The organism is Pseudomonas sp. 13159349, assembly GCF_013305685.1.
Lineage (GTDB): Bacteria > Pseudomonadota > Gammaproteobacteria > Pseudomonadales > Pseudomonadaceae > Aquipseudomonas > Aquipseudomonas asiatica.
The window spans coordinates 4954375-5012045 of sequence record NZ_CP045553.1; the positions used below are offsets into that span (position 1 = coordinate 4954375).

General features: G+C 63.6%; 52 protein-coding genes (1 of these 52 running past the window's edge). 26 read left to right on the forward strand and 26 right to left on the reverse strand.

The features are described 5' to 3' along the window. Nucleotides 1-1229, forward strand: partial view of an ATP-dependent RNA helicase RhlB gene (gene rhlB / locus GEV38_RS22845; RefSeq protein ID WP_054573302.1) — the 3' portion only. 235 nt of this gene lie to the left of the window's left edge; 1229 of the gene's 1464 nt are visible here — the last part of the coding sequence; the start codon falls outside the window, past its left edge; its stop codon occupies nt 1227-1229. Nucleotides 1230-1357: 128 nt separating this feature from the next. Here rhlB and moaE read toward each other — a convergent pair whose 3' ends face one another. The 5 genes from moaE to GEV38_RS22870 all read right to left on the reverse strand — a co-directional run bounded on the left by moaE (nt 1358) and on the right by GEV38_RS22870 (nt 5622). Beyond that, nucleotides 1358-1804: a molybdopterin synthase catalytic subunit MoaE gene (gene moaE, locus GEV38_RS22850; protein WP_013974144.1), complete on the reverse strand. Its 447-nt coding sequence runs from the start codon at nt 1802-1804 to the stop codon at nt 1358-1360. 2 nt (nt 1805-1806) lie between these two features. Then, complete coding sequence (gene moaD / locus GEV38_RS22855) at nt 1807-2052, reverse strand: molybdopterin converting factor subunit 1 (RefSeq protein WP_015271739.1); 246 nt, start codon at nt 2050-2052, stop codon at nt 1807-1809. After that, complete coding sequence (gene moaC / locus GEV38_RS22860) at nt 2052-2522, reverse strand: cyclic pyranopterin monophosphate synthase MoaC (RefSeq protein WP_013974145.1); 471 nt, start codon at nt 2520-2522, stop codon at nt 2052-2054. Before moaC ends, moaD begins: the two co-directional genes overlap by 1 nt. Nucleotides 2523-2638: 116 nt before the next feature. Further along, nucleotides 2639-4033 carry a PhoH family protein gene (locus GEV38_RS22865; RefSeq protein ID WP_013974146.1) on the reverse strand — a complete coding sequence of 465 codons (1395 nt, stop codon included), beginning with the start codon at nt 4031-4033 and terminating at the stop codon, nt 2639-2641. Nucleotides 4034-4494: 461 nt separating this feature from the next. Next, the gene (locus tag GEV38_RS22870; RefSeq protein ID WP_054572779.1) at nt 4495-5622 is read right to left on the reverse strand and encodes a polysaccharide deacetylase family protein; all 1128 of its coding nucleotides are present in this window, start codon (nt 5620-5622) and stop codon (nt 4495-4497) included. Between the two features lie 136 nt (nt 5623-5758). Here GEV38_RS22870 and yaaA point away from each other — a divergent pair, with 136 nt between their 5' ends. The 15 genes from yaaA to GEV38_RS22945 all read left to right on the forward strand — a co-directional run bounded on the left by yaaA (nt 5759) and on the right by GEV38_RS22945 (nt 25180). Then, nucleotides 5759-6538, forward strand: a complete 780-nt coding sequence (gene yaaA, locus GEV38_RS22875) for a peroxide stress protein YaaA (protein ID WP_013974148.1) — start codon at nt 5759-5761, stop codon at nt 6536-6538. A 904-nt stretch (nt 6539-7442) separates the two neighbouring features. After that, nucleotides 7443-8759, forward strand: a complete 1317-nt coding sequence (locus GEV38_RS22880; RefSeq protein ID WP_003257136.1) for a nucleotide sugar dehydrogenase — start codon at nt 7443-7445, stop codon at nt 8757-8759. A gap of 73 nt (nt 8760-8832) precedes the next feature. Next, nucleotides 8833-10314, forward strand: a complete 1482-nt coding sequence (locus GEV38_RS22885; protein WP_031324250.1) for a glycosyltransferase family 2 protein — start codon at nt 8833-8835, stop codon at nt 10312-10314. A gap of 36 nt (nt 10315-10350) precedes the next feature. Then, entirely contained in the window at nt 10351-11517 is a 1167-nt protein-coding gene (locus tag GEV38_RS22890; RefSeq protein ID WP_013974151.1) for an alginate biosynthesis protein Alg44, read from the forward strand. Nucleotides 11518-11682: 165 nt separating this feature from the next. Beyond that, the gene (gene algK, locus GEV38_RS22895; protein ID WP_043936268.1) at nt 11683-13062 is read left to right on the forward strand and encodes an alginate biosynthesis TPR repeat lipoprotein AlgK; all 1380 of its coding nucleotides are present in this window, start codon (nt 11683-11685) and stop codon (nt 13060-13062) included. Next, nucleotides 13059-14537 (forward strand): alginate export family protein, encoded by a 1479-nt coding sequence (locus tag GEV38_RS22900; protein WP_013974153.1) that lies wholly within the window; start codon nt 13059-13061, stop codon nt 14535-14537. Before algK ends, GEV38_RS22900 begins: the two co-directional genes overlap by 4 nt. Before the next feature lie 15 nt (nt 14538-14552). After that, complete coding sequence (gene algG / locus GEV38_RS22905; RefSeq protein ID WP_015271743.1) at nt 14553-16112, forward strand: mannuronan 5-epimerase AlgG; 1560 nt, start codon at nt 14553-14555, stop codon at nt 16110-16112. A 13-nt stretch (nt 16113-16125) separates the two neighbouring features. Next, nucleotides 16126-17568 (forward strand): alginate O-acetyltransferase, encoded by a 1443-nt coding sequence (locus GEV38_RS22910; protein WP_054572778.1) that lies wholly within the window; start codon nt 16126-16128, stop codon nt 17566-17568. A gap of 7 nt (nt 17569-17575) precedes the next feature. Then, nucleotides 17576-18679 carry a mannuronate-specific alginate lyase gene (locus tag GEV38_RS22915; RefSeq protein WP_013974156.1) on the forward strand — a complete coding sequence of 368 codons (1104 nt, stop codon included), beginning with the start codon at nt 17576-17578 and terminating at the stop codon, nt 18677-18679. A gap of 195 nt (nt 18680-18874) precedes the next feature. Then, nucleotides 18875-20332 carry an MBOAT family protein gene (locus GEV38_RS22920; protein ID WP_015271746.1) on the forward strand — a complete coding sequence of 486 codons (1458 nt, stop codon included), beginning with the start codon at nt 18875-18877 and terminating at the stop codon, nt 20330-20332. Between the two features lie 10 nt (nt 20333-20342). Then, nucleotides 20343-21500 (forward strand): alginate O-acetyltransferase, encoded by a 1158-nt coding sequence (locus tag GEV38_RS22925; protein WP_015271747.1) that lies wholly within the window; start codon nt 20343-20345, stop codon nt 21498-21500. A gap of 16 nt (nt 21501-21516) precedes the next feature. Continuing rightward, complete coding sequence (locus GEV38_RS22930; protein WP_013974158.1) at nt 21517-22164, forward strand: alginate O-acetyltransferase AlgF; 648 nt, start codon at nt 21517-21519, stop codon at nt 22162-22164. A 35-nt stretch (nt 22165-22199) separates the two neighbouring features. After that, entirely contained in the window at nt 22200-23654 is a 1455-nt protein-coding gene (locus GEV38_RS22935; protein WP_024087718.1) for a mannose-1-phosphate guanylyltransferase/mannose-6-phosphate isomerase, read from the forward strand. Nucleotides 23655-23751: 97 nt separating this feature from the next. Beyond that, nucleotides 23752-24216 (forward strand): hypothetical protein, encoded by a 465-nt coding sequence (locus GEV38_RS22940; RefSeq protein ID WP_015271749.1) that lies wholly within the window; start codon nt 23752-23754, stop codon nt 24214-24216. 151 nt (nt 24217-24367) lie between these two features. Further along, entirely contained in the window at nt 24368-25180 is an 813-nt protein-coding gene (locus GEV38_RS22945; protein WP_054572777.1) for an SDR family oxidoreductase, read from the forward strand. 68 nt (nt 25181-25248) lie between these two features. Here the strand turns inward: GEV38_RS22945 and GEV38_RS22950 are convergent, their stop codons facing one another. From GEV38_RS22950 to GEV38_RS22970, 5 genes are all read right to left on the reverse strand, one after another. Then, nucleotides 25249-26043 carry an SDR family NAD(P)-dependent oxidoreductase gene (locus tag GEV38_RS22950; RefSeq protein WP_015271751.1) on the reverse strand — a complete coding sequence of 265 codons (795 nt, stop codon included), beginning with the start codon at nt 26041-26043 and terminating at the stop codon, nt 25249-25251. A 139-nt stretch (nt 26044-26182) separates the two neighbouring features. Then, nucleotides 26183-27634: an efflux transporter outer membrane subunit gene (locus GEV38_RS22955; RefSeq protein WP_015271752.1), complete on the reverse strand. Its 1452-nt coding sequence runs from the start codon at nt 27632-27634 to the stop codon at nt 26183-26185. Then, nucleotides 27631-28692: an HlyD family secretion protein gene (locus tag GEV38_RS22960; RefSeq protein ID WP_015271753.1), complete on the reverse strand. Its 1062-nt coding sequence runs from the start codon at nt 28690-28692 to the stop codon at nt 27631-27633. The genes GEV38_RS22955 and GEV38_RS22960 overlap by 4 nt, the downstream gene beginning before the upstream one ends. A 28-nt stretch (nt 28693-28720) precedes the next feature. Beyond that, a complete protein-coding gene (locus GEV38_RS22965; protein WP_015271754.1) occupies nt 28721-30262 on the reverse strand; it encodes an MFS transporter in 1542 nt (513 codons plus the stop codon). Between the two features lie 227 nt (nt 30263-30489). Then, entirely contained in the window at nt 30490-31398 is a 909-nt protein-coding gene (locus tag GEV38_RS22970) for a LysR family transcriptional regulator (RefSeq protein WP_015271755.1), read from the reverse strand. Nucleotides 31399-31670: 272 nt separating this feature from the next. Here GEV38_RS22970 and GEV38_RS22975 point away from each other — a divergent pair, with 272 nt between their 5' ends. Then, nucleotides 31671-32120: a universal stress protein gene (locus GEV38_RS22975; RefSeq protein WP_054572776.1), complete on the forward strand. Its 450-nt coding sequence runs from the start codon at nt 31671-31673 to the stop codon at nt 32118-32120. Between the two features lie 105 nt (nt 32121-32225). Here GEV38_RS22975 and GEV38_RS22980 read toward each other — a convergent pair whose 3' ends face one another. From GEV38_RS22980 to GEV38_RS22995, 4 genes are read right to left on the reverse strand one after another with little or no spacing between them, the layout of a single operon-like run. Then, on the reverse strand, nt 32226-33086 hold the full coding sequence (locus GEV38_RS22980) for an HlyD family secretion protein (RefSeq protein WP_013974168.1): 861 nt from the start codon (nt 33084-33086) through the stop codon (nt 32226-32228). 10 nt (nt 33087-33096) lie between these two features. Beyond that, the gene (locus tag GEV38_RS22985) at nt 33097-33297 is read right to left on the reverse strand and encodes a DUF1656 domain-containing protein (protein ID WP_003257154.1); all 201 of its coding nucleotides are present in this window, start codon (nt 33295-33297) and stop codon (nt 33097-33099) included. A gap of 4 nt (nt 33298-33301) precedes the next feature. After that, complete coding sequence (locus GEV38_RS22990; RefSeq protein ID WP_085720996.1) at nt 33302-35479, reverse strand: FUSC family protein; 2178 nt, start codon at nt 35477-35479, stop codon at nt 33302-33304. Beyond that, nucleotides 35476-37005: an efflux transporter outer membrane subunit gene (locus GEV38_RS22995; RefSeq protein WP_173896023.1), complete on the reverse strand. Its 1530-nt coding sequence runs from the start codon at nt 37003-37005 to the stop codon at nt 35476-35478. Before GEV38_RS22995 ends, GEV38_RS22990 begins: the two co-directional genes overlap by 4 nt. Nucleotides 37006-37196: 191 nt before the next feature. Between GEV38_RS22995 and GEV38_RS23000 the strand changes: the two genes are divergently transcribed. The 3 genes from GEV38_RS23000 to GEV38_RS23010 all read left to right on the forward strand — a co-directional run bounded on the left by GEV38_RS23000 (nt 37197) and on the right by GEV38_RS23010 (nt 40083). Then, on the forward strand, nt 37197-38144 hold the full coding sequence (locus GEV38_RS23000) for a LysR family transcriptional regulator (protein ID WP_015271759.1): 948 nt from the start codon (nt 37197-37199) through the stop codon (nt 38142-38144). A gap of 216 nt (nt 38145-38360) precedes the next feature. Next, nucleotides 38361-39335, forward strand: a complete 975-nt coding sequence (locus GEV38_RS23005; protein ID WP_015271760.1) for a D-glycerate dehydrogenase — start codon at nt 38361-38363, stop codon at nt 39333-39335. A gap of 202 nt (nt 39336-39537) precedes the next feature. After that, entirely contained in the window at nt 39538-40083 is a 546-nt protein-coding gene (locus GEV38_RS23010) for a hypothetical protein (protein ID WP_054572773.1), read from the forward strand. Nucleotides 40084-40209: 126 nt separating this feature from the next. Here the strand turns inward: GEV38_RS23010 and GEV38_RS23015 are convergent, their stop codons facing one another. After that, nucleotides 40210-41112 carry a DMT family transporter gene (locus tag GEV38_RS23015; protein ID WP_054572772.1) on the reverse strand — a complete coding sequence of 301 codons (903 nt, stop codon included), beginning with the start codon at nt 41110-41112 and terminating at the stop codon, nt 40210-40212. Between the two features lie 273 nt (nt 41113-41385). Here GEV38_RS23015 and GEV38_RS23020 point away from each other — a divergent pair, with 273 nt between their 5' ends. Then, on the forward strand, nt 41386-42261 hold the full coding sequence (locus tag GEV38_RS23020) for an AraC family transcriptional regulator (RefSeq protein ID WP_054572771.1): 876 nt from the start codon (nt 41386-41388) through the stop codon (nt 42259-42261). Nucleotides 42262-42351: 90 nt separating this feature from the next. Here the strand turns inward: GEV38_RS23020 and GEV38_RS23025 are convergent, their stop codons facing one another. The 6 genes from GEV38_RS23025 to GEV38_RS23050 form a co-directional block, all read right to left on the reverse strand. After that, on the reverse strand, nt 42352-44742 hold the full coding sequence (locus tag GEV38_RS23025; RefSeq protein WP_173896025.1) for a TonB-dependent receptor: 2391 nt from the start codon (nt 44740-44742) through the stop codon (nt 42352-42354). 219 nt (nt 44743-44961) lie between these two features. Beyond that, entirely contained in the window at nt 44962-45945 is a 984-nt protein-coding gene (locus GEV38_RS23030) for a FecR domain-containing protein (RefSeq protein ID WP_054572769.1), read from the reverse strand. Next, entirely contained in the window at nt 45942-46499 is a 558-nt protein-coding gene (locus GEV38_RS23035) for an RNA polymerase sigma factor (protein WP_015271766.1), read from the reverse strand. Before GEV38_RS23035 ends, GEV38_RS23030 begins: the two co-directional genes overlap by 4 nt. Nucleotides 46500-46521: 22 nt before the next feature. Then, complete coding sequence (locus GEV38_RS23040; RefSeq protein ID WP_015271767.1) at nt 46522-46848, reverse strand: DUF3325 domain-containing protein; 327 nt, start codon at nt 46846-46848, stop codon at nt 46522-46524. Continuing rightward, nucleotides 46848-48425: a PepSY domain-containing protein gene (locus tag GEV38_RS23045; RefSeq protein WP_015271768.1), complete on the reverse strand. Its 1578-nt coding sequence runs from the start codon at nt 48423-48425 to the stop codon at nt 46848-46850. The genes GEV38_RS23040 and GEV38_RS23045 overlap by 1 nt, the downstream gene beginning before the upstream one ends. After that, nucleotides 48422-48727: a DUF3649 domain-containing protein gene (locus GEV38_RS23050; protein ID WP_013974181.1), complete on the reverse strand. Its 306-nt coding sequence runs from the start codon at nt 48725-48727 to the stop codon at nt 48422-48424. Before GEV38_RS23050 ends, GEV38_RS23045 begins: the two co-directional genes overlap by 4 nt. A gap of 233 nt (nt 48728-48960) precedes the next feature. On the opposite strand from GEV38_RS23050, the gene GEV38_RS23055 reads away from it, so the two are divergent. Then, a complete protein-coding gene (locus GEV38_RS23055; protein WP_003260689.1) occupies nt 48961-49308 on the forward strand; it encodes an HPF/RaiA family ribosome-associated protein in 348 nt (115 codons plus the stop codon). Nucleotides 49309-49429: 121 nt separating this feature from the next. Beyond that, on the forward strand, nt 49430-49720 hold the full coding sequence (locus tag GEV38_RS23060; protein ID WP_024087728.1) for a DUF3509 domain-containing protein: 291 nt from the start codon (nt 49430-49432) through the stop codon (nt 49718-49720). A 3-nt stretch (nt 49721-49723) separates the two neighbouring features. On the opposite strand, the gene GEV38_RS23065 is transcribed toward GEV38_RS23060, so the two are convergent. Next, entirely contained in the window at nt 49724-50194 is a 471-nt protein-coding gene (locus GEV38_RS23065) for a phosphate-starvation-inducible protein PsiE (RefSeq protein WP_013974183.1), read from the reverse strand. Between the two features lie 600 nt (nt 50195-50794). On the opposite strand from GEV38_RS23065, the gene GEV38_RS23070 reads away from it, so the two are divergent. After that, nucleotides 50795-51058 carry a YebG family protein gene (locus GEV38_RS23070; protein ID WP_003260692.1) on the forward strand — a complete coding sequence of 88 codons (264 nt, stop codon included), beginning with the start codon at nt 50795-50797 and terminating at the stop codon, nt 51056-51058. A gap of 238 nt (nt 51059-51296) precedes the next feature. On the opposite strand, the gene GEV38_RS23075 is transcribed toward GEV38_RS23070, so the two are convergent. Further along, nucleotides 51297-52316 (reverse strand): Glu/Leu/Phe/Val dehydrogenase dimerization domain-containing protein, encoded by a 1020-nt coding sequence (locus GEV38_RS23075; protein ID WP_015271770.1) that lies wholly within the window; start codon nt 52314-52316, stop codon nt 51297-51299. Nucleotides 52317-52440: 124 nt separating this feature from the next. On the opposite strand from GEV38_RS23075, the gene GEV38_RS23080 reads away from it, so the two are divergent. Continuing rightward, entirely contained in the window at nt 52441-53247 is an 807-nt protein-coding gene (locus GEV38_RS23080) for a SirB1 family protein (RefSeq protein ID WP_013974185.1), read from the forward strand. On the opposite strand, the gene maiA is transcribed toward GEV38_RS23080, so the two are convergent. From maiA to hmgA, 3 genes are read right to left on the reverse strand one after another with little or no spacing between them, the layout of a single operon-like run. After that, entirely contained in the window at nt 53241-53873 is a 633-nt protein-coding gene (gene maiA / locus GEV38_RS23085; protein WP_054572768.1) for a maleylacetoacetate isomerase, read from the reverse strand. The two genes, GEV38_RS23080 and maiA, sit on opposite strands and share 7 nt — an antisense overlap. A gap of 12 nt (nt 53874-53885) precedes the next feature. Further along, the gene (gene fahA, locus GEV38_RS23090; protein WP_015271772.1) at nt 53886-55178 is read right to left on the reverse strand and encodes a fumarylacetoacetase; all 1293 of its coding nucleotides are present in this window, start codon (nt 55176-55178) and stop codon (nt 53886-53888) included. Nucleotides 55179-55181: 3 nt separating this feature from the next. Then, on the reverse strand, nt 55182-56483 hold the full coding sequence (gene hmgA, locus GEV38_RS23095) for a homogentisate 1,2-dioxygenase (protein ID WP_054572767.1): 1302 nt from the start codon (nt 56481-56483) through the stop codon (nt 55182-55184). Between the two features lie 174 nt (nt 56484-56657). Between hmgA and GEV38_RS23100 the strand changes: the two genes are divergently transcribed. After that, nucleotides 56658-57440, forward strand: coding sequence for an IclR family transcriptional regulator (locus GEV38_RS23100; protein WP_054572766.1), 783 nt, complete (start codon nt 56658-56660; stop codon nt 57438-57440). Nucleotides 57441-57671 lie beyond the last annotated feature (231 nt).

A 57671-nucleotide genomic window follows, 5' to 3' on the forward strand; every position in this document is an offset into this window, starting at 1 on the left:
CGCAGGCCAGCCTGTGGAAACCGGAAGACTTCGTGGTCGAGCCACAGGAAGGCAAGACCCGCTTCCACGACTTCAAGCTGTCCAACGAGCTGATGCATGCCATCCACGACCTGGGCTTCCCGTACTGCACGCCGATCCAGGCACAGGTGCTGGGCTACACCCTGCGCGGTCAGGACGCCATCGGCCGGGCCCAGACCGGTACCGGCAAGACTGCGGCGTTCCTGATCTCGATCATTTCCCAGCTGCAGCAGACGCCGCCGCCGAAGGAACGCTACATGGGCGAGCCACGTGCGCTGATCATCGCGCCCACCCGTGAGCTGGTGGTGCAGATCGCCAAGGACGCCATCGCCCTGACCAAGTACACCGGCCTGAACGTGATGAGCTTCGTCGGCGGAATGGACTTCGACAAGCAGCTCAAGGCCCTGGAAGCGCGCCATTGCGACATCCTGGTGGCCACTCCGGGGCGCCTGCTGGACTTCAACCAGCGCGGTGAGGTGCACCTGGACATGGTCGAAGTGATGGTGCTGGACGAAGCCGACCGCATGCTCGACATGGGTTTCATCCCCCAGGTGCGTCAGATCATTCGCCAGACGCCGCCGAAAAGCGAGCGCCAGACCCTGCTGTTCTCCGCCACCTTCACCGACGACGTGATGAACCTGGCCAAGCAGTGGACCACCAACCCGGCCATCGTCGAGATCGAGCCGGAGAACGTTGCCAGCGAAACGGTGGAGCAGCACGTCTATGCGGTGGCCGGCAGCGACAAGTACAAGCTGCTGTACAACCTGGTGACCCAGAACAAGTGGGAACGGGTGATGGTGTTCGCCAACCGCAAGGACGAAGTGCGGCGCATCGAGGAAAAACTGGTGCGCGACGGCATCAATGCCGCGCAGTTGTCGGGTGACGTGCCGCAGCACAAGCGTATCCGTACCCTGGAAAACTTCCGCGAAGGGCGCATCACCGTGCTGGTGGCCACCGACGTGGCGGGGCGGGGCATTCATATCGATGGCATCAGCCACGTGATCAACTTCACCCTGCCGGAAGACCCGGACGACTACGTGCACCGCATTGGCCGGACAGGCCGTGCTGGCACCAGTGGTGTGTCGATCAGCTTTGCCGGTGAGGATGACTCGTACCAGCTGCCAGCGATCGAAGAGCTGCTGGGGCGCAAGATCAAGTGTGAAATGCCGCCGGATGAACTGCTGAAGCCGGTGCCGCGCAAGCACCACTGAGTGGTGTTGGATTCTTCGCGGGCTTGCCCGCTCCCACAGGGGCTCCACAGCTTCCGGAAGCTGTGGAGCCCCTGTGGGAGCGGGCAAGCCCGCGAACCGGGGCAAAGCCCCGGCCAGAAATACTCTGTCTACCAGCGCTCCGCCGCATCCTGATCACTCTGCTTCCCTTCCACCCACCGCGCCCCTTCCTGGGTATTTTCCTTCTTCCAGAACGGCGCCCGCGTCTTCAGATAGTCCATGATGAAGTTGCAGGCATCGAACGCCGCCTGCCGATGGGCACTGGCCACGCCGACGAACACGATCGGCTCACCCGGCTCGAGCGCACCGATGCGGTGCAGCACCTCCACCTTGAGCAACGGCCAGCGCTGCTCTGCCTCCACCACGATCTTGGCCAAGGCCTTTTCGGTCATGCCCGGATAGTGCTCGAGGAACATCCCCGCCACCTCGCGGCCATCGTTGAAATCCCGCACGTAGCCGACAAAACCGACCACCGCGCCCACACCGACATTCGCCGCGTGCATGGCATTGGTCTCGGCTCCCGGATCGAACGCGCCCTCCTGTACTCGCACAGCCATGTTCAGCCTCCGGTCACCGGCGGGAAGAACGCCACTTCATCGCCCTCTTCCAGCGGCTCATCGAGCTTGCACAGTTCTTCGTTGCGCGCACACATCAGGTTCCGCTCGGCCAGCACTTCATACTGCCCGCCCTTGGCCACCAAGGCCTGGCGCACATCGTCGAGCACCTTGAACGCACCCTCCACCCGCTCGGCATCCACGCCCAACAATTCGCGGTAACGGGCGAAGTACATCACCTTGACCTTCATCACGCCTCCACCTTGTAGTGGCCACTCTTGCCGCCGAGTTTTTCCAGCAGGCGCACCTGCTCGATGACCATACCTTTATCCACAGCCTTGCACATGTCATAGATCGTCAGCGCAGCCACGCTGGCTGCAGTCAGCGCCTCCATCTCCACGCCGGTCTGCCCGGCCAGCTTGCAGCGGGCGACGATACGCACAGCGTCCTGCCCCTCGGCACTCAGCTCGACCTTGACGCTGGTCAGCATCAGCGGGTGGCACAGCGGGATCAGTTCGCTGGTCTTCTTCGCCGCCTGGATCCCGGCAATGCGCGCCACGGCGAACACGTCGCCCTTGGGGTGTTCACCGTCGACGATCATCTGCAAGGTCTGCGGCAACATGCGCACCCGCGCCTCGGCGGTGGCCTCACGCTCGGTCACGGCCTTTTCAGTGACGTCGACCATGTTGGCCCGCCCCTGGGAATCAAGATGTGTCAGCACTGCTCTGCTCCTGTGAAGGGAACTCGCAGTGTAAACCTGTGAGTCAGGTTTGAGCAGAGGGGTGCGTCAACCGTGCCCGCGAAAAAGCCGGGCGGCGAACCGCCCGGCGGAGAGGGTTACAGATGCGACTCGGCGTACTCGGCCAGCACCGAGCGTGGCACGCCCTGCAGGGTGATGTGCACGCCATGGGGGAAGTCCTTGAAGCGCTCGGTCAGGTAGGTCAGGCCCGAGCTGGTCGCGGACAGGTAGGGGGTATCGATCTGCGCCAGGTTGCCCAGGCAGACCACCTTGGACCCGGAGCCGGCACGGGTGATGATGGTTTTCATCTGGTGCGGCGTCAGGTTCTGGCACTCGTCGATCAGGATCAGGCTCTGCTGGAAGCTACGGCCACGGATGTAGTTCAGTGACTTGAACTGCAGCGGCACGCGCTCGAGGATGTACTCGACGCTGCCATGGGTGCTCTCGTCATCCATGTGCAAGGCTTCGAGGTTGTCGGTAATGGCGCCCAGCCACGGTTCCATCTTCTCGGCCTCGGTGCCCGGCAGGAAGCCGATCTCCTGGTCCAGCCCCTGCACGCTGCGAGTGGCGATGATGCGCCGGTAGCGCTTGCTGACCATGGTCTGTTCGATGGCCGCGGCCAGGGCCAGGATGGTCTTGCCGGAACCGGCGGCGCCGGTCAGGTTGACCAGGTGGATATCCGGGTCGAGCAGGGCGAACAGCGCCAGGCTCTGGTGGATGTCACGCGGCTTCAGGCCCCAGGCTTCCTGGTGCAGCAGCGGTTCCTGGTGCAGGTCGAGCAATAGCAGCTCATCGTTGCGGATACCCTTGATCCAGCCGACGAAGCCCTGTTCATCGATGATGAACTCGTTGACGTGAACCGCCGGCAGGTTGTCGATCAATTGCACGCGGTGCCAGGTGCGGCCGCGCTCCTGGCGGGTATCGACCTTGCTCACCCGGTCCCAGAACGAGCCGGTGACCGAATGGTAGCCCTTGGACAGCAATGACACGTCATCGACCAGTTGGTCGGTGCTGTAGTCCTCGGCCGCGATGCCACAGGCACGTGCCTTCAGGCGCATGTTGATGTCTTTGGTGACCAGCACAACGTCCAGGTCGGTGCGCCGGGCCCGTACTTCGAGCAACTGGTTGATGATGATGTTGTCGTTGAGGTTTTCCGGCAGCAGCTTGTTCGGCTCGTTGCGCGGAGTCATCAGGATGGACAGGAAGCCCTTGGGCCCGCTCTTGCCACGCTGGATCGGCACGCCCTGCTCGACATCGCTGGGCGAGGCGTCACCAAGGGTCTGGTCGATCAGGCGAATGGCCTGGCGGCATTCGGCGGCGATGGTCTGTTTGCCGGTCTTGAGCTTGTCGAGTTCCTCCAGCACCGTCATCGGGATGGCGACATGGTGCTCCTCGAAGTTCAGTAACGCGTTGGGGTCGTGAATCAGGACGTTGGTATCGAGCACATACAGGATAGGCTTGCTGGAGGAAGGGTTGCGTCCTTGGTCATCCATACTCGGTCACCTTATGTCGAAGCCACACGGCGTGGTCTGTTACGCCGCAGAGTGACTGCCGCTGTCCCCGTATCCGCGTTGTTACGGGCGGGAAGCGAACCTGGCTAGGTGGGCCTGGATGACGCCACCTGTGCTGCAGGAATCGGCTGTCTGGTTTCTTCATACCGCAAAAATGATGACTAAAAAAAGTCTTTTTACGTGCAGGTGAAGTTTATTTTTCCAAATGACGAACAGGGGTTGGCGAGGGGGCGCGCGAGGACTACAGTCAAAAATCAGGCTGCCATTGCATGGGTCAACGCCAGCAAGCCATGCACCTAACCTGTAAGAGCAACTGTGTTGTGTTGCCTGTACTGGCCTCATCGCCAGCAAGCCAGCTCCCACAGGGACAGCGCATGGCTTGAGGCCGATGCGGTCGAGGTGGGAGCTGGCTTGCCGGCGATGGGCTGCGCAGCAGCCCCCTCTCACCCTCGGTTGGCATATCCCTGGCAATCTTCCCAACCAATCCCGCTCTGCGCCGTATTGCGCAACAACCACTCCACCGCCGGCTGCGCCCTGGGCAGGCTGTCATGGAACTGGATCACCCCCTTGCGCCACAGCAGCATCAAGGTCAGCACCCGCTGGGCAGAGGCCTCGGCGCTCAGTGCGCCATCATCCTGGGCATCGATGTCCCACAACGACACTTGCAACTGCTGGCTGGCCATGAACGCCTCGCCATCGGCCCGGCGCTGCCCGTAGGGCGGCCGAAACAACGGTACATACTGCTCCGGCAGGTCGGCCTGCACCCGAGCCTGGCTGCGCCGCAATGAATCCTGCCAGCCTGTCCACTGCGCATGGGAGCGGTACTCCCAACCCTGAATCCCCACACAATGCCCACGATAGAGCTGGCGCAAGGCATCTGCCGCACCGGCGTCGCGGCGTTGCTGCAGGCGGTTGCCGAGCACGAAGAACGTGCCTTCAAGCTTTTGCCGGCGCAGATAATCAGTCAGCAGATCGGTACTGCCGCCATCCGGCCCGGGCCCGCCGACGAAGGTCAGCAGGAACATGCGATCGTTCAGCTCATCCCCATTGCGCTCGCGTGAGGACAACCGCTCCACCTCGCTGCTGGTCTGCGGCAGCAACGCAGCCTTGCGCAGTTGTTCGTCCAGGTACCGCACATGGAACTGGTGGCTCGGCTCGATCCAGCCCGTGTAGAACGTGCCGACATCGGCAGCGAACGTCGCTGCCTGTGTGCGCAACTCCGCCATCGACGTAACCGGATAGCAGAACGACGCATCCTGTTCGCAACTGCGCTGCGCCTGTTGATAACCTTCCCACAACCGCTGCCACATGCGCGCCCGCACCAGGCGCACCTTCTGCAGGTTGACCTGCCGTAGCCCCAAGCGTGCCGCCAGCGCCGCGTCGTCCAGCAGTTCGCTTTCATGCAGCACCTGGGCGAACGAGAGGATCTCGGCCCGCGAGGCCACATCGAACAACGCCGGGCTGTCCAGCTTTTCGGGCCACAGGCTGCGGTCCAGGCTCACCTGGGTTGAAGGGGCGGCTTGCACGGCCAGGCTCAGCAGAGCGGCCAACAAGGCAGAGGCAATACGCACGGTTGAAGCTCCGCAACGGCGAAACGCGCACTATAGCCTCTGCACCGGCCATGGTCTGTGACTATCGTCGCCATAGTTTGGACTTGCACCGCCCAGCCCGTAGAATTCCCGGCCTACGATGCCAGGAGCCGACCCGATGCTGACGGTGATATCACCCGCCAAGACCCTCGACTACGAAACCCCGCCGGTGACCGAGCGTTTCACCCTGCCCCAGTACCTGGACGACTCTCAGGAGCTGATCCAGCAGTTGCGCGACCTGTCGCCAGCGCAGATCAGCGAACTGATGCACCTGTCCGACAAGCTCGCCGGCCTGAATGCCGCGCGCTTCGGCAGCTGGACCCCGGACTTCACCCCGGCCAATGCCAAGCAGGCGCTGCTGGCGTTCAAGGGTGACGTGTATACCGGCCTCGACGCCGAAAGCCTGGGCGAGGACGATTTCAGCTATGCCCAGCAGCACTTGCGCATGCTTTCGGGCCTGTATGGCCTGCTGCGCCCGCTCGACCTGATGCAACCTTACCGCCTGGAAATGGGCACCAAGCTGGCCAACGCCCGCGGCAAGGATCTGTATGCGTTCTGGGGCACGCGCATCAGCGAATGGCTGAACCAGGCCTTGGCCGAACAGGGCGATGACGTGCTGCTGAACCTGGCCAGCAACGAGTATTTCAGCGCGGTGAAACGCAGTGCGCTCAAGGCCCGGGTGATCAACGTCGACTTCAAGGACCTGAAGAACGGCCAGTACAAGATCATCAGCTTCTACGCCAAGAAAGCCCGCGGCATGATGAGCCGCTTCGTGATCCAGCAGCGCATCAGCGACCCGGAGCAGCTCAAGCAATTCGATGTGCAGGGGTACTACTACAGTGCCGAACAGTCGAAGCCGGACCACCTGGTGTTCCTGCGGGATCATCCTTCCGAATAGTCAGGCAATACACAATCCCCTGTAGGAGCGGCCTTGTGTCGCGAAAGGGCCGCATAGCGGCCCCGGCAATTTCTGCTTTGATGTTGAAATCCTGGGGCCGCTGCGCGGCCCTTTCGCGACACAAGGCCGCTCCTACAAAAAGCGCCTCCCTCCTTACCCCCTCCGCCCCGCAACAGGGCACGACGCAAAGCGCCATCACGCCACAAATCCGACGCCAAAAAATCGACACACCACCACTTATAGCCAAACGCCATAAGACCGTTCGTAGCTTTTTTGACTATTTTTTCAAAATATTTTTCGATGCTGGCATAAAAATATCTCGCAACAGTTTCGCCCTTTATATATCGGGGCAAAACCCCCGAGTGCTATCAGATTGAAATTGTCCGCCACTGAAAAAATATTTAGAAATCTTTCATCCACGTCGAACCCACCTCGGAACTTCTGCTACGACGATTCGCTCATAGTGCCGTAACGATTTTCCTGCCCTTGGGCTGTGAGAGATGACTTACATATGACAACGGCAGGTATCCACTACCGGCCTCAACAACTTCGACAGGTATGACGGGCAACCCCCGAAGACCTGTCCATGCAGGAGAGACGCGTCCCTTTCAATTCGTCCTAGTGGTTGATTTCAAAGGATTTTTCCACTTGAAAAAACAAGCACAGCAAAGCGCCACGTAGCGCATTGCAATAAAGACGGCTGCATTCCAGGGCACGTTTTTTAATTAATGGCTTTTTACTGCCACATTTGAGTGCATAACTTTTTGCGCTCCGGATTTATTTTGCCTGCGCTCGGCGAAGTGTGCATTTCGCCATGGATCCGTGCGCCCGAAAACTGTTGTTAATCAACCCAGTCCGGCTCTCTCCGGAGGCGCCGGCGTGATAAACACATGAGGTGATAGCGATGCGTATCAGCATCTTTGGTTTGGGTTATGTGGGTGCAGTCTGTGCAGGCTGCCTGACGGCGCGTGGCCATGAAGTGATCGGTGTGGACGTGTCCAGCACCAAGATCGACCTGATCAATCAGGGCAAGTCGCCCATCGTCGAACCTGGCCTGGAAGCACTGCTGCAACAGGGCATCGCCAACGGCCGCCTGCGCGGTACTACCGATTTCGCCGAAGCCATCCGTGCCAGCGACGTATCGATGATCTGCGTGGGTACCCCAAGCAAGAAGAACGGCGACCTGGGCCTCGAATACATCGAGTCGGTGTGCCGAGAAATCGGCTACGTGCTGCGTGACAGCGAGCGCCGCCACACCATCGTGGTACGCAGCACCGTGCTGCCGGGCACCGTGAAGAACGTGGTGATCCCGATCCTCGAAGACTGCTCGGGCAAGAAAGCCGGCGTCGACTTCGGCGTCGCGGTCAACCCGGAATTCCTGCGTGAAAGCACCGCGATCAAGGACTACGACCAGCCACCGATGACCGTCATCGGCGAACTGGACAGCGCCAGCGGCGACATCCTGCAGGCCCTGTACGAAGAGCTCGACGCACCGATCATCCGCAAGCCGATCGAAGTGGCCGAGATGATCAAGTACACCTGCAACGTGTGGCACGCCACCAAGGTCACCTTCGCCAACGAGATCGGCAACATCGCTAAGGCCGTAGGCGTGGATGGCCGTGACGTGATGGACGTGGTCTGCCAGGACAAAGTGCTGAACCTGTCCCAGTACTACATGCGCCCTGGCTTCGCCTTCGGCGGCTCGTGCCTGCCCAAGGATGTGCGCGCCCTCACCTATCGCGCCGCCAGCCTCGATGTACGCGCACCGCTGCTCGACTCGCTGATGCGCAGCAACGAATCGCAGGTGCAGAACGCCTTCGAGCTGATCGAAGCCCACGACAAGCGCAAGGTCGCCCTGCTCGGCCTGAGCTTCAAGGCCGGCACCGACGACCTCCGTGAAAGCCCGCTGGTGGAACTGGCCGAACGCCTGATCGGCAAGGGCTACCAGCTGGATATCTACGACGAGAACGTCCAGTACGCCCGCGTACACGGCGCCAACAAGGACTACATCGAGTCGAAGATCCCGCACGTGTCGTCGCTGCTCAACGCCGACTTCCAGAAGGTGATCGACAACGCCGACATCATCGTCCTGGGCAACCGTGACGAGCAGTTCCGTGCACTGGCCCAGCAAGCGCCGGCCGGCAAGCACGTGATCGACCTGGTCGGTTTCATGAGCAAACCGACCTGCGCTACCAGCCGCACCGAAGGCATCTGCTGGTAAGTGCTGGCCGGGCAGCGGGGGCCTCCCCACCCCCGCTGCCCACCTTTTCCCGAATTCTCGACGGATGCTGAACATGCAAAGGATCCAGACAGTGCTGTTGCAGTGCGCCGGTTGGCTGCTCTACGTGAGTCTGCTCATGCTGATCGCCCTGGCCCTGCCAGCCGATATCTTCGACTCGCAGTCGAAGCACTTCATCTTCCTGGTCGGCGCAGTCGGCATCTGGCGCTACTCCATGGGCGCCACCCATTTCATCCGCGGCATGATCTTCCTCTACGGCGTATACCCGTACCTGCGCCGCAAGGTTCAGAAAATGGGCAAGGACGCCGACCCGTCCCACGTGTACCTGATGGTGACCAGCTTCCGCATCGAAGCTCTCACCACTGCTCAGGTGTACAGCTCGGTGATCCGCGAGGCGATCAACTGTGGCTTCCCCACCACCGTGGTCTGTTCGCTGGTGGAGATGTCGGACGAACTGCTGGTGAAAAGCCTGTGGGCCAAATACAACCCGCCAGCCCATGTGAAACTGGACATCGTGCGCATCGCCGGTACCGGCAAGCGTGACGGCCTGGCCTACGGTTTCCGTGCGATCTCGCGCATGCTGCCGGACGAGAACGCCGTGGTGGCGGTAATCGACGGTGACACCGTGCTGGGCGATGGCGTGGTACGCAAGACCGTGCCGTGGTTCAAGCTGTTCCCCAACGTCGGCGGCCTGACCACCAACGAGTTCTGCGAAGTGCGTGGCGGCTACATCATGAGCGAGTGGCACAAGCTGCGCTTCGCCCAGCGCCACATCAACATGTGCTCGATGGCCCTGTCCAAGCGCGTGCTGACCATGACCGGACGCATGTCGATGTTCCGCGCCAGCGTGGTGACCAACCCCGAGTTCATCGCCGACGTCGAAAGCGACTCGCTGATGCACTGGCGCCTGGGCCGCTTCAAGTTCCTCACCGGTGACGACAAGTCCAGCTGGTTCAGCCTGATGCGCCTGGGCTACGACACCTTCTACGTGCCGGACGCCGCCATCAACACGGTCGAGCACCCGCCGGAGAAGAGCTTCCTCAAGGCCAGCCGCAAGCTGATGTACCGCTGGTACGGCAACAACCTGCGGCAGAACTCCCGCGCGCTTGGCCTGGGCCTGCGCCGCCTGGGGCTGTTCACCAGCATCGTGCTGTTCGACCAGCGCGTGTCGATGTGGACCAGCCTGCTGGGCCTGACCGTGGCGGTGATCGCCAGCCTCAAGTTCGGCCTGGGCTTCCTGCTGGTGTATCTGCTGTGGATCGGCATCACCCGCCTGATCCTCACCATCATGCTGCTGTGCTCCGGCCACAACGTAGGCCCGGCCTACCCGCTGATTCTCTATTACAACCAGATCATCGGCGCGCTGATGAAGATCTACGTGTTCTTCCGCCTCGACAAGCAGTCCTGGACGCGTCAGCCCACTGCCCTCAAGCGTGACCTCGCCAGCTTTCAACAATGGTTCAACACCTGGTCCTCGCGGACCATGACCTTCTCGGCTGCCAGCATCTTCGTTGCTGTGCTGTTCATGGTCGTGTGAGCCCAACCCGGATCGGAACTAACAGGAACAAACCACATGAATACCGCCGTGAACGTCAACGTCGTGCATGAGTCCGAAGCCCAGCGCCAGCATGCCCGGGTACGCATCCCCGCCAAGCTGCGGTTCCTCGACCCTCAGCGCCAGGCCCACGATGTGAAGGTCGACGACCTCTCCGCCGGTGGCCTGAGCTTCCACACCAAGCAACAACTGTCGGTTGGCGACGTGCTCCGCGGGCGGCTGCAGTTCACGGTCGACAACCTCGGCCTGTCGATGGACATCGAGTTCCAGGTGCGCTCCTACAACCCGGGCAGCGGCCGTACCGGCGCGCAGTTCCAGAACCTCGAGCTCCGCGACATCGCCACGCTGCGCCACATCATCACCTCGCACCTGTCGGGTGAGCTGATCACTGCTGGCGATGTGCTCAGCACCCTGCAGCGCGACAACTTCACCAAGGCGCGCAAGCAAAAGGACGGCGGTGCCGGCCTGAGCGCCTTCGGCCGCCTCAAGGCGGTCACCGTCACCCTCGGCGTGTTCGTGGTCGGTGTCGCCGCCTTCGGCTTCATCGCCAAGTCGCTGTACGGCATGTACTTCGTCAGCCATGCCGAAGCCGGCGTGGTCGCGGTACCCACCACCAACGTCACCATGCCGCGCGACGGCACCGTGAACAGCCTGGTCGAAAGCGGTGGGCAGATCGCCAAGGGCGCGCCACTGGCCAGTTTCACCACCAGCATGCTGGACATGCTCAAGGGCAACCTGGAAGACGCACAACTGGAGCCGGCGAAGATCGAGGAACTGTTCGGCAAGCAGCTGTCCGGCACCCTCACCAGCCCGTGTGATTGCGTGGTTGCCCGCCAGCTGGTGGACAACGGCCAGTACGCCGCCAAGGGCCAGCCGATCTTCCAGCTGATCCCGCGCACCACCAACCCGATGGTCGAGGCGCGCTTCACCTACCGCCAGTTCGACGAGGTCAAGCCAGGCACCCGCGTCAACTTCCAGGTAGCCGGCGAAGACGAAGTGCGTACCGGCCAGATCGTCAGCAGCGCCAGCCTCAACAGCGAAGACCTGGCCGCCGACATCCGCGTGCAGATCAAGCCCGACAGCGCCCTGCCCGCCGAACTCGCTGGCCGCCCGGCTTCGGTCAACAGCGACCGTGGCCCATCGCTGAACTGGCTGATCGACAAAGCCATGGCCCGTGGGCTGTAAGAGGACAAGCCTATGACTAGCAGACAACCCGATACCTGTGGGAGCTGGCTTGCCGGCGATCGAGTGCGCAGCACTCGCCCAGCAGATGTATCGCCTGCACTGGCCAATCGCCGGCAAGCCAGCTCCCACAGGGTTCGTGTGAACCTTGGTTTGTGTGGCCTGGCCATGGCCATCGCCTTGGCCGGCTGTGCAGGCCTGCCCGACCAGCGCCTGGCCAACGAAGCCATGAAGCGCGGTGACACGGCACTGGCCGAGCGCAACTACAAGGCGCTGGCCGACCTGGGCTACAGCGAAGCGCAAGTGGGCCTGGCCGACATCAAGGTCGCCACCCGCGATCCGGCGAAAATCAAGGAAGCCGAGGCCACCTACCGCGCCGCGGCCGCCATTTCGCCGCGTGCCCAGGCGCGCCTTGGCCGCCTGCTGGTGGCCAAGCCCGACAGCACCCAGGCCGAGCGCGAAGAAGCCGAAACCCTGCTCAAGCAAGCCGCCAAGCAGGGCGAAAGCAACACCCTGATCCCGCTGGCGATGCTCTACCTGACCTACCCGCAGAGCTTCCCCAAGGTCAACGCGCAGCAGCAGATTGACCAGTGGCGCGCCGCCGGTAACCCGGAAGCGGGCCTGGCCCAGGTGCTGCTGTACCGCACCCAGGGCACCTACGACCAGCACCTGGGCGAAGTGGAGAAAATCTGCAAGGCCGCCCTGAACACCACCGACATCTGCTACGTCGAACTGGCCACCGTGTACCAGAAGCGTGGCCAGGCCGACCAGCAGGCTGCCCTGCTCGGCCAACTCAAGGCTGCCTACGCCCGTGGCGCAGTGCCGGCCACCCGGGTCGACAGCGTTGCCCGGGTACTGGCTGACCGCAGCCTCGGCCAGACCGACGAAAAAACCGCCAAGGACCTGCTCGAGCAGGTGGCCCCGGCCAACCCGGCGTCCTGGGTCAGCCTGGCGCAACTGGTGTACGACTTCCCCGAGCTGGGTGATACCGACCAGCTGATGGCCTACATCGACAAGGGCCGCGAAGCCGAACAGCCACGCGCCGAACTGTTGCTGGGCCGCCTGTACTACGAAGGCAAGACCGTGCCTGCGGACGCGCCCAAAGCCGAAGAACACCTGCAGGCTGCCGCCGACGCCGGCGAAGTCAGCGCCCATTACTACCTGGGCCAGCTGTACCGCCGCGGTTACCTGGGCAACGTCGAGCCGCAGAAGGCCGTCGACCACCTGCTGGCCGCCGCCCGTGGCGGACAGAACAGCGCCGACTACGCCTTGGCCCAGCTGTTCAGCGAAGGCCACGGCATTCGCCCGCAACCAGGTAACGCCTGGGTATTCGCCCAGCTGGCCCAGGCCAACCCGTCGCCGCAGTCCGCTGAACTGTTGCAGCAGCTCGATCAGCAACTTACGCCTGACCAACGCAGCCAGGCCCAGCAACTGCTGGCACAAGAGAAGCAGGCGCGCGGCAGCATGGCGCAAGGCGCAAACAGCACCCTGGCCATCGAAGCCCTGCAAGACGACGAAAAAGAAGTAACCGGTGAGGACTCGCTATGACGCTCAATCCCTTCGTGAAAGCTGGCATCGGCCTGAGCTTCGCCCTGCTGTGGTCCTGCCCGACCCTGGCGGAAATGACCGCTGAAAAGAACTTCGGCCTGGATGTGAAGATCACCGGCCAGTCGGAAGACGACCGTGACCTGGGCACCCGCTCCGGCGGCGACGTCAACGGCCTCGGTCTTGATCTGCGCCCTTGGGTATATGGCGAGCGTGGCAACTGGAGCGCCTATGCCATGGGCCAGGCAGTCACCGCCACCGACACCATCGAAACCGACACCCTGCGCCAGAACGACGACGGCACCAGTACCGATACCGCTGCCGACGGCCGTGAACAGGACAAGAGCTACCTGGCCATGCGCGAATTCTGGGTCGGCTACAGCGGCCTGACCGCCTACCCCGGCGAGCAGCTGCGTTTCGGCCGCCAGCGCCTGCGCAGCGACGATGGCATGTGGCGTGACACCAATATCGAGGCGCTGAACTGGACCTTCGACACCACCCTGCTCAAGGCCGACCTGGGCGTGGCCCAGCGCTTCAGCGAATACCGCACCGACCTCACCGAACTGGCCCCGGAAGACAAGGACCGCACACACCTCTACGGCAACGTCGCCACGCAGTGGACCCCTGGCCACTGGGTCGGCGTTCGCGCCCACCACACCCACGACGGCGGCAGCCTGAAGAACCCGGGCGAAACCGTCGATGCGCTGGACAAGACCCGCACCGGCGACCTCACCTGGCTGGGCCTGGAAGCCAACAGCGACGCCTACAACTGGCGCAACGACCACACCGTCAACTACTGGGGCAGCGTCACCTGGCTGACCGGTGACCGCGACACCCTCAGCAGCCAGGTCGTCGGTGACGAAACCGTGGCCACCGGCAAGCAGAGCGGTGACGTCAACGCCTGGGCCACCGACCTCGGCATCCGCCTGCGCCTCGACCCGCAATGGCAGGTCGGTGCGGCCTACGCCCGTGGCAGCGGTGGTGGTGGCGACGACGGTTCGAGCAACTACGAGCAGACCGGCCTCGAGAGCAACCGCTCCAATTACACCGGCACCCGTTCGCGCGTGCACCGCTTCGGTGAAGCCTTCCGTGGCGAGCTGGGCAACCTGCAGGCGGCCACCCTGTTCGCCTCCTGGCAGCTGCGCGACGACTACGACGCCAGCTTCATCTACCACAAGTTCTGGCGTGTCGATGGCAACCAGAACATCGGTTCCAGCGGCATCAACGCGGTAGTCAATGACAACGGCGTGAACCGCCCGCTGGTCGATGGTGAAAAAGACCTTGGCCAGGAAATGGACGTGGTCGTGACCAAGTACTTCAAGCAAGGCCTGCTGCCGGCTTCGATGAGCCAGGCCATCGACGAGCCATCTGCCCTGGTGCGCCTGCGCGCCGGTGTGTTCAAGCCGGGTGACGCCTACGGCAAGGAAGCGGACTCGTACATGCACCGCGCCTTCGTCGACGTGATCTGGCGCTTCTGAGGCCGGGAGACCCTGATGAACCTTCACCCGCACTTACGTCACAGCCTCCTGGCCAGCGCCCTGCTGCTGGCCAGTGGCCTGGTCGCTGCCGCAGAGCCCCAGGTGATCGCCAAGGAACTGCAGCAGGCCAAGACCTACACGGTCTCCAGTGCACCGGTCGAGCCGCTGCACATGGACCCGCCGAAGCTGCCTGACCTGACCGGCTACACCGCCGAGGCGGTGCAGAAGAAAATCGACCGTCGCCACAAAGGCAAGGTCAGCCTGCGCCGCATGTTCCAGGAGGACACCCTCAAGGAATTCGTTGGCGGCGACAACAAGGCGGCCGAGTGGGTCCAGCGCCAGCATGGCATTCCGCAGGCGATCTTCGTCGATGACGGCCATGTCGACCTGGTCGAGCTGAGCAAGAAGGTACCCAAGCAGTACCTCAGCGAAGTCGAGCCAGGGGTCTACCTGGCGCGCCTGCCGATCGTGGTCGGGCAGAAGGGCATCCTCGAGATCGACGGCAAGGTCAAGCAACTGCGCCTGTCCCAGGAAGGCGGTTCGTTCCTGGTCAACGACGGCAAGCTGTTCGTCACCGACACCCAGGTGACCGGCTGGCGGGAAAAGGAAAACGGCCCGGCAACCTTCCGCTCGCCCAAGGAGTTCCGCCCGTTCCTGCTGTCGTGGGGCGGTACCGAGACCTACATCGTCAACACCAAAATGGCCAGCTTCGGCTACGCCAAGTCCAAGTCGTACGGCGTGAGCATCTCGCAGTACACGCCGAACATGGCCAAGCGCATGGGCCGCCCGGAACCCACCGGCTGGATCATCGGCTCTGAGTTCAGCGACATGTGGTACGGCTTCTACTGCTACGAGACCCAGGACTTCGTGGTCAAGGACAGCACCTACCGCGACAACATCGTCTACGGCATCGACCCGCACGACCGCTCGCACCGGCTGATCATCGCCGGCAACACGGTGTACGGCACCAAGAAGAAGCACGGCATCATCGTCTCGCGTGAGGTCAACGACAGCTGGATCATCAACAACAAGAGCTTCGACAACAAGCTCTCGGGCGTGGTGATCGACCGTAACAGCGTCAACAACCTGATTGCCTACAACGAGATCTACCGCAACCACACCGACGGCATCACCCTGTACGAAAGTGGCGACAACCTGATCTGGGGCAACAAGCTGATCAACAACCGCCGCCACGGCATCCGCGTACGTAACAGCGTGAACATCCGCCTGTACGAAAACGTCGCAATAGCCAACGGCCTGGTCGGCGTGTACGGCCACATCAAGGACCTGTCCAACACCGACCGCGACATCGCCCTCGACCCGTTCGACACCAAGGTGTCGCTGATCCTGGTCGGTGGCGAACTGGCGGCCAACGGCTCCGGCCCGCTGTCGATCGACTCGCCGCTGTCGGTCGAGCTTTACAAGGTATCCATGCTCGCCCCGCGCAAGGCCAACGGCATCAGCCTCAACGGCATCCTCGGCGAACGCCAGGACGAAATCCTCGACCTGCTGGTACGCCAGCAAAAGGCTGTGCTGATCGACCCGGTCGAACGCCAGACCGAAATGATCGATTAAGGAAGCCCAGACCATGACTCCACATCTGATGAAACTGCTGGGCCTGTCCGCCGCCCTTCTGGCGATCAGCCAGGGCGTGCGCGCCGAAGACGTCAAGGCCCCCACCTTCAGCGCCGAGCCTTGCTGCCAGCTGTGCCCTGAAGCGCACGACCCAAGCCGCTACACAACCCGTTACCAGCAAAACTTCACCACGCTGGTGCAGGCGAAGGGCGACTGGCTGTTCCGTACCCGCGAAGACCTGCGCACCGAGTTCAATACCACCCCGGCCGGCTACAAGCGCCTGCAGCAAGTGCACGACGCATTCAAGAAGCGCGGCGTGGAACTGGTGGTGGTGTACCAGCCGACCCGCGGCCTGGTGAACCGCAACATGCTCAACCCGGCGGAAAAGGCTGCCTTCGACTACCAGAAGGCCCTGGGCAACTACCAGGCCATGCTCAAGCGCTTTGCCAGCATGGGCTACAACGTGCCCGACCTGTCGCCGCTGACCAACGAACAGCTGGCCGCTGCCGACCAGGGCAAGGACTTCTACTTCCGTGGCGACCAGCACTGGACGCCTTATGGCGCCGAGCGCGCGGCCAGGATCGTGGCCGATACCGTGCACAAGATGCCGGCTTTCGAAGGCATCCCGCGCAAGGAATTCGAAACGAAAAAGTCCGGGCGCATGGGCAAGACCGGCACCCTGCATAACGTGGCCGGCCAGCTGTGCGGCACCAGCTATGCCGTCCAATACATGGACCAGTTCGCCACCGAGCCGAAAGGTTCCACCGGCGGCGGCGACGACCTGTTCGGTGACGGCGGCAACGCGCAGATCACCCTGGTCGGCACCAGCCACAGTGGCAAGAACTACAACTTCTCCGGGTTCCTCGAGCAGTACATCGGCGCCGACGTGCTCAACGTGGCCTTCCCTGGTGGTGGCCTGGAAGGTTCGATGATCCAGTACCTGGGCAGCGAAGAATTCCAGAAGAACCCGCCGAAGATCCTGATCTGGGAATTCTCCCCGCTGTATCGCCTGGACCAGGAAACCATCTGGCGGCAAATCCTTGGCCTGCTCGACGACGGCTGCGATGACCGCCCGGCCCTGATGAGCGCCAGCGCCACCCTCAAGCCCGGCAAGAACGAGCTGATGGTCAATGGCAAGGGCGGCGTGATCAAAGACCTGATCAACCGCAACATGCAGATGGACGTCAAGTTCGAAGACCCGTCGGTGAAGGTGCTGCAGGCGACCCTCTGGTACCTCAACGGCCGCCACGAGGACATCAAGCTGGAAAAACCGGAAACCTCCGACACCGACGGCCGCTTCGTCTTCCAGATGCGCGAAGACGAGGATTGGGCCAGCCAGAGCCTGCTGGCGTTCGAGGTGCAGGGACCGGAAAGCGGTACCCAGAAGGTCGAAGCCAAGCTCTGCAAACGCAACAACTTCGCCGTGCCTGCGCAGACCGCGCAGGCCGGCCAGTGAGGCGACCATGATCCCGTTCAAGCGAATTTCCCGCCCCGCCCTGCTCGCCCTGGCGTTGTGCGGCGGTGCCGCGCACGCCGCGCTGGTACCGCCCCAGGGTTACTACGAGGGGATCGAAAAGCTCAAGACCGGCGACGGCAACTTCCGCTGCGAAGCTGCCCCCAAACCGTATACCGGTGCCCTGCAGTTCCGCAGCAAGTACGAAGGCTCGGACAAGGCGCGGGCAACACTCAACGCCGACTCGGAAAAGGCCTTTCGCAAGTCCACCGAAGACATCACCACCCTTGAGAAAGGCGTGAGCAAGATGATCGGCCAGTACATGCGTGACGGCCGCCCGGCGCAACTCGACTGCACCCTGGCCTGGCTGGGCAGCTGGGCCCGCGCCGATGCGCTGATGTCCACCGACTACAACCACACCGGCAAGTCGATGCGCAAATGGGCGCTGGGCAGCATGAGTGGTTCGTGGTTGCGCCTGAAGTTCTCCAATTCGCAGCCGTTGGCCGCGCACCAGGCCGAGGCCGAGCTGATCGAAAAATGGTTCGCCCGCCTGGCCGAGCAGACCGTGCGCGACTGGAGCGACCTGCCACTGGAGAAGATCAACAACCACAGCTACTGGGCGGCCTGGGCGGTAATGGCCACCGCCGTGGCTACCGACCGTCGCGACCTGTTCGACTGGGCCGTGAAGGAATACAGGGTTGGCGCCAACCAGGTAGACGAGCAGGGCTTCCTGCCCAACGAACTGAAGCGCAAGCAACGCGCCCTGGCCTACCACAACTACGCCCTGCCGCCGTTGACGATGATCGCCAGCTTCGCCCAGGTCAATGGCGTGGACGTGCGCGGCGAGAACAACAACGCCCTGCAGCGCCTGGCGCAGCGGGTACTGAACGGTTCGAAGGACCCAAGCGCGTTCAAGGCCCGCAATGGCGAGAAACAGGACATGAAAGACCTGAAGATCGACAGCAAGTACTCGTGGATGGAGCCCTATTGCAGCCTGTATGCGTGCAGTGGCGACACCCTGCAGCGCAAGCGCGGTATGCAGCCGTTCAACAGCTTCCGGCTGGGCGGCGACCTGACCCGGGTCTATGACCCGAGCGCAGAGAGCAAGAAATGAGTTGAACCCCTTTTGGGGTCGGAACCTGTGGGAGCGGGCATGCCCGCGAAGAAGGCACCGCGGTGCATGGCAAGGGCTTCGCCCTTGTTCGCGGGCATGCCCGCTCCCACAGGTACCAAGGCTTCCCCCACTTTTTGAGTGGGGGGTTTGGGGGGCGCTTTGCCCCGGATGCTGTGAACAAAAAGGAGAACCGGGATGGTCTTCTCGTCCAACGTGTTCCTGTTCCTGTTCTTGCCGATCTTCCTCGGCCTGTACTACTTGAGCGGGCAACGCTATCGCAACCTGCTGCTGCTGGTCGCCAGCTACATCTTCTACGCCTGGTGGCGGGTCGACTTCCTCGCCCTGTTCGCCGGCGTGACCCTGTGGAACTACTGGATCGGCCTGAAAGTCGGCGCCGCCGGCGTGCGTACCAAGCCGGCACAGCGCTGGCTGCTGCTCGGCGTCGGTGTGGACCTGGCGATTCTCGGCTACTTCAAGTACGCCAACTTCGGCGTCGACAGCCTCAACGCGATCATCTCCTCGTTCGGCCTGGAGCCGTTCATCCTCACCCACGTGCTGCTGCCGATCGGTATCTCGTTCTACATCTTCGAGTCGATCAGCTACATCATCGACGTGTACCGCGGCGACACCCCGGCCACCCGCAACCTGATCGACTTCGCGGCGTTCGTGGCGATCTTCCCGCACCTGATCGCCGGCCCCGTGCTGCGCTTCAAGGACCTGGTCGACCAGTTCAACAACCGCACCCACACCCTGGACAAGTTCTCCGAAGGCTGCACCCGCTTCATGCAGGGCTTCATCAAGAAAGTGTTCATCGCCGATACCCTGGCGGTAGTGGCCGACCACTGCTTCGCCCTGCAGAACCCGACCACCGGGGATGCCTGGCTCGGCGCTTTGGCCTACACCGCGCAGCTGTACTTCGACTTCAGCGGCTACAGCGACATGGCCATCGGCCTGGGCCTGATGATGGGCTTCCGCTTCATGGAGAACTTCAAGCAGCCGTACATCAGCCAGTCGATCACCGAGTTCTGGCGGCGCTGGCACATCAGCCTGTCGACCTGGCTGCGCGACTACCTGTACATCACCCTGGGCGGTAACCGCAAAGGCACCTTCAACACCTACCGCAACCTGTTCCTGACCATGCTGCTGGGTGGCCTGTGGCACGGCGCCAACTTCACCTACATCATCTGGGGCGCCTGGCACGGCATGTGGCTGGCCATCGAGCGCGCGCTGGGCATCGACACCAACCCGCAGCGTTTCAACCCGGTGAAGTGGGCATTCACCTTCCTGCTGGTGGTGGTCGGCTGGGTGATCTTCCGTGCCGAGAACCTGGAAGTGGCCGGTCGCATGTACGGCGCCATGTTCAGCTTCGGCGACTGGCAGCTGTCGGAACTCAACCGTGCCCAGCTCACCGGCCTGCAGGTAGCCACCCTGGTGGTCGCCTACATCACCCTGGCGTTCTTCGGCCTGCGCGACTTCTACCGCAACGCCCGGCCAACGCCCAAGGCCACCCCGGTGCAGGTCAACAGCGACGGTTCGATCGGCCTGGACTGGACCCGGGTGATGACCCGCGCCCTGGTGCTGCTGCTGTTCGTGGCCTCGATCCTCAAGCTTTCGGCGCAGAGCTACTCGCCGTTCCTTTACTTCCAGTTCTGAGGTTGATGACATGACCCGGACATTACGCATTACCTATTCGCTGTCGTTCCTCGGCCTGCTGGTGGGCATGGGCGTCTGGTCCACCGGTGGCCTGCAAAGCTTCCAGCGTACCGAGCAGATGACCCTGCTCAACGGCAAGCTGGCCAAGGCTGCCGAGACCCACTACGACGAGCAGTTCCCGATCAAGCGCCTGGGCACCAACCTTTGGGCGGCGATGGACTTCAAGCTGTTCAACGAAGGCCGCCCCGGCGTGGTACTGGGCCGCGACCAGTGGCTGTTCAGTGACGAAGAGTTCAAGCCCACCGCCGGTGCCGAGCAGCTGATGCAGGAAAACCTGGCGCTGATCCGTGGCGTGCGTGACACCTTGCAGCAGCACGGCAGCCAGCTTGTATTGGCGATCGTGCCAGCCAAGGCGCGGGTGTACGCCGAATACCTGGGCACGGAACTGCCGACCAGTCTGCATGACGACCTGTACAACCAGTTCCATGCCCAGGCACGCCAGGCCAACGTGTTCGCCCCGGACCTGTTGGCACCCATGGAGCAGGCCAAGGCGCGCGGCCAGGTGTTCCTGCGCACCGACACCCACTGGACGCCGATGGGCGCCGAAGTGGCTGCGCAGGCACTGGCCGAAGCGGTCAGCCGCCAGAGCCTGCTCAACGGCGACCCGCAGGCGTTCATCACCGAAGCCGGCAGCACCGCGCCATACAAGGGCGACCTGACCAACTTCCTGCCACTGGACCCGCTGTTCAGCAACCTGCTGCCGGCCCCGGACAACCTGCAGCAGCGCACCACTCGCCCGGTCGAGACCGAAGGTGAAGCCGGTGACGCACTGTTCGCCGACACGCAGATCCCGGTTGCACTGGTGGGCACCAGCTACAGCGCCAACCCGCACTGGAACTTCCTCGGCGCGCTGCAGCAGGCCCTGCGCAGCGATGTGGCCAACTACGCCGAAGACGGCCATGGCCCGCTGCTGCCGATGCTCAAGTACCTGCAAAGCGATGCCTTCAAGAACGCCGCACCCCAAGTGGTGGTGTGGGAATTCCCCGAACGTTATCTGCCAATGAAGAACGACCTCAGCAGCTTCGATCCACAGTGGATCGCCCAGCTGAAGAACACCCGTAAATCCGAAGAAAACCTGGCTTTGTCGTCCACCCGGACTAACCACTAATCAGAGGAACCTACATATGACTACCAAGACTTCCATTGCCAAAGCCCTCACCCTCGCTGCCGGCCTGTCCCTGGCCTCCATGCAGGCCTTCGCCGGCGCCGACGCCGCGCTGTATGGCCCGAGCGCACCCAAAGGCTCGACCTTCGTGCGCCTTTACAACGCGTCCAGCGCACCGGCGGCAGCTTCGGTCGGCAACACCCAGATCAAACAGGTTGGTGCACAGGGCAGCAGTGACTTCAGCTTCCTGCCAGGGGGTGACTACACCGCTCAGGTCGGTGGCAAGAGCGTGCCGGTCAAGCTGGCTGCGGACAAGTACTACACCCTGGTCAACAGCGCCAGCGGCAACCCGCAGTTGATCGAAGAGCCGCCGTTCAAGAACAAGCAGAAAGCCCTGGTTCGCGTGCAGAACCTGAGTGACCAGCAACTGACCCTGAAGACCGCCGACGGCAAGACCGAAGTGGTCAAGCCGGTTGCCGCCAACGGCCGCGGCGAACGCGAAATCAACCCGGTCAAGGTCAACCTGGCGCTGTTCCAAGGAGACAAGAAAGTGGGTGACGTCAAACCCGTCGCCCTGGAGCGCGGCGAAGCCGCAGTGCTGTACGTAACGGGTTCCGGCAACGCCTTGTCGCCGGTGTGGGTAACTCGCCCCGTGGCTAGCAACTGATTCCCCTGCCTCTCAACGACTATTGGAGAAACATGATGATCCCGGTAATTCTTTCTGGTGGTAGCGGTTCCCGTCTGTGGCCTCTGTCGCGAAAGCAGTTCCCCAAGCAGTTCCTGGCCCTGACCGGTGAACACACACTGTTCCAGCAAACCCTAGAACGCCTGGTGTTCGAAGGCATGGACACGCCGATCGTGGTCTGTAACAAGGACCACAAGTTCATCGTCCAGGAGCAACTGGCCGCGCTGAAGCTGGAAACCCAAGGCATCCTGATGGAACCGTTCGGCCGCAATACCGCGCCGGCCGTGGCCATGGCTGCCATGAAACTGGTCAACGAAGGCCGCGACGAGCTGATGCTGGTGCTGCCCGCCGACCACGTGATCGATGACCAGAAGGCCCTGCAACGCGCCCTGGCCCTGGCCACCGTAGCCGCCGAGCGTGGCGAGATGGTGCTGTTCGGCGTGCCGGCGACCAAGCCGGAAACCGGCTACGGCTACATCCGTTCCAGCCAGGACGCCCTGCTGCCTGAAGGCGTGGCGCGCGTGGCGCAGTTCGTCGAAAAGCCCGACGAAAAACGCGCCGCCGAGTTCGTCCAGGCCGGCGGCTACTTCTGGAACAGCGGCATGTTCCTGTTCCGTGCCAGCCGCTTCCTCGAAGAGCTGAAGAAGCACGACGGCGACATCTACGACACCTGCGTGCTGGCCCTGGAGCGCAGCCAGGAAGACGGTGATGTGCTGAGCATCGACGAAGCCACCTTCGCCTGCTGCCCGGACAACTCCATCGACTACGCGGTGATGGAAAAGACCCAGCGCGCCTGCGTGGTGCCGATGTCGGCCGGCTGGAGCGACGTGGGCTGCTGGTCGTCGCTGTGGGAAGTGCACGAGAAGGACGACAACGGCAACGTCACCAAGGGCGATGTGGTGGTGCAGGACAGCCACAACTGCATGATCCACGGCAACGGCAAGCTGGTGTCGGTGATCGGCCTGGAGAACATCGTGGTGGTCGAGACCAAGGACGCCATGATGATTGCCCACAAGGACAAGGTCCAGGGCGTCAAGCAGATGGTCAAGACCCTCGACGAGCAGGGCCGCAGCGAAACCCAGAACCACCTGGAAGTGTATCGCCCGTGGGGCTCGTACGACTCGGTGGACATGGGCGGCCGCTTCCAGGTCAAGCACATCACCGTCAAGCCGGGCGCCAGCCTGTCGCTGCAGATGCACCACCACCGTGCCGAGCACTGGATCGTGGTGTCCGGCACCGCCGAGGTGACCTGTGACGAGAACGTGTTCCTGCTGACCGAAAACCAGTCGACCTACATCCCGATCGCATCGGTGCACCGCCTGCGCAACCCGGGCAAGATCCCGCTGGAGATCATCGAAGTGCAGTCCGGCAGCTACCTCGGCGAGGATGACATCGAGCGCTTCGAGGACGTTTACGGGCGTACCTCCACTCCGATCGAACGGGGTGTTTCGGTGAAGACCATCGCGCAGTAATGCAACCCTGGGGCCGCTTTGCGGCCCCGCTTTTTGAGCCACTCTCCATTTCGGGCTACGATGGTCAGACCCCGCGCAATCAAGGTCTGCACGTCCCATGATCATCGGTGCCTTCCTCATCCTCACCTGGCTGGTGCTGCTGTTGCGCTACCCGGCCAAGGCCCTGCCGATCTCGCTGGCAGCCGTTTGTGGCCTGGGCCTGGTGGCCCTGTTCGTCGTCTGGCAGGACACCCGCGAAACCTCGCAACTGGCCCGCCTGGACCTACGCCTGACCTACGCCCCCGAACACTGCCCCGCCGACCGTGCCCTGCAGGTGCGCATGAAGAACGGCAACGACGTGCCGCTGACCGAACTGCGCTGGCGGGTGGCGGCGTATGCGCCGGGCGATACCGTGAACCTGGCGGAGAACACTTACAACGCCCCGCGCTACCGTGGGCCGGGCGAACTGCAGCCAGGGGCCGAGTGGAAGGACTGCCTGCCACTGCCGCCACTGCGCTCCGGGTACAGGCCGCAGACCCTGGAGTTTCGTGCAGAGCATCTGCAAGGTACGTTTGCCAACTAATCTATCGCCTGTGCCGGCCCTTTCGCGGGCTTGCCCGCTCCCACAGGTACTGCACAGTACTCAAGAGCTGTGGAGTTCCTGTGGGAGCGGGCAAGCTCGCGAAAGGGCCGGCACAGGCAACACCAACTTCCCCTGACAACAGGCCCCAACCATGCCCACCGTCCTGATCACCGGTTGTTCCAGCGGCATCGGCCGCGCCCTGGCCGACGCCTTCCGCGATGCCGGCCACCACGTCTGGGCCACCGCCCGCAAACCTGAGGATGTCGAGCAACTGAACGCCGCCGGCTTCACCGCCCGGCAACTTGATGTGAACGACAGCAAGGCGCTGGCCCGCCTGGCCGAGGATCTGGAAAACCTCGATATACTGATCAACAACGCTGGCTACGGCGCCATGGGCCCGCTGCTCGATGGCGGCGTGGATGCCCTGCGCCAGCAGTTCGAAACCAATGTCTTCGCCGTGGTCGGCGTTACCCGCGCATTGTTCCCACAGCTACGCCGCTCACGGGGCCTGGTGGTGAACATCGGCAGCGTATCAGGCGTGCTGGTCACTCCGTTCGCCGGCGCCTACTGCGCCTCGAAAGCCGCCGTGCATGCCCTGAGCGATGCTTTGCGCCTGGAACTGGCGCCGTTTGGTGTGCAGGTTATGGAAGTGCAGCCAGGGGCGATTGCCTCGCAGTTCGCCAGCAATGCCCAGCGCCAGGCCGAGCAGGTGCTGGCGGCGGATTCGGCGTGGTGGCCGTTGCGCGAGCACGTGCAGGCACGGGCACGGGCTTCGCAGGACAAGCCCACCTCGGCGGCAGTGTTTGCCCAGGGCGTGTTGGCGGCGGTCGGGAAGTCGCCGGTGCCGGCGGTGGTGCGGTTGGGGAACGGCAGTACGGCTTTGCCGTTGATGGCCCGGTTACTGCCGCGGCGAGTGCTGGATTGGGCGTTGCGCAAGCGGTTTGGCCTGCTGCGCCCGCTCTGATTGATTGGTTGCCTGTACTGGCCTCTTCGCGGGTAACCCCGCGAAGAGGCCAGTACAGGCAAAACAGATCAGGCAATGGAACGCAGCACCCCGCCATCCACCCGCAAGGCAGCCCCGGTAGTGGCACTGGCCTGCATCGACGCCAGGTACACCACCATGTTCGCCACCTCCTCCACTGTCGCCAGTCGCTTGATCAGCGAGGTCGGCCGGTGCTCGGCAAGGAAGTTGGCCTCCAGCTCTTCAGTCGACACCCCCTGCTCCTCGGCCAGCTTGGCAAAGAAGTCGCCCACACCTTCCGAACGCGTAGGCCCCGGCAGCACCGAATTCACCGTCACCCCGGTGCCGGCCAGGGTCTCGGCCAGCCCGCGCGACACCGCCAGCAACGCAGTCTTGGTCATGCCGTAATGAATCATCTCGGTCGGGATCTGCAGCGCCGACTCACTGGACAGGAACACCACTCGCCCCCATTTGCGTTCGGCCATGCCCGGGGCATAGTGGCGTGACAGGCGAACGGCACTGAGCACATTGACGTCGAAGAAACGCTGCCAGTCCTCATCCTCGATCTCGAAGAACGGCTTGGGCTCGAAGATGCCCAGGTTGTTGACCAGGATGTCGGTGTGCGGCACCTGCTTGAAAAGCGTCTGCGCACCGGCCTGGGTGCTCAGGTCGGCAGCGATGCCGATGATGCGCGCCTGCGGCAGGCGCTCGCGCACTACTTTGAGGGCTTCGTCGACCCGGGCCTGGGTGCGACCGTTGAGGACCACTTCGGCCCCCGCCTCGGCCAGGCCGATGGCGATGGCCAGGCCGATGCCGGCGGTGGAGCCGCTGACGATGGCGCGCTTGCCGTTCAGGGAAATGTGCATCTGTGCCTCCTCGGTAATCAGGACAATTGCCGGGGCTGCTTTGCAGCCCATCGCGACACAAGGCCGCTCCTACATGCGGACGCGATCTCCTGTAGGAGCGGCCTTGTGTCGCGATGGGCCGCAAAGCGGCCCCAAAACATCACACTTTCTTCACAGGCTGCTCGTCAAACGCCTGCCAGCCACCACCCAGGGCCTTGTACAGCCCCACCAGCGCCTGCGACACCGCCGCAGAACTGTCGATCCACTGCTCCTCGCTGGCCAGCAAAGCCCCCTGCACCGTCAGTACATTGAGAAAGTCCACCGCCCCTTCCACATACTGGCGCTGGGCAGTTTCCAGGGCGATGCGGTTCTGCCGCACCGCCTCGGCCAAGTGGTCGCGGCGCAGCTGGCTGGCGTTGTACAGGCGCAGCACATCGTCGATTTCATGCCAGGCACCCAGCACCACCTTGCGGTAGTTCAGCGCCGCTTCCTGCTGCTGCGCCTCGCGCAGCTCCAAGGTGCCCTTGAGCCGGCCACCCTCGAAGATCGGCAGCGACAGCTGCGGCCCGAAGGCGAAGCGGCGTGAATCCCAGGCGCCGAAATCGGACAGCTGCATGGCCTGGAACCCGACACTGCCCGACAGCCGGATGCTGGGGTAGAAGTCGGCCTTGGCCACGCCAATGCTGGCGGTGGCAGCATGCAAACGAGCCTCGGCCTGGCGAATGTCCGGGCGGCGTTCGGCCAGTTCGGACGGCAAGCCAATGGCGAACTTCTGCTGTGGCGCAGGCAGTTCGCCGCCCTGCAGCAACTCGGCCTGCAGGCTGCGCGGTGGTTCGGCGGCAAGCAGGCTGAGGGCGTTGATCAGGTCGTCGCGCCGCGCTTCCAGACTAGGCAGGCGTGACTCGATAGAGGCGACCTGGGCACTGGCCTGAGCCACGTCCAGGCGCGTGGCGACACCTTCGGCCTGGCGGTTTTCGGACAATTTCAGGCTGTGCTGGGCGACCTTGAGGTTGTCGCGGGTCACATCGATGGTGTGCTGCACAGCGCGCAACTGGATATAGTTGCCGGCGGTTTCCGAAAGCAATGCCAACAGCACGCCGCGGCGGTCGTTCTCGGCCACTTCGACCGTGGCATCGGCTGCCTCGACCTGGCGCCGCACACGGCCCCACAGGTCCAGCTCCCAGCCGGCCACAAGGTCACCCTGCCAGAGGTTGAAGGCTTCCTTGCCCGCCTTGCCGGACGGGTCACTCAGGCCTTCGGCACTATTGCGCGAGCGGCTGTAGCCGGCGTTCACGTCCACTGACGGTACTTCGTCGGCAGCCACGGTGCTGCGCAGGGCGCGGCTTTGCAGCAGGCGGGCGCTGGCCATCTGCAGGTCGAGGTTGCGCTCGGCAACGCGTTGGATCAAAGCACTCAGGCGGGCGTCGTGGAAGCTCTCCCACCAGCGCAGTTCCAGCGGTTCGGCCTGCGGCTGGCTGGCCGCCGCCTCGCCTTGCAGCGGCGCCCACTGTTGCGGGGCCTGGCTGTCAGGGCGCTGGAAGTCAGGGCCCAAGGTGCAGCCGGCCATCAATACGGCCAGCAGCAACGGGCTCAAGCGTAACGCCGCTTTCATCGTGCACTTACCTCTTTGCCGTCCAGCTTGTCACCACGGGTGTCGATGGTCGCTTCCACCGACATGCCCACGCGCAGGCGGGCAAGCAGCGGCTGGCCGTCATCGAAAACGATCTTCACCGGGATGCGCTGCACCACCTTGGTGAAGTTGCCGGTAGCGTTGTCCGGCTTGACCGCGGCGAAGGTCACGCCGGTGGCCGGGGCGATGCTTTCCACATGGCCTTGCAGCTTCTCACCGGCAAAGGTGTCGACGCTGATGCTCACGGCCTGGCCAGGCTGTACGTGGGTCAGCTGGGTTTCCTGGAAGTTGCCGACCACGTAGGCCTGCTGCAACGGCACCACCGACAGCAGGCGGGCGCCCGGGTTGACGTAGGCACCGACACGCAAGGCACGCTCGCCGACCATGCCGTCCACCGGTGCGGTGATGCGGGTGTAGGACAGATCGAGCTGGGCCTTTTCCAGCCCTGCCTCGGCCCGCTTCAGCTGGCCGTCGGCACTGGCCACCTGGGCGGTAAGGATATCCACCTGCTTGCGCGCCGCGACCAGTGCCGCCTGGGCATTGGCCAGGCGTGCGCGGGCCTGGTCGACCCCGCTGCGTGCCTGCTGGGCGTTCTGCACGGTGCCGGCACCTTGCTCGGCCAGGCGGCTGTAGCGGTTGACCTCATGGTCGGCGAACGCAGCTTCGGCCTGGGCCGCTTTCACTGCAGCCTCAGCCTGGGCAATCAGCGACGCCTGGCGCTCGAGCGTGGCACGGGCATCGGCGCTTTGCGCCTGGGCCACCAGCAACTGCGCCTGCGCGGCATCCAGCGCGGCCTGGTAGTCACGGGCATCGATGGTAGCCAGCAACTGGCCAGCCTTGACCTGCTGGTTGTCTTCCACCAGCACCTCCTTGATGAAGCCGGCGATCTTGGGCGCGACCACGGTGTAGTCGGCGACAACATACGCGTCATTGGTGCTCTGGCGGTGGTCGCTGCCGAACATCCACGGGCCGACGATGGCAGCCAGGACGGCCACGGCAAGCACCGAGCCGATGAACAGGGTTTTGCGGTTGTTGGTCATTTAAGTGGTTCTCGAATTCATCCAGGGTTCAGGCCACCGCGCGCGGCGGATAGACCCGGGTAGGCACGAAAGGAATCAGGCAGATCAGGGCCACGGCAATGCAGGCCATGACCAGGTAGAGGTCGGCCGAGGTCAGCACCAGCGCCTGGTCGTGGATGCGCCTGGCCAGGCCGGCTGCGTTACCGTCGACCAGCGGGGCGTTGCCCAGGCTGTCCACCAGGTGGTTGGAATGGAAGTGCCGGCGCAGGGTGCCAAGGGCGTCCAGCAGGCCACCGGCGATCACCGCGGCCAGGCCCTTGACGGTGTTGAACCAGCTGGAGGCGAACGGGCCTTCCTGCGGGGTCATGCCGTTGGTGGACAGCATCAGCAGCGGCAGCACTGCCATTGGCTGGCCGAACACCTGCAGCAGGTAGAACGGGTAGAAATCGCCACGGATCCACTCGCTGGTCAGCAGGCTGCTGCCGGCACAGGACACAGCCAGCATCGCCAGGCCTATCCCCAGCACCCAGCGGCAGTCCACTGCGCGGATATTGCACAGCGCCGCCGTCAACGGCAGGGCCACCAGCTGCGGCATGGCCACCAGCATCATCAGCGGGCTGGTCTGCGCCGGGCGGTAGCCCTGAATCTGCGCCAGATAGGCCGACGGAATGCTGCCCACGCCCGAGAGCACGATCAGCACACCGGCCAGGGTCACCAGAGCGAAACTCAGGTTGCGCCGCGACAGCATGCGCAACTGGAAGAATGGCAACGGCTCGGACCATTCGTTGTACATGAACAGCACCAGCAACAGCAGGCCACCGCCGAGCAGCCAGCAGATCAGCGGGGAATCGAACCAGCCCCAGCGGTCACCCAGCGACAGGCCCAGTACGATGCAGCTGATGGCGGGCAGGCCGAGCAGCACGCCGCGCCAGTCGAACTGCTTGAAGCGCTCCAGGCGCAGCGGGTCCTGCGGCAGGCCCCAACCGACGCAGAACATGGCCAGCGCCGAGGGCAGGATGATCTGCCAGAACGCCCACTGCCAACCGACGTATTCGGTCCACAGCCCTGCCAGCGGTGTGCCGAGGTTGGGGCCGAAGGTGGCGGTGAGGGCATAGCAGGCCAGGCCATAGACCTTGATGCCCGGAGGCAGGAAGCGCAGGGCCACGCTCATCAACATCGGCGGCAAGGCGCCAGAGGCGAAGCCCTGGAGCACACGCAGCAGCATCAGGCTGTGCAGGTTGGGGGCGAACGGTTGCAGCAGGCCGAGCACGGCGAACAGGCCGATGGCGCTCATGGTGAAGCGCCGCAGCGAGAACGTGGTGGCCAGCCATGGCGCGAAGGCCATGGCCGAAACCGAGGCGGCGCTGTAGGCCGCCAGCAGCCAGGCGCCTTCGTCGGCACCGATGCCCATGGCCCCACGGATATCGGCCAGGGAGATTTTGGTTACCGACTCGTTGAGGCCCGCGCACAACACGGCCAGCAGCACACCGAACAGCCCGACCACTACCTGCAGGCCGAACGCAGTCTGCGCAGGCGCGGCCGGCGCGGGGGCGGCGGCAATCGCGGCAGACGGGGCGGACAGGGAACTCATGGGCAGACATCTCCAGCAACAAATTTGCGACTGGAGCAAGTCTAAGAAGGTCGAATGCTGACGAAAACTGACTTATCGGTAGGTTTATGTTGCGCTGGACGCAATCCGCCTTTTGCAGGTCTGGCCCTATCGCCGGCAAGCCAGCTCCCACAGGTACTGCGTAGTTTTCGAGATATGCAACGATCCTGTGGGAGCTGGCTTGCCGGCGATGAGGCCCTCACAGGCAATCATGGGTCAACGCTGCAACAGGCCTTCAGGGTCTGCCGCAACCACCGATGCGCGGGGTCATTGTGAAACCGTGGGTGCCATGCCTGCAGCACGGTCACCCGCTCCAGCGGCACCGGGATCTCGAACGAGCGCAGCGGCAGCCCGAGCTTGTGCACGCTGTTGAGGATGTTGGCCGGCATCGGCAGGATCAGGTCGGAATCCGGCAGCGAGAAAAGCGCCGAGTGAAAACTCGGGGTAATCAGCGCCACCCGCCGCTGCACCTTGAAGTTGGCCAGCTCCACATCGATCGGCCCATTGGCCCGTCCACGGCGGGACACGCTGATCTGTGGATAACTGGCAAAACTGTGCGCCGTGATCGGCTGCTCGAAGATCGGGTGGTCGCGCCGCGCCAGGCCCACATAGTAGGTCTGGAACAGGCTCTGTACCTTGATCTCCGGCCCCAGGTCCACGGTCGAGCTGATGATCAGGTCGGTACGCCCGTCGCGCAGCACGCTGTCGTCATCGCCCCCGGGGCTTTCCGGCACGAAGCGCAGCACCGTGCGCGGTGCCTGTTCGTGCATGCGCCGCAGCAACTGGGCACCGTACAGGGCGATGAACAGGTCGTTGGTGCGGATGTTGAAGGCCCGGTCAAGCTTGGGCAGGTCGACCTCGTCGCCACTGCGGAACACCTCGCCGGCCTGCTCCACCAACGCCGCCACCTGCTCGCGCAGGGCCAGCGCCCGCGGCGTCGGCACCAGGCCACGGCCGGCGCGCACCAGGATCGGGTCACCCAACGCATCGCGGATACGCCCCAGGGTCCGGCTCATCGCCGCCGGGCTGAGGTTCATGCGCTGCGCTGCGCCGACCACGCTGCCTTCGTCGAGCAGGGCATCGAGGGCGACGAGCAGGTTCATGTCCGGGAGTTGCATGGCCGTTTTCCGTTACAGCTGTGGGAGATGGCGATGGTAGCAGGTTGCTGGATTGCACCAGACGCAATGCGCTCGTGCGTGGTGGGGCATTTATTTTGGACGGTGATTGGGTCATAAGATTTGCAGTGCCTGTACTGGCCCTATCGCCGGCAAGCCAGCTCCCACGGGGTCAACACAGCCCTTGGGCAATGCGGAGTACCTGTGGGAGCCGGCTTGCCGGCGATAGGGCCGGTACAGGCAAATGATTAGCCAGCCTGAAACAAGGATTTCGCATGCCCAGCCCCGTCCTGATCGCCATCGACGCCTCCCCTGCATCCACTGCCCTGCTCACCCTCGCCCGCCACTACTGCCGCCCCGGCGAACACGAACTGCATGTGCTGCTGGCCATCGACTCTACCTTCGCCGTCCACGACCAACCCGCGCCTTACACCGCAGAAGAACTGGAAGAATACCCCGCCGCCTGCGAAGAGCAGCACCAGGCCGACCAGGCCGTGGCCGAGGCGGTGCGCGAGTTGCAGCAAGCCGGCTTCGCCAGCCAGGGCTGCATGGTGGCCGGGCATCCGGTCGAGGCGATCGTGGCCAAGGCGCAGGAACTGAATTGTGAACTGATCATCATGGGCCACCGCCACCTGTCGCGGTTGGGGCGGATGCTGGACCCGTCGATCAGCACGAAGGTGATTGATCGGGTGAAGGTGCCAGTATTGGTAGGGGCAGCGAGCTAACTGCACCGCTCCCACAGGATTTGCGCCAGCCCCAAGAGCGGCGCATCACTTGTGGGAGCGGGCAAGCCCGCGAAGAGGCCAGTAGCTGCACCACCTCACCCCGGATCATCCCTCGCTCGGCTTAACCACCACCGTACAAGTCGTCCCCGCCGCCAGCAAAAACCCGTCCGGCACTTCATCGATATGAATGCGCACCGGCACCCGCTGCGCCAGCCGCACCCAGTTGAAGGTCGGGTTTACATCGGCGATCAACTCGCGGCTCTGTGGGTTGTCGCGGTCGTAAATGCCGCGGGCGATGCTCTCCACATGGCCCTTGATGCGCTCGCCGCTCATCATCTGCAGCTCGGCCTGGTCACCCACCTTCACATGCGGCAGCTTGGTCTCCTCGAAGAACCCGTATACCCAGAACGAATTCTCGTCGACCACCGCCATCACCGCTTCACCGGTACGCGCATAGTCACCCTTGTGGATATTCAGGTTGGTCACGTAGCCGTCCACCGTGGCCACGATATGGGTGCGCTTGAGGTTCAGTTCGGCGGCAGCCAGCTCGGCAAGGGCCTGCTGGTAGTCCGCCTGGGCGGAGTTGGCGATGTTGCTGGCGTCGTCGCGGTTTTCCTTGGAGATCACCAGGTTGTCCATGTCGGCACGGCGCTTGGCGTTGACCTTGCGCATCTCCCAGGTGGCCTTGCGCGACGCAACCTGCGCCTTTGCCTGGTCGACCGCCAGCTGGTAGTGCTCAGGGTCGATCTGGATCAGCAGGTCGCCCTTCTTCACCCGCTGGTTGTCCTTGACCGGCACATCCACCACATAACCAGGCACGTCGGCAGCGACGTTGATGATGTCGGCACGCACACGGCCGTCGCGAGTCCAAGGCGTGGTCATGTAATGCAGCCACAACTGGCGACCGATCACCACGGCAGCGGCAAGCACCAACAGGGTGGCGATCAGGCTGAAGAACTTTTTCATCGAAGGATTCTCACCAGTAGAGCGACAGCGCCAGGGCGCCGAACAGGCAGACGAACAGGCTCAGGCGCAGCAGCGCCGGGTGCCAGAAGAAGCGGTAGCCATCATGGCTGGCGATGTACCGGTCCAGGCCCCAGGCCAGGCCCAGGGCGAACAGGAACATCAAGGTCATGGTGGGCATGTACACGCCATGGAAGGCGATTTCACGGGGCATGGTTTCACGGAGCATCGTGCAGTCCTTTCGCCGGTGCCAACGGCGACTGTGGGTCGAGCAGGGAAGATCGGATGAAGTGCAGGTAGCTTTGCGCGCGGCGCAGCACCGAAGTGTCGAAGTGGCGGGCGAAGGGCTCGTCGGTGGCCTGCACGCGGGCGATGGCGTGGTCCACTGCCACCAGCGCGCGTTCGTGGTTGCTGGCGCTGGGCTGCAGGAACAACCGGGCCAGGGCACGGCCCATCACGCGGATCGCCTGGCGCCAGGGCTGCGACTCGGCGTAGGCCGGATGCACCGGCGCGCGGGCCTGCTCCTTGCGCAGCTCGATGATGGCATGGCCGATTTCCAGCACGGTGAACATCCAGCCCATCAACTGGCTCTGTACCTGTGGCTTGCCGGCTGCCAGGCCATAGGCCTGGTGCAGCAGGTCACGGGTGCGGCTTTCGAAGGCTGAACCCAGGCCGCGCAGGCGCCCGCTGATGGCGAACAGCACCTGCTCGCGCAGTTCCTGCTCCAGGCGGCTCCACAGCCAGCGGCTGTTGGGCGGCAGGATGATCGCCCCGGCAGCGGCACAGACGAACATGCCGATGACCATGCCGATGTAGTCGTTGATGAAGGTGTACGGGTCATACACGGTGAGGTTGTTCGGCACCGAGCCGATGGCGAAGAACACCAGCAGGCCGATGCCGTAGCCGGCATACGCCGGCCGAGACGAAAGGAACGCGCCCAGCACGAACACCGGCGCCAGGACCATGCAAAGCAGTGGGAAACCGTCGATCCAGGGGAACACGAAGAAGGTTTCGAAGAAGCCGACGACGGCACCAATCGCCGTGCCGCAGGCCATCTGGAACGACATGCGCTTGGGGTTCGGCGAGGCCGCCGACAGGCCCACGGTGACGGTGGCGATCAGGGTCATCATGGCGCCGCTGGGCCAGTCGCTGAGCAGCCAATAGCTGCCCAGCAACAACAGCACCGCCGAGGCGCGCACACCGGCGGCCAACGATACCAGCCAGCTGGTCTGCGCCACGTAGGGCTCATCCCACTGCTCGCGTTCGTGCCGGTGCGCGGCTAGCGAGGCATGGGTTTCGGCATAACTGTACATCTCGTCGACGAAGCGGTAGAGCAGCTCGAAGGCAGTGTGGAAGTCGAGCAGGTCGGACTCGCTCGGCTCGGTTGCCAGGTACTCGGCGCGCAAGCCGCGCACCTGTGCCTGCAAGCCTTCCTTGTAGGCGGCCAGCTCCAGGGTCAGGCGCAGCGCATCGGCGTCGGTCAGCGCCCGGCCCACGTAAGGCTGCAACAGCTCCACCAGGGTGTTCAGGCCTGGCTCGATGGCGCCGACGATCTGCAGCGGGCCGCGGGCGCGAAGGCGCTCCAGCAAACGGTGCAGGGCATTGAAGCGCGTGGTGATGGCCATGAACTCGCTATTCATGCGCACCAGGCGACCAGAGCGCCGGCGCATGTGCGGGTCTTCGAAGGCGGTGACGTTGCGCAGGCTCTCGAGGCCCACTGCTTCAGCGACGAAGCGCACGTTGCTGCTCTCGAAGCGGTCCCGCTGGCTTTCGCCGCGCAGGGCCTCGACCACCACCCCCGCGAAAACGCCAAAGCGCTGGTACAGGGCGTTGCGCATGGCGGCACTGGCCGACTGCGGCAGGATCGCGGCGCTGACAAAGGTCGACACCAGAATGCCCAGGGCAATTTCCAGCACCCGCCATACCGCCGCCATGAACGCCTGGTCAGGGTGCTCCAGCACCGGCAGGCCAATCATGGCCGCGGTGTAGCCGGCCAGCACGAAGCCATAGGCGCGGAAGGTGCGGTAGCGCATGGCACCGGCCGAGCACAGGCCTACCCACAGGGCCAGGCTGGGCAGGAACAGCTCGGTGTTCTGCGGGAATATGGCGATCAGCGCCACCATCATCGCCGAGCCGGCCAGGGTGCCGAGCACCCGGTAGAAGCTCTTGGCGAACACATGCCCGCTTTGCGGCTGCATGACGATGAACACGGTGATCATCGCCGTGCGCGGTTGCGGCAACTCCAGGCGCATGGCCAGCCACAGGGTGATGAACGCAGCGGCCAGCACCTTGAAGATGTACACCCAGGTCACCCCGTCGGTGCGCGCCCAGGCAAAGAAACCCCGGCGCCATTCCAGGCTCTGCAGCCAGCGCACGGGCAAACTGGAAGTGCTCATTCGGCGTTATCCGGCTTCTTGTCGAAAATGGCCAGGGTGGCCGGGGTTTTCGGTGCGGCCTGGCGCTCCTCTTTCGGCGCATCCTGACCAGCCTGCAAGCCACCGCCCAGGGCAGTGACCAGCTCGGCATGGGCAATCAGGCGCGCGGCCTGCACCTGCTGCTGCACCTGCTGCCGGCGGAACAGCAAAGTCTGCGCATTGAGCACGTTGAGGTAGTCGGTAAGGCCACGCTGGAAGGCAACCATGGCGATGTCGTAGGTTTTCTGCGCGGCCGCGACCGACTCGGCGGCGAAGTGCGACTGCTCCTTCATCGACTCACGGCGGATCAGCTGGTCGGAGATGTTCTTCAGCGCACCGACCACGGTCTGGTTGTAGCGCGCCACGGCCACGTCATAGCCCGCCGAAGCCACGCCCAGTTGCGAACGCAGGCGGCCACCATCGAAGACCGGCAGGCTGATGGCCGGGCCGACGTTGTAGTTGAACTTGCGCCCGGTGAGGAATTCCAGCGGGCCACCACCGGTTGCCATGAAGCCAAGGCTGCCGACCAGGTCGACGTTGGGGAAGAAGCCGGCGTGGGCAACATTGATGCCCCGCGCCTGGGCGGCCACCTGCCAACGGCTGGCAACCACGTCGGGGCGCTGGCCGACCAGTTCGGCCGGCAGGTTCGACGGCAGCTTCAGCGGCGCGGCCAGGGCCAGGCTCGGGCGCTGCAACTGCGCGCCCTCCCCCGGGCCCTTGCCGGCCAGGGCGGCCAGCTGGTTGCGGGCCAGGGCAATTTCTTCGTCCAGGCTGTCGAGCTGGCGGTGGGTTTCCGGCAACGGCGCTTCAGCCTGGCTGACTTCGAAGTGGGTGCCGATGCCGGCATCCAGACGGCGCTTGGCCAGGGCCAGGATCTGCTCCTGCTGTTCCAGCTCGGCCTTGACGATATCGCGCTGGGCGAAGTGCAGGCTCAGCTGAATGTAGGCGCGCACCACGTTGTTCTGCAGCTCCAGCTGCGCCTGGCGGGCTTCGGCCACGCTCATGTGCGCCTGGTCCACGGCCTGCTCGCTGGCATTGCGTTCGCGGCCCCACAGGTCGAGCGCGTAGCTGAAGCCAATCGCGGCGTTGTTGTCCCAGGTGTTGGCGCCGGACAGCGCGCCCGGGCCGTAGAACTGGTCTTCAGGCCAGTTGTGGCGCTTGAGCGCGGCCTGGCCATTGGCCTGGAGCTTTTCCGCCGATTCGACCACACCGGCCATGGCCCTGGCTTCGCGTACCCGCGCCGCAGCCATGGCCAGGCTCGGGCTGCCGGCCACGGCCAGGGCAACCCAGCGGTCCAGCTGTGGGTCGCCATAGGCGCGCCACCATTGTTGATCGGGCCAGTGGGCGTCGGTCGCGGCTTCGCGTATGGCCGCGTCGGTGGTCAGGGTGTTGGCTTGCAGCGTCTTGCTTTGCGGGGCAATGCCCCAGGTTCCGATACAGCCGCTCAAGGTGAGGGCAAGGGCACAGGCACTGAACGCATTGAGCGTTCTGATGATGCGACGCGGCACAGCTGCGATTTCCCGAGGAAGAGGTGAAGAGGCCGGGCAATTCTAGGGGGCGTCAGCACTGGCGATAAGCGTGGATTCCTGCGAATCTTTGTTACCAAAACGGCGATAATCCGCCTTTGGTCGAAGGCAACTTTTCATCTCTTTTACGTTACTTCGTGACACAATTTTGTCCTCTACATCGAGAGTGACCCATGGACACCCTGCAAAACATGCGTGCTTTCAGTTGCGTAGCCCAACTCGGCAGCTTTACCGCTGCTGCCGGGCAACTGGATACGACCACCGCGAACGTGTCGCGGGCGGTCTCCAACCTGGAAGCCCATCTGCAAACAAGGCTGCTCAACCGTACCACCCGCCGCATTGCGCTGACCGAAGCCGGCAAGCGGTACCTGATGCGTTGCGAACAGATTCTTACCTATGTCGAAGAAGCCGAGGCCGAGGCCAGCGACGCCCATGCCCGCCCGGCCGGGATGCTGAAGGTGCACTCGATGACCGGGGTCGGTCAGCACTTCGTGGTCGACGCCATCGCCCGCTACCGCGAATCGCACCCGGACGTGACCTTCGACCTGACCATGGCCAACCGCGTGCCTGACCTGCTCGACGAGGGCTATGACGTGTCCATCGTGCTGGCCACCGAACTGCCCGACTCGGGGTTCGTGTCCCAGCGCCTGGGCATCACCTACAGCATCGTCTGCGCCTCGCCCGCCTACATTGCCCGCCACGGCGTGGCGCACAAGCCTGCCGACCTGCTCAAGCACGCCTGCCTGCGCATGGTCAGCCCGGTGATCCCGTTGGAAAAATGGCTGTTCGACGGGCCGGAAGGCCAGGAGATGGTCAACATCACCAGCTCGCCGTTCATGGTCAATACTGCCGATGCCATGAAGACCGCCATCCGCAGCGGCATGGGCGTGGGCGTGCTGCCGATCTATTCGGCCATCGACGGCCTGCGCGATGGCAGCCTGGTACGGGTGCTGCCCGAGTACCGCCTGCAGGAGCTGAACCTGTACGCCATCTACCCGTCGCGGCAGTACCTGGATGCCAAGATCAAGACCTGGGTGGAGTACCTGCGCAACTCGCTGCCGGAGATTCTGGCAGCCCATGAGGCGGACCTGAAAACCCATCAGGTGATGATCGCCAACTAAAAAGCTGCTGCATTGCGGGGGCGGACAATGGTAGGTTGCTAACCATTGTTTCCAGCGCCAGGCCCCTGGGAGGGCTCCGCCCTCCATTCGCAGCACAAGGCTGCTCCTACAGAAGGCCCAGCGCCTGCCCCTTGTAGGAGCAGCCTTGTGCTGCGAATGACCGCATCGCGGTCAACTGCCCGGCATTCCCCTAGCCTTGCAGAGAAGAAGTTGCCGATGAAAAAGACCGTCCTGGCCTTCAGCCGTATCACCCCGGCCATGGCCGAACGCCTGCAGCAAGACTTCAACGTGATCGTGCCGAACCCCAAGCTCGGCGACATCAATGCCCAGTTCAACGAAGCCCTGCCCGAGGCCCATGGCCTGATCGGCGTTGGCCGCAAGCTCGGCCGGGCGCAACTCGAAGGGGCGGCCAGGCTGGAGGTGGTATCCAGCGTGTCGGTCGGCTACGACAACTACGACCTGGACTACTTCAACGAACGCGGCATCGCCCTGACCAATACCCCCGACGTGCTGACCGAAAGCACCGCCGACCTGGGCTTCTCGCTGATCATGGGCTGCGCCCGCCGCACCGCCGAGCTGGATGCCTGGACCAAGGCCGGCAACTGGCAGGCCACCGTAGGTCCGGCCCATTTCGGCAGCGATGTGCACGGCAAGACCCTGGGTATCGTCGGCATGGGCAACATCGGTGCCGCCATTGCACGTCGCGGCCGGTTCGGTTTCAACATGCCGGTGATCTATTCCGGCAATAGCCGCAAGACCGCGCTGGAGCAAGAGCTGGGCGCGCAGTTCCGCAGCCTGGAGCAACTGCTGGCCGAAGCCGACTTCGTCTGCATCGTTGTGCCGTTGTCCGATGCCACCCGCAAGCTGATCGGTGCGCGTGAGTTGCAACTAATGAAGCCAAGCGCATTCCTGATCAACATCGCCCGCGGGCCGGTGGTGGACGAGGCGGCGCTGATAGAGGCACTTCAGAACGGCACCATTCGCGGTGCGGGCCTGGATGTATACGAGAAAGAGCCGCTGAGCGACTCGCCGCTGTTCAAACTGCCCAATGCCCTGACCTTGCCACACGTTGGCTCGGCCACTGCCGAAACCCGCGAGGCCATGGCCAACCGGGCAATCGACAACCTGCGTGCGGCGCTGCTGGGTGAACGGCCGCGGGACCTCGTGAACCCGCAGGTGTGGAGGAGTTGATCGCTTCCCCACATCTGTTGAAACGGGCCACCTAACTTTTACGGCGCGCTCTGTGTGTGTGTGTACGGAGCGCGCCACGAATAAGATTCAAAGCCATACGCGACAGGAACGTATCTGAAGCTGTTCCGCAACTGATAAAACTGCCAGTTCATCTTCTAGCGAACCGCAGCAACAATAACACCTCAAAAATTGGAGGTGTATGATGGAATCTAATCTTGGCACTATCAGACCAAACATTAGCTTTGTAAGCCCGCAATACGAAATCAGCCTCTTTTCATCCTTGAAGAACCCAGAATGGGTTCTAGAAGGAGAGAAGCTAGGGACACTGCTGGGAAAGGACGGAGGAGCTGCCACTTACACCGCCCCAGATAGTATTGCAAAGGGAGATAGCTCCGATATCATTTCGTTTTTCAAAAAGGACATTGTGACGGCTTTCGAAGATGGAAAATATTACAATGCGACCATACTAATATCCAACCTCCCTCGACCGGTCAGTTACAAGCTTGAGCTAAAGACCGACAACAACCAGAAACGGCTGGAATTTCTCGTAAACATCTTCGATAGCGGATGGACGAAAGTCCCAGAAGAACATACAGCTTGGTATACACTGGCCGGTAATGGCCGAATGAAGCAGAACGGCGATTACTATAGTTCCGGCGACCAGCCTACACCTACAGCCATTCTTGCATTCGACAAACGCCACGATAAAATTCCGGGGTTTGCAATAATCATCCTTGACGCTGACTAGATATTCCCGCGGCAGAGCTGCTTATGGCTCGAGGCCCCGGAGTCAAGAACAATCTCTTTTGAGAACTTCCTGCACTAGGCACCTCTTGGCAAGCTCAAGAGGTGCCCGGTGCAAGCTATGTACGCTTCACTTCGCTAGCTCAGCGGCCTTAATGACTCGGCTCTTGGGCTTGCGAAACACCAGCACATTCCCCGCCATCACCGCCACCAATCCCAACAAGGCCGGCGCCGTCCACTGATACCCCTCGGCCACCGCCGACACATTCAATGCCACCAACGGGAACAGCACGGTGCAGTAAGCTGCCCGCTCCGGCCCCATGCGCCCGACCAGGGTCAGGTAGGCGGTAAAGGCGATCACCGAGCCCGGCACCACCAGGTACAGCAACGAGCCGATGTACCGCACGTTCCACTCCATGCTGAATGGCACACCGCTGACCACGCAGAACACCGCCAGCATCACCGCCCCGTAGACCATGCCCCAGGCATTGGTGGTCATGGGCTTGAGCCCGGCCTTCTGCTGCATGCTCGACAGCATGTTGCCAGCCGAGAAGCACAGCGTGCCGAGCAGGGCCAGGCCAAGGCCGTACAGGGTTTCGCGGCTGGCCGCGTGGTGGGACAGCTCGGGCCAGAACAGCAGCCCCAGGCCAAGGAGCCCCAGGGCGCCGCCGCCGAGCACATTGCTGGCGATCTTCTGGCCGAAGAAGATCCGCGCGTTGAGCGCATTCCACAGGGTGGCGGTGGAGAACACCACGGCGATCAGGCCGCTGGCAATCCACTGGCTGGCGCTGAGGAAGCAGATGAAGTTGACGCAGAACAGGCACAGGCCCTGGGCCAGACAGATCTGGTGGCCACGCCGGTTCATTGGCTGCAGGCGGCGGGTGAGCAGCAGGAAGGCGAACAGGATCAGCCCGGCCAGGGCGAAGCGGTAGACGATCGAGACCGGAATGGCGACCACACCCAGTTGGAGTTTCAGGGCGATCCAGGTGGTGCCCCAGATCAGGACCGTTAGCAAGTAGAGTGACAGGTTCATCGGTGGAGCTCCTCAGGCGATCGACCATGCATCCCGGGGCCGCGATGCGGCCCATCGCCGGCAAGCCAGCTCCCACAAGTACAGCGCCAAGCTCCAGGCTGGCGCGGTCCCTGTAGGAGCTGGCTTGCCTGCGATCGAGGGCGCAGCCCTCGCCGAGGCCTCCAGTTTCTTCCGGGGGCCCCTCCCCGGCTTGCACAAACTTGCGCATTTGTCCCGCGGGTTGCTGTAAGCCTGCCCAAGGCGCAGTAGGATGGCTGGCAAGAGGAACCGCCCATGACCCCACTCACCCAGCTGCAAGTGTTCAACGCCATGCACGCCTCGCCCCACGCCCGGCTGGAGCTGAGCGCGCACCTGGGCGACGGGCTGGCGGCGGCGTTGTGGAGCAACCGCGACGATGCCCGCGACTACCAGGCACCGAGCCATCACACCCTGTCGTGCTACATCGCCGACGGCACCGGCACCTTCCGCCGCCAGCGCCCCGGCGATAAAGGGGCGCCCGACAAGCTGTGCGTGATGCCGGCCGGGCAGGAATCGAACTGGGTGGTCAATGGCGCGATCCGCCTGGCGCACCTGTATGTCAGCGAAACGCAATTCGCCCTGGGCTGCGTGCGCCTGCTCGACCGTGAACCGCGTGAGCTGCAACTGCGGGAAGCGACCTTTCTCGACGACCCGCAGCAAGCCAAGCGCTTTCGCCAGCTGATAACCCTGGACTGGGATGAACCTGGCGAACGCTTGCTGGCCAGCAGCCTGGCGCACGAGATCGTCGACCATGCGCTGCTCAACCAGGTTGGGCTGCGCCAGGGCCTGCGCCTGAAAGGCGGGCTGGCACCGAGCCTGCGCCGGCAAATGGTCGACTACATCGAAGCGCATCTCGACCAGCCCATCACCCTGGGTGAACTGGCCTTGCGCTGCAACCTGTCCGAATACCACTTTGCGCGCATGTTCCGCGCCAGTTTCGGGCTGCCGCCGCATCAGTACCTGCTGGCCCGGCGGCTGCATCGGGCCTGCCAGCTACTGCGGCTGGGGGTGATGCCGCTGGGGGAAATTGCCCTGTCGTGCGGGTTTGCCAGTGCCAGCCATTTCAGCAACCGGTTCCGCCAGGCGGTCGGAGCAACGCCTGGCGAATACCGTACGGCCATTCGCGGCTAAAGCCGCTCCCACAGGGACCGCGCCACCCTCAAGGGCAGTGCAGTACCTGTGGGAGCGGCTTTAGCCGCGAAGAGGCCGGTTCAGGCTGGCCTAGAACTCGAAGGTACTGGACAAGCTCACCTGCCGCGCATCGCCAATGGCCACAAAGTACTGGTTCACCGCCGAGCTGTAGTAAACCTTGTCGAACAGGTTCTTCACGTTCAGCTGCAGCAGCACCTTGTGCTCGTCGAGCCTGGTCTCGTAGCTGGCAAAGGCATCGGCCACGGTATAGGACGGCAGGTCGAAGGTGTTGGTCGAGTTACCCGCGCGCTCGCCGACATACCTTGCACCGGCACCGAGACGCAAGCGGTCGCCACCGAACAGGCTGCCGTAGTCATACACCGCCGACAGCGAACCACTGTGCCGGGCCACGTTCTGCAGGCGGTTGCCCTGCAGGGCCGGGTCCTTGGTCACCTTGGCATCGGTGTAGGCATAGCTGCCAATCAGGCTCCATCGCTCGCTCAGCTGGCCAGTCAGGTCCAGCTCAACGCCCCGTGAACCGACCTCCCCGGCATTGCTGTACACCGTTTCACGAGTACTGGTATCAAAGTTGGAAACCAGCACGTTGCGCTTGGTGATATCGAACAACGCCAGAGTGCCTGTCAGGCGGCCCGGCATGTCGAGCTTGGCGCCCAGTTCCCACGATTTGCCCTCCTCCGGCGCCACCGACGAGTCGAGCACCACATTGCCGACCAGCGGCGCGATAGTCGAGTTGGGCTTGAACGACTCGCTATAGCTGCCATAAAACGACAGTTGATCATCGACCTTGTAGACGATACCTGCATGCGGCACCCACGCCTGGCCATTGATGTCGGTGTTGGCCTTGAAAGGGCGGCCACGGCCAGCGTACTGGTCGAACTGCTGGAAGCGCGCACCAGCCACCAGGATCCAGTGATCATCCAGGTGCAGCGCGTCCTGCACGAACAACGCGTCGGTGCGCAGCTTGTCGGTGTGGTCGCTGTCACTGGCTTTGACGGTGGTGCCCTCCACTTCCTGCCCGTAGACCGGGTTCATATAGCTGAAGGTGGATTGGGCGGTCTGCCGGATCATGTCACCGCGGAAAATCTTGCGGTCCTCGTGATCGATGCCGAACAGCAGGTCGTTCTGCATCCCGGCCAGTTGCACATTACCGGCCAGGCTCAGGGTGGCGAACTGGTCACGGCTCATGGCGTTGTGGGTGCCGTCAATGCTGCGCGACAGCGTGCCGCTTTTTTCATTCACGCCGGTCACCCGCACCTGGCTGGCATCATAGGTTTCGCGGTTGAAGCTGTAGCCGAAGTGCAGCTTCCAGTCATCGGCAAACTGGTGGTCGACTTCCAGACGGTACAGGTCGGAGCGCCCTTCCATGTCGTTGAAGGGCTCGTCCAGGCGCCGCGTGGCAGGGATGTCCAGCGGGTGGCCGTTGTTGCCGAACGCCGTGCCACGGTCGAAGGGGTAGAGAAACTCGCGATGCTCGTAGGCCAGTACCACCTGGGTGTCTTCGCCCAGCCAGGCCAGCGACGGCGCTACCAGCGATTCGCGGTGCACGCCGTAGTTGCGCCAGTAGTCCTCATCTTCGTGGTCGACGATCAGGCGATAGGCGAAGTTGCTGTCGCCCAGCGCGCCGGTGCTGTCGAACCCGCCACCGCTGCCGTTCTTGCCGCTGCCGTAGGTCGACCCGCGCACGGTCAGGGCGTTGTACTGCTCGAGTTGCGGGCGCTTGCTGACCACGTTGATGACCCCGCCCGGGTCCTGGATGCCGTACAGCAGCGAGGCCGGGCCCTTGAGCACTTCGACCCGCTCGGTGCTGGCGTTGAGGCTGCGGCCCTGCACGATGGGCATGCCATCGCGCATGATCGAGCCGTCGCGGTTGTCGCCGAAGCCGCGCTTCATCACGGTATCGGAGGTGCCACCGAAATTGTTGCCCTGGGTGATGCCGCTGACATTGGCCAGAGCGTCATCAAGGTTGCGTGGGGCCTGGTCACGGATGACCTGGGCCGGTACCACATTGATGGCCTGGGGAATGTCCTGGCTCGGGCCCTGCCCGCGCATGATCGAGGCGGTAGCCGGGGGCTGGTAGCTGTAGTCGTCCAGTTGCGAGGTCACGGTGATGGCCTGCAGGTTGAGGGCGCCGGAGGTGTCCACTGCTTCGAGGGTGAGCGTGCGTGCATCGACGCGGCGCCAGGCCAGCCCGGTAGTGCCCAGCAGCTGTTGCAGGGCCTGTTCGGCGCTGAACCTACCGTTCAATGCCGGCGCCTGCACACCTGGCAGTTCCAGGGTGTAGACCACGCTCTGGCCGGTGGTGCGGCTGAAGGCGCTGAGTGCCTGGGCAAGGGGTTGCGCCGGCTGGGCGAAGGGGTACACCTGCTGTTGCTCGACGGCGCAGGCCAGGGGAGCGGCAGCGAATGCCGGGAACGCGGAAAGGCCGAACCAGAGAGGGACGCAACGCGGGGTGAACTTCATGGACGCTGACCTGTGAGAGGGATGTGACTGCGAATGAATCGCACTTCCACTCATTACACGGATGCCACGTCCTGTTACCTCACCCGTTGCCTGAAAAAATTTTTTCCCTGTGCCGGCCCCTTCGCGGGCACGCCCGCTCCCACAGGGACTGCACAAGTTTCGAATCCAGTGCAGTACCTGTGGGAGCGGGCGTGCCCGCGAAGAGGCCGGCACAGGCGACTAACGGATGACAGTCAACCGCCCCAGCAAAGTCTGCCGCGAAAAGCCCATCACCTTGCCCAGCGAATCCAGCGCCAGCAACGGCTCGGCCACGGGGAAACTGCCACTGACCTTGCGCTGCCCCAACTCATCCTCGAGCAACAGGATGCGCCCCGGGTAATAGCGCCCCAGGTCTTCGACCACCTGAGCCAGCGGCACCTGGTAGTAATTCAGCCAGCCCTGGCGCCAGGCCAGGCGGTTGTCACTATCCACCGCCAGGGTGTCGCCGACTTGGCCGGCAGCATAGGCCACCTGCTGGTTGGCCGTCAGTTCACGCGCTGCTGCGCCCGGCGCCGGACTCACCGCCACCCGCCCGCTGCTCACAGTGACCTGGGCTCCCTCGTCCTGCTCGCGCACTTCGAACTGGGTGCCAAGCACGCGCACCTCGCCACCGGCAGCTTCCACTACGAACGGCGTGCCGGTATGCGTGACCTGGAAGTACGCCGCGCCATGCAACAACCGCACGCGGCGCTCGCCCTGCACAAAATCGACTGCAATCGCGCTCCCCGCATCCAGCGTCACCTGCGACTGGTCGGCCAAGGTCACCTGGCGAACTTGACCAGCACTGCTGTAGTCGGCCTGCAGGTCCTGCAGCCACAGGGCCGGGTGCCAACCACCGGCAACGCCCACGGCCAGTACCAGGCACGCAGCCACCGCCAGCGCCGCGACCCGCTGCCGCCAGGGGTGCCTGGCCGGTGGCGTGGCCATCGCATCCAGGTAACGTTGCAGGCTTTCCTGTTCTTCAGCGGCCAGGCGCGCCGCCGGGGCGGCGCTGTTCTGCCACAGCGCCTGGGCCTGGGCGTAGGCCTCACGGTGCCCAGGTTCGGCCAGCAGCCAGCGCTTGAACGCCGCGCCCTCGGCTTGCGCAGGCTGCTCGTTGATGCGGCTGAGCCATTGCAGTGCAGCCCGGGACTGCGCCTCGGTGATCGGCGGTAATCGGCTCATCGACGGGCACTCCCTGGCCGGCGTGGGGTGGACGCGGGCTCGGCAACACTCGCCTTGCACGCTTCGAGGGCGCGCATCATATGCTTTTCCACAGCACTCTGGGACAGTTGCATGGCCTTGGCGATCTCGCCGTACTTGCAGCCGTGGATACGGTTGAGCAGGAAGATCTGCCGGGTGCGCTCGGGCAAGGCGCGCAAGGCAGCGTCGATGCGCTGCAAGTCGTGATCGACCTCCACGGCCTGTTCCGGGGCCTGGGCCATGGCCGCTTCATCCAGCGGCAACACAGCTTCGGCTGCGCGCTCGCGGCTGCCTTCGCTGCGCAGGTGGTCGATGGCGAGGTTCCCGGCGCAACGCAGCAGGTAGGTATCCAGCGCCTCGACCTTGACCTCAGGGCGACGCCAGAAGCGCAGGAACAGCTCCTGGACCAGGTCCGATGCCGTGGCCCGGCAGCCTACCCGGCGGCTCACCAGGGCCTCCATGCGTGCCCGCTGGGCCTGGAACACCTGGACGAAGCGCGCACGCCCACCGCCGCTTTCGGCATCCGCCTCGATCATGTCGCCCGGCTCGCTCACCTGGTCACTCGGCGAACACGGCCAGCAACGGCCCCAGCACCACGCTGGCGGCGGCCAGGCCCAGCAACAGGCGGGGCTGGTATGGCAGGCCGAACACCCACAGGGTCACCCCGGCCATCATCACTGCGGTCCACTCCACCAAGCCATGGGCCCAGCCCCGCAGGTGCACGCTGAGCACCAGCGACAGCACCAGCAACAGCCAACCGGCGCTGCGCAACAGGCGCAACTGCCCGGGGCGCGGCTTGCGCCCGAGCAGGTCGACGAAGTGCTTCTCCATGGCCAGGCACAGGGCAACGAAGCCGGCGTAAGCGATCAGTGCATTACCCAGCATCAGCTCGCCTCCGCCGTCTCAGTGCTTGGCTTCCTTGCCGCACGAGGGGCCCGCATGGCCACAGCCTTCGGGCTGTGTAACATCTTGCCGGCCAACCAGGCCAGGAACAGGCCGGTGCCCAGCGCTGTCAGGTCGAAACCAGCCATGGCCCAGTCACCCGCAGGTAGCGAATGGTTCAGGCCCTGGCCGGTGGTCAGGCCGTTAAGCAGCGGCAGCAAGGCGAAGGCCAGCGCGCCCAGTGCCAGTTGCTCGCCCCATGCCCGTCGCCCACTGCGCAACACGGCATGCACCAGCGACAGGCCCCAGACGGTGAAGAAGGCGTTGACCTCCCAGTCGGCCCGGCCTTCGACGCCCATCGGGATCAGGCGGTTGGCCCAGAAGAAGCCCGCCACGGCCAGCAACAGGCCGCTCATGCTGGCGATATTGAGCACCTCGACCAGGCGCAGTTCGCCCGGCAGGCGTTCGCTTCTGGCATGCTTGAGCTGGCGCTTGCCCAGCCACATCACCAGGCCGGTGCCAATCACCGCAGTACCGGCCACGCCAAAGAAGAAGTACAGCCAGCGCAGCCAGGGCCCGGCGAAATTGCCCATGTGCAGGCCAGCAAAGCTGAAGGCGGTCATCATTGCCCCACTCTCCGGTTTGCCCTGGCCCAGCAGAGCACCGCTGACGCCATCGAAGGTCCAGTTGGCGCTACGCCGGTAAGCCACGTGGTCGGCAGCCGATTGCGTGAAGGTAACGCGGGCATTGCTGTCGCCGGCATTTTCCACCTGGATACGGCCGATACGCGCGCCCGGTTGCAGGTCCTGCACCTTGGCATAGAGGCTCGGCAACGGTACCAGCGGCGCGGCCACATGGGCCGCCTTGGGCGCATTGTTACGGCCGAACAGTTCGTTGAAGTACTTGCCGGTGTCGTTGCCGTAGCTGGCCATGATGCCCGCCGGCATCACCATGTACATGAACAACACCAGGCTGCTGTAGCTGATCATCAGGTGGAAGGGCAGCACCAGCACGCCAATGGCGTTGTGCCCGTCCAGCCAGGAGCGCTGGCCCTTGCCTGGACGGAAAGTGAAGAACTCCTTGAAGATTTTCTTATGGGTGATGATGCCGGTGACCAGCCCCAACAGCATGATGAAGGCGCACAACGTCGATAGCCATCGGCCGAAAGGGTGTGGCATCTGCAACTGGAAGTGGAAACGGTAGAAGAACTCGCCACCGCGACTGTCGCGTGCCGCCACCGGCTGCCCGGTCTGGGTATCAAGGGTCTTGGTGACGAAACCGCGTGGCCCGCCATTTGGGTCGCGATAACCCACGTTCAAGGCGGCCTCGCGTGCGTTGGGCATGCGGATCAGCCAGGTGCCCGAATGCCCGGCGTTGTCCTGCAGGTACCGCTGGGCCACCTCCAGGCTATGGGTCGGGTCCAATGCATGGCTGCGCACTTCTGGCTGCGACCAGTGGGTGATTTCTTCCTTGAAATACGACAGCGTGCCGGTGAGGAAGATGGCGAACAACAGCCAGCCGAAGATCAGGCCGGTCCAGGTGTGCAGCCAGGCCATGGCCTGGCGGAAGCCTTCTTTCATGGGGTTTTCATCCAGTATGCCAACCCGCTGATCACCCCCAGCAGCACGCTTGGCGCCAGTACGCCCAGCCAGGCGCGCAAAGCGCTGCGGCAGGCAAAGCACCAGATGAACGCCAGCAGGTAGAAAACGAATGACAGCAGCAGGCCGGTGAGCGTGGCATCGACCCGTGGCAGCGGCGCTACCAGGGAAATGCAGACGCTGGCCACGGACGCCAGCAGGTAGCCACCCAGCAGCGCGGCAAGGCTGCGTGACGTCACGGCCAGGCGATAGCTGAGCGAGAGACCGGCGGTTTTGCGCGTCATGTGCGATGGTCCGGGCGTTTTCGGGGCTGCAATAATAATGATTTCAATTCTCATAAGCAAAGGCCACGCGATGAGTCGCCTGCTGCCTTGAATGCAACAAGAAATTTATTTTCAAAAAGGGCTTGAATTCGTTTCGCCGTTGCCTGACCTTAGAGTCAAGAGACGCAGAAATACCAAGGGTCTCAGAGGCCTAGGCGCGTCTCCATGCGAGCAAGCTGAATAAGGATTGAATCATGCAAATCCAGGTCAACAGCAGCAACCATTTCGAAGGCAACGCCCGGCTCGACCAGTGGGTCCGCAGCACACTGCAGAACTCGCTGGAACGTTACGAAGACGACCTCACCCGCATCGAGGTCCACCTGCGCGACGAGAACGGCGCCAAGCCCGGACCGCATGACAAACGCTGCCAGATGGAGGCTCGCCCCAAAGGCCATCAACCGATTTCCGTGACCCACACCGCCACTTCGCTGGACCAGGCGGTCGATGGTGCCGCCACCAAGCTCAACCACGCGCTGGAACACTTCTACGGCAAACTGCGCAGCAAGCGCGGCGCCCTGGAACTGAGTGACCCAGACGCCTGATCGGCAACACAAGACGCCCGGCCTGATGCCGGGCGTTTTCGTTTGTATCGATCGATGGCGCTGAACCAACAGGTAATTTCCCCGGTCAACTTCTGCATTCATTCAGCGCAGAAGCATGACCATGAACAACCCATTCGAACGAATCAGTGCTGCATTCGCCCCCGAATACCGGGTCAACCTGAGCATTGCAAACCTCGACGGCAGCATCATGCTGACCCTGTCCGACGACGCTGGCGTGGTCGCCAAGCGCCTCATCACCCAGGCCCAGCGCAATGACCCGGTGCGCCTGCAGCGGGTGATCGACAGCATCCGCCTGGGCCTGGCCATCGAGCACAACCAGAACCCCCTTCAGGTGCTGGCCGCGCTGACCCGTGACGCCCGCCACGAGCCGCGCCATTTCATCGCCAACTGAGGGCTACTTGCCCTCCTCCACTTCCTTGCCGCTGGCATCCAGTACCTTGGTCGAGGGGTAGCGGTACGAGGCGTAGCGCACCACCAGGATCGCGAACGCCAGCAACAGGATGCCACCGCACAGGTACAACAGCCCTACGTCCGGCGCCTTGTGGTGCGAGACGTCGCCGATCAGCAGGCGGGTCAGCGCGGTGATGGCCACGTACAGCAGGAAGCGGATCGGCATGTGGTTGGTCTTGAAGTAGATACCGACCATCGCCCCCAGCTCCAGGTAGATGAACAGCAGCAGGATGTCATCGACACTGACCCCGCCCTTGCCGAGCATGTCGAGGAACGTCATCACCGCCGCATAGGCGGTGATCGCGCCAATGCCGAACAGCGCCAGGTAATGGAATGCCTCGACGCACAGGTTTCCCAGCGAGTCGGCCGAGCCGTGCAGCCCCTTTCGCAGCTTTTCTGCCCATTTGATGTTCACGATGTTCCATTCCCCGATACGTCTTGAAGGATGATGCGTCACCGGTGTGACGCTTGTGCCATGCAGTTAAAGGGCCAGGCCCCTGCCTTGGAAGGCGACCGATTGCCGCAAGGCACCTTGAGGCGTGGCAAGTTGCCAGAAACACGACCATGCGCTGGGGAAAAATCAGATTTAACCCCTTCCTTGTAGGGCATTTCCCAAAGATACTCCCTGCCATTGTGGTGTTCGGGGATGAGCACTAGTCTCGGATCGTCGCTGCCAAACAGCGACCGGCTTTGATTTGATGATGACCTCAATGCATGAGCTGGAGACGTTGCGGGCTTTGCTTGAGTCGGCACTGGTTCAGGTGCAGATGCCCGCTGAGCCTCGGAGTTTGCACTGAGGTTTGAGTGTTGCGTTGTCTGGGCTGGCCTCTTCGCGGGTAAACCCGCGAAAGTGCCCGGATGGCCAGGCGCTGATGGATGATGCTGAGTTGGGCATGAAGCAGTAAGCGCTCTGCACCACGCTACAATTTCTGCTTGCGAAGCAATCAACATTGCCATTACTGTATATAGATACAGCAAATCGAAACGCAACCAGCAAAAGGCATAGAGGTGATGAATGGCCGTCGAAGTGGTGTACCGCAGCAGCCGCGACCCGGAGCGCTTGTTCATGGATAAGGCCGAAGCAGACCGTCACGACAAGATGCTCGAACTGGCCGAGCGCCTGGCCGAAGTACTGCACAAGGCAGTGCCCTCGCTGAGCGAGAAACAGGTCGAGGAAGCCGGTATCTACATGGCCAAAAACCGCGATGTGTTCGCCCGGGCGTTCAAGAGCCAGCCGGATGCGCTGGCCGAGTTGCTCGAAGCGCCAGCGGCCGAGTAATTGCCTGCACTGGCCTCATCGCCAGCAAGCTCCACGGGGGTACATGGCTTGCTCCATTGCTCAGGTCACCTCATTACCCTGTAGGAGCAGCCTTGTGCTGCGAAGAGGGTAGTTGAGCAACAGATATTCTTCGGCAGTAATGGCCTCTTCGCAGCGCAAGGCTGCTCCTACAAGTCGGCGCGACAGGGGTGGGCGCTGGCTTGCCGGCGATAGGGCCAGTGCAAGAACACAAATTACATCAGCCGTAGAGCAACCGCTCTGCCAACATCTGCGCCACCCGCGCCGGCGAGCGCTTCTCTGCCTGTGCATGGCCAAACACTTCGGTCAGCCGTGAAGGTATCCGCGCCAGGTGCGCGGTGATGGTGCCCAGGTCTTCGCCACGATGGGTAAGTGCCACGTAGATCAACCCACCGGCATTGATCACGTAATCGGGCGCATACAGTATCCCGCGCGACTCCAGCTGGTCGGCTACCTGCAAGGTGGTCAGCTGGTTGTTCGCCGCCCCCGCCACGGCCGCACAACGCAACTGCATCACGCTCTGCCCGTTCAACACCGGCCCCACACCGCAAGGGGCAAAGATGTCGCAAGGGGTGCTGATCAACGCATCGTTGGTCACCGGATGGGCATTGAACTGCTCCACCGCCAGCCGCACTCGTCCAGGGTCCAGATCGCTCACCAGCAGGTCCGCCCCTGCCGCATGCAGCTGCTCCGCCAGCGCATAACCGACATTGCCCAGCCCTTGCACCGCAACCCGCAGCCCTTGCAGGTCATCACTGCCAAGGCGGAACGAAGTGGTGGCACGAATGCCAGCAAAAACCCCCATCGCCGCATGCGGTGACGGGTCACCCGAGGCCGTGGTGCTGGTCACATGCGGTGTGCTCTGGGCAATGCAGTCCATGTCCAGGGTCGAGGTGCCGCTGTCCACGGCGATGATGAAGCGCCCTTGCAAGGTGTCGATGAAGCGGCCAAAGGCCTCGAACAGCGCGGCACGGTTTTCCACATGCGGGTTGCGCATGATCACCGCCTTGCCGCCCCCCAATGGCAGGCCAGCCAGCGCCGCCTTGTAGCTCATACCCTGGGCAAGGCGAATGGCGTCTGTCATGGCGCTTTCATCATCGGCATAAGGCAGGTAGCGGCAACCGCCCATGGCGGGGCCCAACTGCTCGCTGTGGATCACCACCACAGCCTTCAGGCCGGTAGGCGGATCGGTGAACAAGTGCAGCGACTGGGTACGGGTGCTTTGCATCAGCGCGAACATCGACAGGCTCCCCTACGAGGTGCTCTTTCCAGTATAGGCACGGCCCTTGGGCTGGTAGCGCCGCCGGACCACTGGACGAAACCGCGCGCCACGGCTAATACTCAAACGTGTGTGGAGAAGCCCCATGAAGCCACGTCAAGCCTGCCTGGCCTGCCTGGAACGCGAGCCCGTCGCCCTGCTGGAAGCCGCATTATGGATTGCCGCCGAGCACGACCGAAGCGTCGAGCCCGCGGCCAGCCTTGCCAAGCTGCATGACCTGCAGCGTGAGATAAGCACCAATCTGCCGATGCTGCCGCTGTGCGAACTGGCACAGCCACTGCTGCGCCAACTCAATGCCCTGGGCTTCCAGCAGGATGAATATCACCCGCTGCGCCCGCATGCCGCGATGATGGACAAGGTGCTGCAACGCCGCCGTGGCCAACCACTGACACTTGCCATCCTCGCCCTGGAACTGGCCAGGCGTCTGTCCATACCCCTTGAGGGCGTAGGCTTCCCTGGCCATTTCCTGCTGCGCGTGCCGGGTGCCGATCACCTGCTTGACCCCTGTGGCGGCCGGCGTCTCTACCCCAACGACTGCCGTGAGCTGCTGGCTCGCCAATTCGGCCCGCATGTAGCGCTGACTGCCGAACACATGCGCAGTGCCAGCCCGCTGCAGATGCTGCAACGCCTGTCACGCAACCTGCGCCAGTTGCATATAAGCAACGACAACCACCTGGCGGCACTGATCGATGCCGAGCGGGTCATGCAACTGGGCCCGGTGCAGGTCAGCGACTATGTGACTCGCGCTTCGCTATACCAGCATCTGGATTGCCCGCAGGCCGAGCGCTTTGATCTGGAGCATGCGTTATTGCTGACAGAGGACCCGGTCCAGCGCCTGAAGCTTTCCGAACGTATCGGCAAGCTTCCGGCGGCGAACCGTTCCATTCACTGAGCCGGGCTGTCCGGCTGCCGGGCGGGGTGGGCCTGGGCGAACGCCGCGTGTTCGGCCGCAAGGGCGGCAACCCGAAGGATGCGCGGGAAGCTGTCGAGGTCGATGTTGAAGCGTTCGGCCGCGTACAACTGCGGGATCAGATAGACATCCGCCAGGCCCGGCTCATCGCCGAAGCAGAAGCCATGATCGCCTATCAGTTGCTCAACTGCCGCCAACCCTTGGCTGATCCAGTGACCAATCCACTGGTTGACCTGGCTTTCGTCCTGGCCGGCCTGGCGCAGTCGGTTGAGCACGCTGACGTTGTGCAGCGGGTGGATGTCGCAGCCGATGATCGCCGCCACGCCCCGTACCTTGGCGCGCGCCTCGGCCGCAGAAGGCAGCAGCGCGGGCTGTGGATAAACCTCCTCCAGGTACTCGATGATCGCCGGCGACTGCACCAGCAGCTCACCGCCATCGGTGCGCAAGGCCGGCACGCGGCCCTGCGGGTTGACCGCGACATAGCCCGAACCGCGCTGCTCACCCTGCAACAGGTTGACCGGCACGGACTGGTAGGCCAGCCCCTTCAGCGCCAGGGCAATGCGCACCCGGTAGGACGAGGTGGAACGGTAATAGGTGTACAGCTCCATGCCCGTGCCTCCTCAGTTGGCCGCGATGACCGTGCCGCGGCATTCACCGAAACCGATGCTGGCCACGCCATCACGCACGCAGCGGGCACGCAGGATGATCTCGTCGCCGTCTTCGAGGAACTTGCGCACCTCGCCACTGGCCAGTTCCACCGGGTGCTTGCCCCCTTCGGTTATCTCCAGCAGGCTGCCGAACGAACCTGGAGTGGCGCCCGACAGCGTGCCCGAACCGAACAGGTCGCCCGGTTGCAACTGGCAGCCGTTGACGCTGTGGTGCGCGACCAGCTGCGCCACGGTCCAGTACATGCTGCGGGTGTTGCTCAGGGTCAGGCGGTGCGGGGCAAGATCCTGCTCGCGCATGCGCTCGGTCAGCAGCAGTACCTCAAGCTCGATATCGAATGCACCAGCGGCCTGGTCGCGCTTGTCCAGCAGGTACGAAAGTGGCTGCGGGTCGCCTTCCGGGCGTGAGGGCTGGGCACAACGGAACGGCTCAAGCGCTTCGGCGGTAACTACCCAAGGCGAGATGGTGGTGATGAAGCTCTTGGACAGGAACGGCCCCAGCGGCTGGTATTCCCAGGCCTGGATATCGCGCGCCGACCAGTCGTTGAGCAGGCACAGGCCAGCCACGTGCTCGGCGGCATCGCCTACCGGGATCGCCTGACCAATGTCGTTGCCCTGGCCGATCCAGATACCCAGCTCCAGCTCGTAGTCCAGGCGCGCGCAGGGGCCGAAGCTTGGCTCGGTGTGCCCGGCCGGCAGCGTCTGGCCCTTGGGCCGGCGCACATCGGTGCCGGACGGGCGGATGGTCGAGGCACGGCCGTGATAACCGATCGGCACGTACTTGTAGTTGGGCAGCAGCGGGTTGTCGGGGCGGAACAGCTTGCCCACGTTCTTGGCGTGCTCGATGCCCACGTAGAAGTCGGTGTAGTCACCGATCTGCGCCGGTACATGCAGCTGGCAGGCGCTGGCCGGGTACAGGGCGGCCTGCAGTGCCGCCTTATGTTCACTGTGTTCGCCCAGCAGCACCAGCAGGCGCTCGCGCAGGGCGACGCGGGCACCGCGGCCGAGGGCGAAGAATGCGTTCAAGACCCCACCACGGGTGGCCTCGACCGCGGCCTTGGCGGCACCGTCGAACAGGCCTGCGGCCAGCACCGCCTCCAGGTCGAGGATCGCGTCGCCGATGGCCACGCCACAGCGCTTGGCTTCACCCGGCCGGCTGAAGATGCCCAACGGCAGGTTCTGCAGCGGGAAGTCGCTGTGCCCGTTGGCGTGCTCGACCCAGCTACGGGCAATGGCGGTCTGATTCATGGGTTATCTCCGGTTCGGGTTGAAGGTGCTCGGCAAGGTGGCCCAGCAACTATCGTAGTCGGCCTGCAACTGCGGGCATTCAAGGGCTTGCAGGCTCGGGCGCAGCACCTGGCTGGTCTCGAACATGAAGGCCATGGTGTTGTCGATCTTGTGCGGTGCCAGGTCGGCAGCAATAGCCTTTTCGCAGGTTTCGGCGTCGGGGCCATGGGCGCTCATAACCCCGTGCAGCGAGGCGCCACCCGGCAGGAAGCCCTCGGCCTTGGCGTCGTAGGCACCATTGATCAGGCCCATGAACTCGTTCATCAGGTTGCGGTGGAACCATGGTGGACGGAAGGTGTTCTCGGCCACCATCCAGCGTGGCGGGAAGATCACGAAGTCCATGTTGGCCATGCCATGCACGCTGGTCGGCGAGGTCAGCACAGTGAAGATCGACGGGTCCGGGTGGTCGAAGCTGACCGTACCGATGGTGTTGAAGCGACGCAGGTCGTACTTGTACGGCACGTTGCTGCCATGCCAGGCGACCACGTCCAGTGGCGAGTGCTGCAGTTCGCAGGCCCAATGTTCGCCCAGGAACTTCTGCACCAGCTGCACCGGGCCATCGACCTCTTCGTAGCGCGCCACAGGGGTGAGGAAGTCGCGCGGGTTGGCCAGCCCGTTGCTGCCGATCGGGCCCAGGTCCGGGATGCGCAGCGGCGCGCCGTGGTTTTCGGCGATATAGCCGCGGGCCTCGCCGTCGAGCAGTTCCACCCGAAACTTCATGCCACGCGGGATGACCGCGATTTCCAGCGGCTCGACTTCCATCACCCCCAGTTCGGTGGCAATGCGCAGGCGGCCCTGTTGCGGCACCAGCAGTAGTTCACCGTCGGCGTTGAAGAACACCCGCTCCATCGACCGGTTGGCGCGGTAGATGTAGATGCTCACGCCGGCCGGTTTTTCCGCAGCGGCGTTGGCCACCATGGGCAGCCAGCCCTCGATGAAATCGGTCGGTTCGACGGGGATCGGCTGGGGGTTCCAGCGCAGGCGGTTGGGGGTGATGGCCCCCAGCGGGCCGGTCAGCGGCTGGCGCGCCAGGCGCTCGAAACGGGGATGCAAGGCAGATGGGCGAATACGGTACAGCCACGTGCGGCGCAGTTCGCTGCGGGTCATGGTGAACGCCGTCCCCGAGAGCAGCTCGGCGTACAGCCCATAGGGCGCCTTCTGCGGCGAGTTCTGCCCGACCGGCAAGGCCCCTGGCAGCGCTTCGCTGGCAAACTCGTTGCCGAAGCCGCTGAGGTAGTGAAGGTCGGGTGACGTATCGCGATTCATCGATGCCTCCGGGCTCTGGCCGAGCCGTTGCTGGCAGCTGGCTGCTGGCCCGGGGCGGGGTGGCAGCGCGTCTGCATTGTTTTTATCGTAATCAGATTACGAATAACGTAATTTGCTACGGGCAATGCGTCAAGCTATAAAGGCGCGACTCGAAGAATCCGGAAGAAGATGTCCATGGCAAAAGCCAGCTCCCCCGCCGACAACGGCAAGCAGAAAGTCCGCTCGGCGGAGGTCGGCACCGACATCCTGAAGGCTCTTGCCGAGCTCTCCCCGTCCACCTCCCTGTCGCGTCTGGCGGAACATGTGCAGATGCCAGCGAGCAAGGTGCACCGTTACCTGCAGGCGTTGATCGCCAGCGGTTTTGCCGAACAGGATGCGGCCACCAACCATTACGCCCTGGGGCGCGAGGCTCTTCGGGTAGGGCTGGCGGCGCTGGGCAGCATCGATGTGCTGAAGATTGCCGCGCTGCCATTGTCACAGCTGCGCGATGAACTGAACGAGAGCTGCTTCGTTGCCGTATGGGGCAACCAGGGCGCGACAGTGGTCAGCATCGAGCCGGCAGTACGCGCGGTCACGGTGGTAACGCAGATCGGCTCGGTTCTGCCGCTGCTCACTTCGTCCACCGGGCTGGTGTTCGCCGCCTATCTTCCCGAGCGCGAGACCGTGGAGTTGCGTGACCGGGAACTGGCCGCCCTGCAGCACAGCGCCGCCGACTACCAGGCAGTACTGGCGGGCATTCGTGAACGTGGCCTGCACCATGTGCACGGGCTGTTGATGCCGGGCGTGGATGCGCTGTCGGCCCCGGTGTTCAATGCCATGGGGCAGATCGCCGCGGTGATGACGGTGGTCGGGCCGACCTCGATCTTCCATGCCGACGAGCATGGTCCGGCGGCGCAACGGTTGCTGGCAGCAGCACGGGAAACCAGCTGGCGCATGGGCTATTCGCCCGCCGACTGAGCGCCTTCGGCACTATTGCCCGATACGTAAAGGTGAATGTCATAAGCGGCTATTTTTCCTGCAGGATCAGGCGCTTATTCTTAACTCACTGGCCGGCATGAAGGGCTCTCCCCCCCCGCCTTTCAGGCCTGCGAGGTTCACCGACGTAGATTTTGAAGCTCCTTGATCTGACGTCTCGATTGGCCGCTGCGGCTTGCAGCGGCCTTTTTTATCTGCCCTGAAAATTTCCGT

Coding starts and splice junctions, on each gene's coding strand:
- moaE (WP_013974144.1), bottom strand. CDS start 1,804: ATGGCTGTGCGAGTACAGGAGGGCGCGTTCGATCCGGGAGCCGAGACC.
- moaD (WP_015271739.1), bottom strand. CDS start 2,052: ATGAAGGTCAAGGTGATGTACTTCGCCCGTTACCGCGAATTGTTGGGC.
- GEV38_RS22865 (WP_013974146.1), bottom strand. CDS start 4,033: ATGGATGACCAAGGACGCAACCCTTCCTCCAGCAAGCCTATCCTGTAT.
- yaaA (WP_013974148.1), top strand. CDS start 5,759: ATGCTGACGGTGATATCACCCGCCAAGACCCTCGACTACGAAACCCCG.
- GEV38_RS22880 (WP_003257136.1), top strand. CDS start 7,443: ATGCGTATCAGCATCTTTGGTTTGGGTTATGTGGGTGCAGTCTGTGCA.
- GEV38_RS22885 (WP_031324250.1), top strand. CDS start 8,833: ATGCAAAGGATCCAGACAGTGCTGTTGCAGTGCGCCGGTTGGCTGCTC.
- GEV38_RS22890 (WP_013974151.1), top strand. CDS start 10,351: ATGAATACCGCCGTGAACGTCAACGTCGTGCATGAGTCCGAAGCCCAG.
- algK (WP_043936268.1), top strand. CDS start 11,683: ATGGCCATCGCCTTGGCCGGCTGTGCAGGCCTGCCCGACCAGCGCCTG.
- GEV38_RS22900 (WP_013974153.1), top strand. CDS start 13,059: ATGACGCTCAATCCCTTCGTGAAAGCTGGCATCGGCCTGAGCTTCGCC.
- algG (WP_015271743.1), top strand. CDS start 14,553: ATGAACCTTCACCCGCACTTACGTCACAGCCTCCTGGCCAGCGCCCTG.
- GEV38_RS22910 (WP_054572778.1), top strand. CDS start 16,126: ATGACTCCACATCTGATGAAACTGCTGGGCCTGTCCGCCGCCCTTCTG.
- GEV38_RS22915 (WP_013974156.1), top strand. CDS start 17,576: ATGATCCCGTTCAAGCGAATTTCCCGCCCCGCCCTGCTCGCCCTGGCG.
- GEV38_RS22920 (WP_015271746.1), top strand. CDS start 18,875: ATGGTCTTCTCGTCCAACGTGTTCCTGTTCCTGTTCTTGCCGATCTTC.
- GEV38_RS22925 (WP_015271747.1), top strand. CDS start 20,343: ATGACCCGGACATTACGCATTACCTATTCGCTGTCGTTCCTCGGCCTG.
- GEV38_RS22930 (WP_013974158.1), top strand. CDS start 21,517: ATGACTACCAAGACTTCCATTGCCAAAGCCCTCACCCTCGCTGCCGGC.
- GEV38_RS22935 (WP_024087718.1), top strand. CDS start 22,200: ATGATCCCGGTAATTCTTTCTGGTGGTAGCGGTTCCCGTCTGTGGCCT.
- GEV38_RS22940 (WP_015271749.1), top strand. CDS start 23,752: ATGATCATCGGTGCCTTCCTCATCCTCACCTGGCTGGTGCTGCTGTTG.
- GEV38_RS22945 (WP_054572777.1), top strand. CDS start 24,368: ATGCCCACCGTCCTGATCACCGGTTGTTCCAGCGGCATCGGCCGCGCC.
- GEV38_RS22950 (WP_015271751.1), bottom strand. CDS start 26,043: ATGCACATTTCCCTGAACGGCAAGCGCGCCATCGTCAGCGGCTCCACC.
- GEV38_RS22955 (WP_015271752.1), bottom strand. CDS start 27,634: ATGAAAGCGGCGTTACGCTTGAGCCCGTTGCTGCTGGCCGTATTGATG.
- GEV38_RS22960 (WP_015271753.1), bottom strand. CDS start 28,692: ATGACCAACAACCGCAAAACCCTGTTCATCGGCTCGGTGCTTGCCGTG.
- GEV38_RS22965 (WP_015271754.1), bottom strand. CDS start 30,262: ATGAGTTCCCTGTCCGCCCCGTCTGCCGCGATTGCCGCCGCCCCCGCG.
- GEV38_RS22970 (WP_015271755.1), bottom strand. CDS start 31,398: ATGCAACTCCCGGACATGAACCTGCTCGTCGCCCTCGATGCCCTGCTC.
- GEV38_RS22975 (WP_054572776.1), top strand. CDS start 31,671: ATGCCCAGCCCCGTCCTGATCGCCATCGACGCCTCCCCTGCATCCACT.
- GEV38_RS22980 (WP_013974168.1), bottom strand. CDS start 33,086: ATGAAAAAGTTCTTCAGCCTGATCGCCACCCTGTTGGTGCTTGCCGCT.
- GEV38_RS22985 (WP_003257154.1), bottom strand. CDS start 33,297: ATGCCCCGTGAAATCGCCTTCCATGGCGTGTACATGCCCACCATGACC.
- GEV38_RS22990 (WP_085720996.1), bottom strand. CDS start 35,479: ATGAGCACTTCCAGTTTGCCCGTGCGCTGGCTGCAGAGCCTGGAATGG.
- GEV38_RS23000 (WP_015271759.1), top strand. CDS start 37,197: ATGGACACCCTGCAAAACATGCGTGCTTTCAGTTGCGTAGCCCAACTC.
- GEV38_RS23005 (WP_015271760.1), top strand. CDS start 38,361: ATGAAAAAGACCGTCCTGGCCTTCAGCCGTATCACCCCGGCCATGGCC.
- GEV38_RS23010 (WP_054572773.1), top strand. CDS start 39,538: ATGGAATCTAATCTTGGCACTATCAGACCAAACATTAGCTTTGTAAGC.
- GEV38_RS23015 (WP_054572772.1), bottom strand. CDS start 41,112: ATGAACCTGTCACTCTACTTGCTAACGGTCCTGATCTGGGGCACCACC.
- GEV38_RS23020 (WP_054572771.1), top strand. CDS start 41,386: ATGACCCCACTCACCCAGCTGCAAGTGTTCAACGCCATGCACGCCTCG.
- GEV38_RS23025 (WP_173896025.1), bottom strand. CDS start 44,742: ATGAAGTTCACCCCGCGTTGCGTCCCTCTCTGGTTCGGCCTTTCCGCG.
- GEV38_RS23030 (WP_054572769.1), bottom strand. CDS start 45,945: ATGAGCCGATTACCGCCGATCACCGAGGCGCAGTCCCGGGCTGCACTG.
- GEV38_RS23035 (WP_015271766.1), bottom strand. CDS start 46,499: ATGATCGAGGCGGATGCCGAAAGCGGCGGTGGGCGTGCGCGCTTCGTC.
- GEV38_RS23040 (WP_015271767.1), bottom strand. CDS start 46,848: ATGCTGGGTAATGCACTGATCGCTTACGCCGGCTTCGTTGCCCTGTGC.
- GEV38_RS23045 (WP_015271768.1), bottom strand. CDS start 48,425: ATGAAAGAAGGCTTCCGCCAGGCCATGGCCTGGCTGCACACCTGGACC.
- GEV38_RS23050 (WP_013974181.1), bottom strand. CDS start 48,727: ATGACGCGCAAAACCGCCGGTCTCTCGCTCAGCTATCGCCTGGCCGTG.
- GEV38_RS23055 (WP_003260689.1), top strand. CDS start 48,961: ATGCAAATCCAGGTCAACAGCAGCAACCATTTCGAAGGCAACGCCCGG.
- GEV38_RS23060 (WP_024087728.1), top strand. CDS start 49,430: ATGAACAACCCATTCGAACGAATCAGTGCTGCATTCGCCCCCGAATAC.
- GEV38_RS23070 (WP_003260692.1), top strand. CDS start 50,795: ATGGCCGTCGAAGTGGTGTACCGCAGCAGCCGCGACCCGGAGCGCTTG.
- GEV38_RS23075 (WP_015271770.1), bottom strand. CDS start 52,316: ATGTTCGCGCTGATGCAAAGCACCCGTACCCAGTCGCTGCACTTGTTC.
- GEV38_RS23080 (WP_013974185.1), top strand. CDS start 52,441: ATGAAGCCACGTCAAGCCTGCCTGGCCTGCCTGGAACGCGAGCCCGTC.
- maiA (WP_054572768.1), bottom strand. CDS start 53,873: ATGGAGCTGTACACCTATTACCGTTCCACCTCGTCCTACCGGGTGCGC.
- fahA (WP_015271772.1), bottom strand. CDS start 55,178: ATGAATCAGACCGCCATTGCCCGTAGCTGGGTCGAGCACGCCAACGGG.
- hmgA (WP_054572767.1), bottom strand. CDS start 56,483: ATGAATCGCGATACGTCACCCGACCTTCACTACCTCAGCGGCTTCGGC.
- GEV38_RS23100 (WP_054572766.1), top strand. CDS start 56,658: ATGGCAAAAGCCAGCTCCCCCGCCGACAACGGCAAGCAGAAAGTCCGC.